At 74.1% G+C, this 56780-nt stretch carries 51 protein-coding genes; 20 read left to right on the plus strand and 31 right to left on the minus strand.

The genetic code is table 11. The annotated features are described in order from the left end of the window. On the plus strand, window positions 1-1158 hold a 1158-nt coding region (locus H505_RS45270), incomplete at its 5' end, for a CHAT domain-containing protein (protein WP_034520586.1). Between the two features lie 16 nt (window positions 1159-1174). Here H505_RS45270 and H505_RS0130170 read toward each other — a convergent pair. From H505_RS0130170 to H505_RS0130185, 4 genes are all read right to left on the minus strand, one after another. Next, the gene (locus H505_RS0130170; RefSeq protein WP_034520589.1) at window positions 1175-2005 is read right to left on the minus strand and encodes a sulfurtransferase; all 831 of its coding nucleotides are present in this window, start codon (window positions 2003-2005) and stop codon (window positions 1175-1177) included. Between the two features lie 85 nt (window positions 2006-2090). Next, window positions 2091-3218, minus strand: coding sequence for an alkaline phosphatase family protein (locus H505_RS0130175; protein ID WP_026404943.1), 1128 nt, complete (start codon window positions 3216-3218; stop codon window positions 2091-2093). Then, on the minus strand, window positions 3215-3796 hold the full coding sequence (locus H505_RS0130180; protein WP_026404944.1) for a DUF5998 family protein: 582 nt from the start codon (window positions 3794-3796) through the stop codon (window positions 3215-3217). The genes H505_RS0130175 and H505_RS0130180 overlap by 4 nt, the downstream gene beginning before the upstream one ends. 929 nt (window positions 3797-4725) lie before the next feature. Beyond that, window positions 4726-7197 (minus strand): bifunctional acetate--CoA ligase family protein/GNAT family N-acetyltransferase, encoded by a 2472-nt coding sequence (locus tag H505_RS0130185; protein ID WP_026404945.1) that lies wholly within the window; start codon window positions 7195-7197, stop codon window positions 4726-4728. A gap of 166 nt (window positions 7198-7363) precedes the next feature. Between H505_RS0130185 and H505_RS0130190 the strand changes: the two genes are divergently transcribed. Next, window positions 7364-8287 carry a carbohydrate kinase family protein gene (locus H505_RS0130190; protein WP_026404946.1) on the plus strand — a complete coding sequence of 308 codons (924 nt, stop codon included), beginning with the start codon at window positions 7364-7366 and terminating at the stop codon, window positions 8285-8287. Window positions 8288-8303: 16 nt separating this feature from the next. Here the strand turns inward: H505_RS0130190 and H505_RS0130195 are convergent, their stop codons facing one another. After that, window positions 8304-9323 carry a LysR family transcriptional regulator gene (locus H505_RS0130195; protein ID WP_199748204.1) on the minus strand — a complete coding sequence of 340 codons (1020 nt, stop codon included), beginning with the start codon at window positions 9321-9323 and terminating at the stop codon, window positions 8304-8306. Between the two features lie 602 nt (window positions 9324-9925). Here H505_RS0130195 and H505_RS51235 point away from each other — a divergent pair. Further along, window positions 9926-12025, plus strand: a complete 2100-nt coding sequence (locus H505_RS51235) for a serine/threonine-protein kinase (protein ID WP_051301330.1) — start codon at window positions 9926-9928, stop codon at window positions 12023-12025. Between the two features lie 82 nt (window positions 12026-12107). On the opposite strand, the gene H505_RS0130205 is transcribed toward H505_RS51235, so the two are convergent. After that, window positions 12108-14231, minus strand: coding sequence for a RecQ family ATP-dependent DNA helicase (locus H505_RS0130205; protein WP_026404948.1), 2124 nt, complete (start codon window positions 14229-14231; stop codon window positions 12108-12110). A gap of 137 nt (window positions 14232-14368) precedes the next feature. Here H505_RS0130205 and H505_RS0130210 point away from each other — a divergent pair, with 137 nt between their 5' ends. From H505_RS0130210 to H505_RS0130220, 3 genes are all read left to right on the plus strand, one after another. Beyond that, window positions 14369-15793, plus strand: a complete 1425-nt coding sequence (locus H505_RS0130210) for a threonine/serine exporter family protein (RefSeq protein ID WP_233617714.1) — start codon at window positions 14369-14371, stop codon at window positions 15791-15793. Between the two features lie 62 nt (window positions 15794-15855). Then, window positions 15856-16182: a hypothetical protein gene (locus H505_RS0130215; protein WP_026404950.1), complete on the plus strand. Its 327-nt coding sequence runs from the start codon at window positions 15856-15858 to the stop codon at window positions 16180-16182. 10 nt (window positions 16183-16192) lie between these two features. Next, window positions 16193-17344 (plus strand): DUF6745 domain-containing protein, encoded by a 1152-nt coding sequence (locus H505_RS0130220; protein WP_026404951.1) that lies wholly within the window; start codon window positions 16193-16195, stop codon window positions 17342-17344. 89 nt (window positions 17345-17433) lie between these two features. Here H505_RS0130220 and H505_RS0130225 read toward each other — a convergent pair whose 3' ends face one another. The 13 genes from H505_RS0130225 to H505_RS0130285 all read right to left on the minus strand — a co-directional run bounded on the left by H505_RS0130225 (window position 17434) and on the right by H505_RS0130285 (window position 29903). Continuing rightward, a complete protein-coding gene (locus H505_RS0130225) occupies window positions 17434-18300 on the minus strand; it encodes an STM4011 family radical SAM protein (protein ID WP_026404952.1) in 867 nt (288 codons plus the stop codon). Then, window positions 18300-19631 (minus strand): STM4012 family radical SAM protein, encoded by a 1332-nt coding sequence (locus H505_RS0130230; protein WP_425248273.1) that lies wholly within the window; start codon window positions 19629-19631, stop codon window positions 18300-18302. Before H505_RS0130230 ends, H505_RS0130225 begins: the two co-directional genes overlap by 1 nt. A 2-nt stretch (window positions 19632-19633) precedes the next feature. Further along, window positions 19634-20425: an STM4013/SEN3800 family hydrolase gene (locus tag H505_RS0130235; protein ID WP_034520591.1), complete on the minus strand. Its 792-nt coding sequence runs from the start codon at window positions 20423-20425 to the stop codon at window positions 19634-19636. A gap of 1 nt (window position 20426) precedes the next feature. Beyond that, complete coding sequence (locus H505_RS0130240; protein WP_026404955.1) at window positions 20427-21548, minus strand: STM4014 family protein; 1122 nt, start codon at window positions 21546-21548, stop codon at window positions 20427-20429. After that, window positions 21545-22468, minus strand: coding sequence for an STM4015 family protein (locus tag H505_RS0130245; RefSeq protein WP_026404956.1), 924 nt, complete (start codon window positions 22466-22468; stop codon window positions 21545-21547). Before H505_RS0130245 ends, H505_RS0130240 begins: the two co-directional genes overlap by 4 nt. A gap of 27 nt (window positions 22469-22495) precedes the next feature. Further along, on the minus strand, window positions 22496-23416 hold the full coding sequence (locus tag H505_RS0130250; RefSeq protein ID WP_026404957.1) for an STM4015 family protein: 921 nt from the start codon (window positions 23414-23416) through the stop codon (window positions 22496-22498). Next, entirely contained in the window at window positions 23413-24333 is a 921-nt protein-coding gene (locus H505_RS0130255) for an STM4015 family protein (RefSeq protein ID WP_026404958.1), read from the minus strand. Before H505_RS0130255 ends, H505_RS0130250 begins: the two co-directional genes overlap by 4 nt. Window positions 24334-24434: 101 nt before the next feature. Next, the gene (locus H505_RS0130260) at window positions 24435-25343 is read right to left on the minus strand and encodes an STM4015 family protein (RefSeq protein WP_026404959.1); all 909 of its coding nucleotides are present in this window, start codon (window positions 25341-25343) and stop codon (window positions 24435-24437) included. Window positions 25344-25409: 66 nt separating this feature from the next. Beyond that, window positions 25410-26342: an STM4015 family protein gene (locus H505_RS0130265; RefSeq protein WP_026404960.1), complete on the minus strand. Its 933-nt coding sequence runs from the start codon at window positions 26340-26342 to the stop codon at window positions 25410-25412. Then, window positions 26342-27286: an STM4015 family protein gene (locus H505_RS0130270; protein WP_026404961.1), complete on the minus strand. Its 945-nt coding sequence runs from the start codon at window positions 27284-27286 to the stop codon at window positions 26342-26344. Before H505_RS0130270 ends, H505_RS0130265 begins: the two co-directional genes overlap by 1 nt. A 92-nt stretch (window positions 27287-27378) precedes the next feature. Next, window positions 27379-28215, minus strand: a complete 837-nt coding sequence (locus H505_RS51240) for a MetQ/NlpA family ABC transporter substrate-binding protein (RefSeq protein ID WP_026404962.1) — start codon at window positions 28213-28215, stop codon at window positions 27379-27381. A gap of 15 nt (window positions 28216-28230) precedes the next feature. Beyond that, the gene (locus tag H505_RS51245) at window positions 28231-28887 is read right to left on the minus strand and encodes a methionine ABC transporter permease (protein ID WP_026404963.1); all 657 of its coding nucleotides are present in this window, start codon (window positions 28885-28887) and stop codon (window positions 28231-28233) included. Beyond that, window positions 28884-29903 carry a methionine ABC transporter ATP-binding protein gene (locus tag H505_RS0130285; protein ID WP_026404964.1) on the minus strand — a complete coding sequence of 340 codons (1020 nt, stop codon included), beginning with the start codon at window positions 29901-29903 and terminating at the stop codon, window positions 28884-28886. Before H505_RS0130285 ends, H505_RS51245 begins: the two co-directional genes overlap by 4 nt. A gap of 736 nt (window positions 29904-30639) precedes the next feature. On the opposite strand from H505_RS0130285, the gene H505_RS0130290 reads away from it, so the two are divergent. Beyond that, window positions 30640-31209, plus strand: coding sequence for a hypothetical protein (locus tag H505_RS0130290; protein WP_233617713.1), 570 nt, complete (start codon window positions 30640-30642; stop codon window positions 31207-31209). A 47-nt stretch (window positions 31210-31256) separates the two neighbouring features. Beyond that, a complete protein-coding gene (locus tag H505_RS50220) occupies window positions 31257-31946 on the plus strand; it encodes a class I SAM-dependent methyltransferase (protein WP_051301331.1) in 690 nt (229 codons plus the stop codon). A gap of 48 nt (window positions 31947-31994) precedes the next feature. On the opposite strand, the gene H505_RS0130300 is transcribed toward H505_RS50220, so the two are convergent. The 4 genes from H505_RS0130300 to H505_RS0130315 all read right to left on the minus strand — a co-directional run bounded on the left by H505_RS0130300 (window position 31995) and on the right by H505_RS0130315 (window position 35745). Further along, window positions 31995-32600, minus strand: a complete 606-nt coding sequence (locus H505_RS0130300) for a response regulator transcription factor (RefSeq protein ID WP_026404966.1) — start codon at window positions 32598-32600, stop codon at window positions 31995-31997. Continuing rightward, window positions 32597-33742 carry a sensor histidine kinase gene (locus tag H505_RS45290; RefSeq protein ID WP_034520594.1) on the minus strand — a complete coding sequence of 382 codons (1146 nt, stop codon included), beginning with the start codon at window positions 33740-33742 and terminating at the stop codon, window positions 32597-32599. The genes H505_RS0130300 and H505_RS45290 overlap by 4 nt, the downstream gene beginning before the upstream one ends. A 33-nt stretch (window positions 33743-33775) precedes the next feature. Continuing rightward, window positions 33776-34477 carry an ATP-binding cassette domain-containing protein gene (locus H505_RS45295; protein ID WP_064743739.1) on the minus strand — a complete coding sequence of 234 codons (702 nt, stop codon included), beginning with the start codon at window positions 34475-34477 and terminating at the stop codon, window positions 33776-33778. Window positions 34478-34581: 104 nt separating this feature from the next. After that, window positions 34582-35745 carry a lactate 2-monooxygenase gene (locus tag H505_RS0130315; RefSeq protein WP_026404967.1) on the minus strand — a complete coding sequence of 388 codons (1164 nt, stop codon included), beginning with the start codon at window positions 35743-35745 and terminating at the stop codon, window positions 34582-34584. 202 nt (window positions 35746-35947) lie between these two features. Here H505_RS0130315 and H505_RS0130320 point away from each other — a divergent pair, with 202 nt between their 5' ends. The 4 genes from H505_RS0130320 to H505_RS0130335 all read left to right on the plus strand — a co-directional run bounded on the left by H505_RS0130320 (window position 35948) and on the right by H505_RS0130335 (window position 40520). Further along, window positions 35948-38428, plus strand: a complete 2481-nt coding sequence (locus H505_RS0130320; RefSeq protein ID WP_026404968.1) for a DNA gyrase/topoisomerase IV subunit A — start codon at window positions 35948-35950, stop codon at window positions 38426-38428. 56 nt (window positions 38429-38484) lie between these two features. Then, window positions 38485-38817 (plus strand): glyoxalase superfamily protein, encoded by a 333-nt coding sequence (locus tag H505_RS0130325; protein WP_026404969.1) that lies wholly within the window; start codon window positions 38485-38487, stop codon window positions 38815-38817. Window positions 38818-38883: 66 nt separating this feature from the next. Next, window positions 38884-39855, plus strand: coding sequence for a GlxA family transcriptional regulator (locus H505_RS0130330; RefSeq protein ID WP_026404970.1), 972 nt, complete (start codon window positions 38884-38886; stop codon window positions 39853-39855). Between the two features lie 62 nt (window positions 39856-39917). Then, window positions 39918-40520 (plus strand): cysteine hydrolase family protein, encoded by a 603-nt coding sequence (locus H505_RS0130335; protein WP_026404971.1) that lies wholly within the window; start codon window positions 39918-39920, stop codon window positions 40518-40520. A 2-nt stretch (window positions 40521-40522) separates the two neighbouring features. Here the strand turns inward: H505_RS0130335 and H505_RS0130340 are convergent, their stop codons facing one another. Beyond that, window positions 40523-40720, minus strand: coding sequence for a hypothetical protein (locus H505_RS0130340; protein ID WP_125617102.1), 198 nt, complete (start codon window positions 40718-40720; stop codon window positions 40523-40525). A 346-nt stretch (window positions 40721-41066) separates the two neighbouring features. Between H505_RS0130340 and H505_RS51250 the strand changes: the two genes are divergently transcribed. Beyond that, window positions 41067-41225 (plus strand): hypothetical protein, encoded by a 159-nt coding sequence (locus tag H505_RS51250; RefSeq protein ID WP_211238585.1) that lies wholly within the window; start codon window positions 41067-41069, stop codon window positions 41223-41225. A gap of 94 nt (window positions 41226-41319) precedes the next feature. On the opposite strand, the gene H505_RS0130350 is transcribed toward H505_RS51250, so the two are convergent. Next, window positions 41320-41922 carry a PadR family transcriptional regulator gene (locus tag H505_RS0130350; protein ID WP_026404973.1) on the minus strand — a complete coding sequence of 201 codons (603 nt, stop codon included), beginning with the start codon at window positions 41920-41922 and terminating at the stop codon, window positions 41320-41322. Between the two features lie 66 nt (window positions 41923-41988). Between H505_RS0130350 and H505_RS45305 the strand changes: the two genes are divergently transcribed. After that, complete coding sequence (locus H505_RS45305; protein WP_084550996.1) at window positions 41989-42600, plus strand: NAD(P)-dependent oxidoreductase; 612 nt, start codon at window positions 41989-41991, stop codon at window positions 42598-42600. Window positions 42601-42691: 91 nt separating this feature from the next. Further along, on the plus strand, window positions 42692-43177 hold the full coding sequence (locus H505_RS0130360; protein WP_026404975.1) for a nitroreductase family deazaflavin-dependent oxidoreductase: 486 nt from the start codon (window positions 42692-42694) through the stop codon (window positions 43175-43177). 13 nt (window positions 43178-43190) lie between these two features. On the opposite strand, the gene H505_RS0130365 is transcribed toward H505_RS0130360, so the two are convergent. The 3 genes from H505_RS0130365 to H505_RS45310 all read right to left on the minus strand — a co-directional run bounded on the left by H505_RS0130365 (window position 43191) and on the right by H505_RS45310 (window position 45520). Then, a complete protein-coding gene (locus H505_RS0130365; RefSeq protein ID WP_026404976.1) occupies window positions 43191-43553 on the minus strand; it encodes a steroid Delta-isomerase in 363 nt (120 codons plus the stop codon). Between the two features lie 151 nt (window positions 43554-43704). Continuing rightward, window positions 43705-44358: a response regulator gene (locus H505_RS0130370; RefSeq protein ID WP_026404977.1), complete on the minus strand. Its 654-nt coding sequence runs from the start codon at window positions 44356-44358 to the stop codon at window positions 43705-43707. A 7-nt stretch (window positions 44359-44365) separates the two neighbouring features. Then, window positions 44366-45520, minus strand: coding sequence for a sensor histidine kinase (locus H505_RS45310; protein ID WP_034520612.1), 1155 nt, complete (start codon window positions 45518-45520; stop codon window positions 44366-44368). 247 nt (window positions 45521-45767) lie between these two features. Here H505_RS45310 and H505_RS0130380 point away from each other — a divergent pair, with 247 nt between their 5' ends. Continuing rightward, window positions 45768-46604 carry a hypothetical protein gene (locus H505_RS0130380; protein ID WP_157433189.1) on the plus strand — a complete coding sequence of 279 codons (837 nt, stop codon included), beginning with the start codon at window positions 45768-45770 and terminating at the stop codon, window positions 46602-46604. Between the two features lie 71 nt (window positions 46605-46675). On the opposite strand, the gene H505_RS0130385 is transcribed toward H505_RS0130380, so the two are convergent. Next, a complete protein-coding gene (locus tag H505_RS0130385) occupies window positions 46676-48766 on the minus strand; it encodes a DNA gyrase/topoisomerase IV subunit B (RefSeq protein ID WP_026404979.1) in 2091 nt (696 codons plus the stop codon). A 191-nt stretch (window positions 48767-48957) separates the two neighbouring features. Between H505_RS0130385 and H505_RS0130390 the strand changes: the two genes are divergently transcribed. The 4 genes from H505_RS0130390 to H505_RS0130405 all read left to right on the plus strand — a co-directional run bounded on the left by H505_RS0130390 (window position 48958) and on the right by H505_RS0130405 (window position 52342). Next, entirely contained in the window at window positions 48958-49860 is a 903-nt protein-coding gene (locus H505_RS0130390) for an ABC transporter ATP-binding protein (protein WP_026404980.1), read from the plus strand. Further along, entirely contained in the window at window positions 49857-50930 is a 1074-nt protein-coding gene (locus H505_RS0130395) for an ABC transporter permease (protein WP_026404981.1), read from the plus strand. Before H505_RS0130390 ends, H505_RS0130395 begins: the two co-directional genes overlap by 4 nt. Window positions 50931-51049: 119 nt before the next feature. Continuing rightward, a complete protein-coding gene (locus H505_RS52085) occupies window positions 51050-51280 on the plus strand; it encodes a DUF7455 domain-containing protein (RefSeq protein WP_026404982.1) in 231 nt (76 codons plus the stop codon). A gap of 318 nt (window positions 51281-51598) precedes the next feature. Beyond that, window positions 51599-52342 carry a YaaA family protein gene (locus H505_RS0130405; protein ID WP_026404983.1) on the plus strand — a complete coding sequence of 248 codons (744 nt, stop codon included), beginning with the start codon at window positions 51599-51601 and terminating at the stop codon, window positions 52340-52342. Between the two features lie 65 nt (window positions 52343-52407). On the opposite strand, the gene H505_RS0130410 is transcribed toward H505_RS0130405, so the two are convergent. Then, a complete protein-coding gene (locus H505_RS0130410) occupies window positions 52408-54036 on the minus strand; it encodes an RNA polymerase sigma factor (protein WP_084551000.1) in 1629 nt (542 codons plus the stop codon). Between the two features lie 266 nt (window positions 54037-54302). Then, window positions 54303-56471: a SpoIIE family protein phosphatase gene (locus H505_RS0130415; RefSeq protein WP_245592665.1), complete on the minus strand. Its 2169-nt coding sequence runs from the start codon at window positions 56469-56471 to the stop codon at window positions 54303-54305. Window positions 56472-56780 lie beyond the last annotated feature (309 nt).

The following is a 56780-nucleotide window of genomic DNA, read 5'->3' on the forward strand; positions in this document are numbered from 1 at the left end:
CGGGTGCGGCCGCCCGCCGACGCCGGACGGGCCGCGGCGCTCACCGAGCTGCGGGCCCGCAGCGCGGCGCGCACCGCCGCGACGGCGCGGGGCGTCCCGGCGCCGGACACCGCCGAGCTGGCCGCGCTGGAAGCGGCCGTCGACGCCCGGACCCGGCGCCGCTCCCCCGCCGCGCCGGCGTCCGGGCCCCGCGCCGCGCCGCCCGCCCGGACGCCCGGCGCCACCGAGATCGCGGCGGCGCTGGGCGACCGGGCGCTGGTGGAGCTGATCGCCGTCGGCGCGGAGCTGCACGCGGTGACGATCGCGGACGGGCGCCTCCGGCGGCACCCGCTGGGGCCCGCGGACGGCGCCCGAAGCGCCGCCCGGGTGCTGCACCTCGCGGCGCGCCGCCTCGCCGCCGCCGACGACCCGGGCGCGGCCGAGGCGCTCGCGAGCGCCGCCGGACGGCTCGACCGGCTCCTGCTGGCCCCGCTGCGGGCCGCCCTCGGCGACCGCGACCTCGTGCTGGCCCCGGCCGGGCCCCTCCACGGGGTCCCCTGGTCCGCGCTGCCGTCGCTGGCCGGCCGCCCCGTCGCGGTCGTCCCGTCCGCGCGCGCCTGGCTGCGGGCCCGCACCGCCGCCGGGCCGCGCCCCCGCGGGCACGTCCTGCTCGCCGCCGGTCCGGGGCTGGAGCACGCCGACCGGGAGATCGCGGCCCTGCGGCGGCTCCACCCGGGCGCGCGCGTCCTGCACGGGCCGCGGGCGCGCGCCGAGACCGTGCGGGACGCCCTGGACGGCGCGTCCCTCGCGCACCTCGCGGCCCACGGCGAGTTCCGCGAGGGCAACGCGCTGTTCTCCCGGCTGCGGCTGGCGGACGGGCCGCTGTTCGTCCACGACCTCGACGCGTTGGCCGCGCCGCCGCGGGTGGTCGTGGTGTCGGCCTGCGACATCGGCCGCGGCGACGAGGGCGACGCCGTGCTCGGCATGGCGGGCGTCCTGCTCGCCCTCGGCACCGCCACCGTGGTCGCCAGCGTCACGCCCGTCCGGGACGCGGCCGCCCCGGCGTTCATGACCGCCTTCCACCGCGGTCTCGCCGCGGGCCTGCCGCCCGCGCGCGCCCTCGCCGCCGCCCCGCGCACGCCCGGCGTCACCGGGTTCGTCTGCATGGGCGGCGGCTGAGCACCGGCCCCCGGCGTCAGCCGGGGCCGGTCGCGACCGGGTTGGCGGGGTCGGCCACCCAGTTCGACCACGAGCCGACGTAGAGGGCGGCGGGGATGCCCGCGAGGTTCAGCGCGAGGATCTCGTGGGCGGCCGTCACCCCGGACCCGCAGTAGGCGCCGACGTCGGCCGCGTCGGTCGCGCCGAGCTGGCCGAACCGCTCGCGCAGCAGCCCCGGCGGCAGGAACCGCCCGTCCACGCCGACGTTCCCGGACGTCGGCGCGCTGCGGGCGCCCGGGATGTGCCCGGCGACCGGGTCGACGGGCTCCTGCTCGCCGCGGTAGCGCTCGGCGCTGCGCGCGTCGAGCAGCACCCCGCCCCGCGCGAGCTCCGCCGCGCCCTCGGCGTCCAGCACCGGCAGCCCTCCCGGGGCCGCCAGGAAGTCCCCCGGTTTGGCGTCGGGTTCCTCGGTGGTCACCGGGCGGCCCGCCTCCGTCCAGGCCCGGTAGCCGCCGTCCAGGACCCGCACCCGGTCATGGCCGAAATAGCGGAGCGACCACCAGACGCGCGCCGCGGCCGTCGAGTCGGCGTCGTCGTACACCACGACGAGGCGGTCCGACGACACCCCGGCGCGCCGCATCGCCGCCTCGAAGTCCCCGGCGGCGGGCAGCGGGTGCCGCCCGGCCGGGCCCGGCGGCCCGGTCACCTCCCCGTCCAGGTCGACGAAGACCGCGCCGGGCAGATGGCCCTCGCGGTAGGACTCGATCCCCGGGGGGCCGGCCAGCCGCCACCGCGCGTCCAGCAGCACCACGGGCGCCCGCCGCCTGATCAGCCGGTCCAGCGCGGGCACGTCGATGAGGGGGTTCACACCGCCAGTCTGAACGCCGTCGCCCGGGTTGGGGAGAGGTGAATCCTGGTTCGTCACAGTCATCCAGGCTACGCAGTTCCTCCGCTCATGTCGGCCCGGACACGGTGAGCATCGGCACCAGCCGCTCCGCCGCGATCATCGAGCCGTGCATGCCGACCATGCGCTCCAGCCACGGCTCCCGCTCGGACGCGACGATGGCCAGACCCCCGTGCGGGACCGCGACCACGTCCCCGATCCGCTCGGCCATCCCGGGCGCCACCGGGCCGAACCAGCCGTCCGCGACGGCCTCCTCGCGCGGCACCACCCACGCGCGGTCGCCCACGACCGCCCGCCACGCCGCGAGGACGTCGTCGCGCGCCCCCGGCTCGGCGTACACGTAGCGGCAGCGCGCGTCCCCGCCGAGCATCGCGACACCGTCCAGCAGCGCGGGCGTCCGGTCGACGTCCAGCCGCTCCCCCGGGTCGACCATCCCGTGGTCGGACGTCACGCACAGCAGCGCGCCGGGCGGCAGCACGCTCGCGATCCGCTCGACGAGCAGGTCGACGAACCGGAGCTGGAACCGCCACTCCGCCGAACCCACGCCGCGGCGGTGCCCGGTCGCGTCCAGGTCGGAGTGGTACACGGTCACGTACGCGCGGTCGCCCTCCCGCAGCGCCGCCCCCGCGCGGCCGACGAGCTCGCCCAGGGCGTCCGCGGGAAGGTACTCGGCGCCGCGCGACGTGGCGCGGCTCAGCGGGGTGCGCCGCAGGTTCCACAGCCCGATGTACCGGACGGCGACGCCGTCGGCGACGGCCCGCTCGTACACGGTCGGCACCGGCTGGAACTCGCCCGGGTCGACCCCGGCGTCGTCGCTCCAGCGCAGCAGGTTCAGCAGCCCGCCCGCCTCCGGCACCGCGACCTGGAGGCCGAGCAGCCCGTGCCCGCCCGGCGGCAGGCCCGTGCCGAGCGACGCGATGCTGGTCACCGTCGTCGCGGGCAGCCCGGCGTCGATCGCGCGGCCGCCCAGCGAGGTGAGGAACGGGGCCTCGTCCGGGTGGGCGCGCAGCTGCTCCCAGCCGAGCCCGTCGACCAGCAGGACGCAGACGCGCGCGGCGGGCGGCAGCCCCAGCACGTTCGCCGCCCCGGGGACGCCCAGCGCCGCCAGCACCGACGGCGACACGTCGGCGAGGGTGCCCGTCCCGTAGCGCGGGACGGGCGGCGGCGGTGCGGTCACCGGGCGGTCGCGGTGGACAGCGCCTCCGCGAACGCCAGCACCTGCCCGACGGCGTCCGCGCCGTCCGCGGCCTCGCTCACCCGCAGCGACAGGTCGTCGGCCGTGACGCTGCCGGTGTAGCCGTGGTCGGCCTCGCAGTTCTCGTCGCCGCAGGTCGCGGGCTCGAGGTCGATGTGGGCGATGGCGCCCCACCCGATCGTCAGGACGACCTCGGTGGGCGGCACGCCCGGCACGTACGACGCGGGGTCGGGGACGACCCGCGTCACCGCCACGGACTGGACGCGGTCCAGCTTGACGGCCTCGGTGGTCGTGGAGGCGTGCGGCCGGGGCATGCCCTCGCCCGGGGGGTGCTCGTCGGTGTGGCACACCAGCAGCCGGCTCGCGGACAGGACCAGCACGGTCACATGCCGGCGCACCTCCATCGCCGGGTCGAACGTCGCCTCGTGGTGCACCACGTAGGCGGTGACCGGCTCGTCACCGACGGCCGACTCGACCGCGTCCGCGACCAGGGCCGGGTAGTAACCGCTGCGCTCGATGGCCGTGCGCAGCCCGTTGGCGGTCGCTCGCGTTTCCCTCATGGCCCCATCCTGCCTTGTTCGGGCCCGGACGTGCACACGACCGGGCCCGGCGACGCACCCGGCGTCCGCCCGCGCGGTCATCGCCGCCCCTCCGGGGTACGAAACGGACATGAGTGACAAGGATCCGATGCCGGGCCCGCCGCCGGTGCCGCCCCCCACGCCCGACCCGGCGCCGCCGCCCCAACCGCCCGTCCCGCCCGAACCGCCCCCGGGCCCGACCCCGGGGCCTCCGCCGCGCCCACCGGGCCCCGTCCCGCCGGGCCCCGCCCCCGACCCCGTCCCGCCCGGCCCACCGCCGGAGCCGACACCACCGGGCCCCGCCCCGGACCCGAGCCCACCCGTCCCGGACCCCGACCCGATCCCCCCAGGCCCCGAACCCGCCCCACCCGAACCAGGCCCAGCCACCCCCACCTAACCGCCGGGCCCCGCGCCGCCCGGCCACGCCGCCGGGCCGGGCCCGCCTGCCCACCGAGCTGCCCCACCGCCAGACCACCGGGCCGCCGCGCCAACGGGCTGCCGCGCCGGGCCACCAGGCCGCCGCGCTGCCGGGCCACCGCGCCGCGCCGCAGGCTTCCATGCTGCCGCGCCGCCACGCCAGCGGGCCACCAGGCCGCGGGCCGCCAGACCGCCAGGGCACCGCGCCACCGGGCCTCCGCGCCGCACCGGGCCACCGCGCCGGGTCGCCGGGCCGCGCCGCGTCAGGCCGCTAAGCCGCCGCGCCGCTGGGCCTGCAGGCTTGGCCGCTTCGCAGCGTCGGCGTCGACACTCCGCTGCGCGAGGGCGCCTGGGTTGTGGACTCGGTCGTTCCGTAGTGCCGGCGTCGACGCTTCGCGACGTACGAGGGGCCGGGGCCTGTGGGTGTGGTCGTTGTGCCTCGTCGGTGTCGGCGCGTCCACGGCCCCGGACGGTCGTCGGGCGGGGGTGGGCGGTCAGGTGATCGGGGCGGTGTCCGGGCCGCGGAGGCGGCGCGGGCCCAGTTCGGGGCGGGGGCCCAGCGGACGTTCGAGGCGGAGCGCGACATCGCGGACGGCGGCGCCCGAACCGTCCGCGACCACCGGGTTCAGCTCCAGTCGGGCGACCTCGGGCAGGTCGAAGCCGAGCCGCGACACCCGCATCACCAGCTCCTCGAGGGCCGACACGCGGACGGGTTCGGCGCCGCGGTGGCCGAGCAGGAGCGGGGCCGTCCGGATCGCGCGGATCAGCTCGGCGGCGTCCACGTCCGACAGGGGGCCGAGGCGGTAGGCGCGGTCGTCCAGCAGCGCGGCCGTCTCGTCGGCGAGGCCGAAGGAGACGACGGCGCCGAACGACGGGTCCTCCATGGTGACGATGCGCGTCGGGACCCCGGCGCGGGCGTCGTCCCGGTCGACCTCGATGCCGTAGCAGGCGAGCAGCTCGGCGGCCTGCTCGGGCGTCGCGTGCACGGGCGCGCCGCCGTCGAGCCAGCCCTCGACGAGCGTCCGGGCGCGGCGGCGGTCGGCGCCCTCGAACTCGGGCATCGACCCGGCGGGGCGGCGCCGCCACTGGGCGTAGCGGATCACGTAGGCGAGGGCCCGGACGGCGTCCTCGGGCGCGGGGTACGAGGGCACCGAGCCCTCGGCGGGCGACCCGTCCGGCGCCGTGATCCGCAGGTCGGCGGGCATGCCCTCGGAGCCCAGGTACGTCGCCACGACCGGTTTGGGGCTGGCCGCGGCGAGCCGGAGGATCTTCTCGGGGACGCGCAGGTCGTAGCCGCCGATCGTCGGCGGGGTGAACAGCGCGACGACCGCGTCGACCGCGTCGTCCTCGAGCGCGGCCGCGAGGCCCGCCTCGAAGTCGTCGGCGTCCGCGCGCGGGCCGAGGTCGATGCGCGGCCGGACCTGGAGGCCGAGCGCCGTCGCCGCGTCCTGCGCCAGCAGGCCGAGCGAGTCGGAGTTGTCGATGATCGCGATGCGGTCGCCCTCGGGCAGCGGCTGGTAGGCCAGGAGCTGCGCGACGTCGAACAGCTCGGACAGGTCCTCCACCCGGATGACGCCCGCCTGCTCGAACAGCGCGCTGACCGCATGGTCGGGCAGCGTGAGCGCGCGCGCGGCGTGCCCGATGGGGACGCCCTGGGTGCTGCGCCCGCTCTTCACCGCGACGATCGGCTTGCGCCGGCCGAGCCTGCGCGCCAGCCGCGCGAACTTGCGGGGATTGCCCAGCGACTCCAGGTAGAGCAGGACCGCCTTGGTGGCCGGGTCCTCCTCCCAGTACTGCATGAGGTCGTTGCCGGAGACGTCCGCCCGGTTCCCCGCGGAGACGAACGTGGACAGCCCGAGCCCGCGCTCGGCCGTCCGCTGCAGGATCGCGATGCCCAGCGCGCCCGACTGCGAGAAGAACCCGATCGGGCCCCTCCCGGGCATGGTCGGCGCCAGGGTGGCGTTCAGCCGCACGTCCGGGTCGGTGTTGGCGATCCCCAGGCAGTTGGGCCCGACGACCCGCATCCCGTACGCGCGCGCCATCCGCACGAGCTCGTCCTGGCTCGCGCGCCCCTCCGGCCCCGTCTCCCCGAAGCCGGACGACACGACCACCAGCCCCCGGACGCCCTTCGCCGCGCACTGCTCCACGACCTCGTGGACGGCGTCCGCCCGCACGGCCACGACGGCGAGGTCGACGTCGTCCGGGATCTCCAGGACGGACGCGTACGCGCGGACGCCCGCGACCGCCGTGGCCGTCGGGTGCACCGGGTACACGGGGCCGCTGAAGTCGCCCGCCAGCAGGTTCCGCAGGACGGTCTGCCCGACGGTGTGCTCGGCGCGGCTCGCGCCGATCACCGCGACCGACCCCGGGAACAGCAGCCGCTGGATCGACCGGGACTCCGCCCGGTGCTCGCGCGCCGCCATGACCTCCATCGACGTCTCCGTCGGCTCCAGGTCGAGGACGAGCTCGATCACGCCCTCCTCGAACCGCTGCTCCGCCTGGTAGCCCGCCTCCCGGAACACGCGGGTCATCCGCCGGTTGTCGGGCAGGACGCTCGCGACGAACCGCCGCACGCCCCGCTCCCGCGCCGCCGCCGCGATGTGCTCCAGCAGCACCGCCCCGATCCCCCGCCCCTGGTGGGCGTCCTCCACGAGGAACGCGACCTCGGCGGTCTCCGGCGCGTCCGCGAGCCGGTCGTACCGGACGACCGCCACCATCTCCTCGCCGATCGTGGCGATCAGCCCGACCCGCCGGTCGTAGTCGACGCCGGTGAAGTGCTCGATCTCCCGATCGGTCAGGTAGGGGCGCGGGGAGAAGAAGCGGTAGTAGATCGTCTCCGGGGACAGCCGGGCGTAGAACACCCGCAGGCGCTCGGCGTCGTCGCGCCGGATGGGGCGCAGATGGGCGGTCCCGCCGTCGCTGAGGACGACGTCCGCCTCCCACTGCACCGGATAACCCTCGGTCACGTAACCGAGGGTAAGGCACGCCGAACCGGCGCCCGCTCCAGGGAAAAACACGGGTTCCTCGTTTTCGCTGCGCGTTCGAGACCTCAACGGGGCTCCGGAGCTGTTAACGTCGAGCCACGCCCAGGATGCCGCTCGCGCGGGCCGTGTTGATCGAGGTGATGACTCCATGACGCGCGTGGTCGTGGTCGGCGATCTGATGACAGACACCGTGGCCCGTGCCGCGTTTCCCCTGGCCAAGGGGAGCGACACGCCTGCCGCCGTGACGACCCACGGAGGCGGTTCGGGCGCCAACGTGGCCGCCTGGCTCGCCGTGGAGGAGGAGGTCGAGGTGGCCTTTGTCGGCCGCCGAGGCTCCGACATCGCGGGCCGGAACCGGGACATGGAGATGATGGGGTACGGCGTCGACGCCCGCCTCGTCATGGACGCCGAACGTCCCACCGGCACCTGTGTGGTGATGGTCACGCACAAAGGCGACCGCACCATGCTGTCGGACCCCGGCGCCAACGGCGCGCTGCTGCCCGAGGACATCGAGCGCTGCGGCGACCTGTTCGTCCAGGGCACCCATCTGCACCTCTCCGGCTACTCGCTGATCAACGAGGGCTCCCGGAAGGCCGCCATCGTCGCGCTGGACATGGCGCGCAAGGCGCAGATGTCCGTCTCGGTCGACGGCGGCTCGTTCTCCCCGCTCAAGCGGATGGGCGCCGAGCCCTTCCTGGAGTGGACGCAGGGCGCCCGGCTGCTGATCGTGAACGCCAAGGAGGCGGAGATCCTCACCGGCCGGGACACTCCCGACCAGGCCGCCAAGGTGCTCACCGCCTGGTACCCCCAGGTCGTGATCAAAGACGGTGCCGACGGCGCCCTCTGGTACACCAACGGCCGCCCCGAGCCGGTCACCGTCGCCGCCGAGCCCGTCGACAAGGTCGTGGACGGCACCGGCGCGGGCGACGCGTTCGTCGCCGGGTTCCTGCCGCCGTGGCTGGACGGCAAGCAGCCCGCCGACGCCCTCACCGCCGGCTGCCGCCTCGCCGCCCGCGCCATGCGGCACCTCGGCGCGCGCCCCACCCTCGACGTCGTCGACAACCAGATCTGACGACCGCCGCGGCCCGTCAGGCCAGCGGCGTGTAGGTGCGGACGTCCTCGCGGACGGCCTCCCACAGGCGGTTCAGCGGGTGGTCCGCGCCGTACCGCTCGAGGTCGGCGCGGCGCACGAACGCGCCGGTCATCAGCTCAGCGGGGGGCTCCATGTCGTCCTCGAGCCCGATCGCGCGCAGCGGCACGGCGTCCGGGTCGTCCCGCCCGGCCATCCCCCGGCCGATCGACCCGGTGACCACCATGCAGCCGCGGACGAACCCGGACCGCAGCAGCGACAGCCCGTAGTGCACGTCGTCGATGTCGGCGACGACGTTCAGCCGCTCCCGGTAGTTCGACCCGTACCAGGTCGCCAGCAGGTCCGCGACCAGGCCCGCTGGCGGCAGCACCAGCGGGACGCCCGGCAGCCGGCTCGTCCGGACCGGGGCGTCGGGCAGCTCGCGCTCCGGCAGGTTCGTCAGCAGCAGCGCCTGCCCCCGCGCGTACTCGACGACCTCGTACTCCTTGAGCCGCCGGTCCCCCTCCGGGGTGCTGACGATGCTCCCGCACACGAGGTCGACCTGGTTCGTCTCCAGCCGCGACCACACGTCCTTCGTCCGGACGTGCGCGACCTTGAACTCGACCTCCCGCTGCCGGAACTCCTCCGACACCCGGTTCCACGCGCGGGACACGATCGGCAGCGTGAACTCGGTCGTCCCCACGGTGAGCATCCGGCCCAGCCGCCGCCTGCTGCGGTGCACGGCCTCCAGCCAGCTCTCGAACGTCCCGCGCGCCAGCTCCACGGTCGCCTCGCCCGTCGGGGTGAACAGGAAGTCCTTCCCGCGGCCCTGCCGGACGGTCAGCACCTCCCCGCACAGCGCCTGGCTGTTGCGGTTCAGCGTGTCGAGCTGCTTCTGGACGCTCGACTGCTCGCGCCCGAGCGCCCGCGCCGCGCGCAGCGCGGACCCGGTCTCGTGCACGACGAGGAGCGTCCGCAGCTGGTCGAACGTCATGTCCAGCAGTCCGGACGGGCAGTCGAGAAGCTCGTCGAGGGGCACGGGACCGGACATTACTACCTGCCGCCCGGCCGTCGCCGAAATGACCTCCCGCACACTCCAACGGGAATTGATGACACTTCCGCTCCAACTTATCTTGAGATGTTCTCTCAAACAGCTGGACAGAGTTTTCTGACCTCTAGAACACTTTCCTCTCGTCCGAACCCCCGCCGAGGAAGCACCGTGAGCCGTTCGACCCCTCCCCACGCCGCCGCGTCTCCTCCCGGACGCCCCGGCGGCGCTCCCGGGCGCGTCCCGGCGACCGTCCTCGCCGGGACCGCCGCCGGGGAGCGGGTCCACCGGTTCCGGCACCGATGACCCCCGTTCGCCGCGGCTCTTCTCCGCCGCGGCGCCGGGTCGGCCGTCGGCCCGTGCGCGGGGCCGCGCGCACGGGCCGGCTCGGTTGCGCCGCCCGCGCCGACAGGGGCGCGCGGGCGGCCCGCAACCCCTGACCGCCCCCCCCCGCACGCCCGCGGCTGACCGCCGTCCGGAGCACACCGGACGCCGACGGCGACGCGGAGACCGCGCATCCGATCCCGGCCCAACCCGGCCGGGCATTCCGGCATCTCACCAGTGGATCGATCGGGCAACGGGAAGGACGTGCGGTGGGCGGCTGGCGGATCACAGGCTTCGACGAGGTCGCGGAACTCGGCCGGGGCGCGCAGGGACGCGTCGTCCTGGCGCGGCACACGGAATCGGGCGCCCCGGTCGCGATCAAGTACGTGGACACGGCGGCCGGCGCCGACACCGCCCGGCTCCGGCACGAGGCCGCGCTGCTCGGCCGGGTCGCCGACCCGCACGTCGCGCGGCTGTACCGGCTGGTGGAGAGCCCGCACGGCGCCGCGATCGTGATGGAGGCGGTGAACGGCGTCCCGCTCAAGCGGGTCTTGGCCGAGCACGGCTCGCTCACCCCCGAGCAGGCGCTGACGGTGCTGAAGGGGTCGCTGAGCGGGCTCGCCGCCGCGCACGCCGTCGGGGTGGTGCACCGCGACTACAAGCCCGCGAACGTGGTGGTACGCGCCGACGGACTCAGCAAGCTGATCGACTTCGGCATCGCCGTCCCGGCGGGCGGCGGGGACCGCTCGGGAACTCCCGCCTACATGGCCCCGGAGCAGTGGCGCGGCGAACCCGTGTCCCCCTCCACCGACGTCTACGCCGCCACCTGCGTGTTCTTCGAGTGCCTGACCGGACGGCGCCCCTTCGGCGGCGACCGGGCCGCGCTGATGGCCGGGCACCTGACCGCGCCGCCGCCGCTCGACGGCGTCCCCGCGCCCGTCCGCGACCTGGTGGCGCGCGGCCTCGCCAAGACGGCCCGGGAGCGTCCCGCGGGCGCCGAGGCGTTCGTCCGCGAACTGGAGGACGCCGCAGCCGGGGCGTACGGGGGCGACTGGGAGGAGCGCGGCGTCCGCGCCCTCGCCGGAGCGGCGGCCGCCTTCGCCGCGCTGTTCCCCCTCGCCGCCGCCGGCATCCCCGCCGCGGCGGGCGGCGCCCTCGCGGGCGGCGCGGCGGCCGGTGGCGCGGGAGCCGCCGGGGCGTCGGCGGGCGGCACGGCGGCCGGTGCGGGCGCGGCCGGCGGAGCCGGGGCCGCAGGCGGAGCCGGGGCCGCAGGCGGGGCCGGCGCGGGCGCCGCGACCGGGGCCGCAGGCGGAGCCGGGGCCGCCGGCGGAGCCGGGGCGGGCGTCGCAGGCGGAGCCGGGGCCGCAGCGTCCAGCGTGGGCGCCGCCACCGGTGGCGCAGGCGGGGCCGGGGCCGCCGGAGCCGGCGCGGGCGCGGGCGCGGCGGCCAGTGGCGCAGGCGGGGCCGGTGCGGGCGCCGCAGGCGGGGCCGGTGCGGGCGCGGGGACGGCCGCGGGGGCCGGGGGCGGTGCGTCGGCGGCCGGGTTCTTCGCGAGCGTGGGCGGGAAGATCGCCGTCGGCGTCGCGGGGGCCGCGCTCGTCGGCGGCGGCGTGAGCGCCTACGCCGTCGGCCGCGACACGCCCCCCGAGCAGCCGCCGACCCGCCCGGCCGCCGCGGCGGTCGCCGTCCAGAACCAGCGGATGGACGGCCTGCCGATGGTGGTGCGCTCGCAGTACGTGCGCGTCAGCGGCCACCGCGACCCCGCCGTCGAGCAGCGGATCAACCAGGCGCTCCGCTCCCCGGTCGACTGGACGATCCAGCGGGTCCGGGCCATGACGCAGCAGATGGCAACCGGTTGCACCCAGGACGCCGTTGTGGAGCTGACCGCACGGATCGGTATCAGGAACTCGTCCCTGATCTCCGTGCTCTATCCCGACAACAAGTCCGTCCTGTGCTTCCCCGCGGACGGTGAGCTCGCGGGCTGGGCGGTCACCGTGGACGCGGAGACGGGCCGCGCCTACACGGCCGACGACATCTTCAAGCCCGACACCCTCACCCCGACCGGGATCAGCACGCTGCTCGACCGACTGGCCTACGTGACCGATGAAACCGTCACCCACATGTGGGGCCCGAACGGCTGTGCGCGGAACCGGCCGCCGGAACGCTCCGACTTCTTCCCCGAGCAGAGCCCGGAAGGCATCTCCCCGGAACAGATTCCGCCCGCCGCGACGGTCTTCTTCGCTCCCGACCGGTTGGTACTGAACTGGTCGACCGAAGGAAGCGGCTGCATGAAAACCCGCCTCGCCGCCCCCTACGCCAAGGTCCGCGACCTGCTGAAGCCCGACCTCGCCGCCCACCTCCCGGCCTGACCCGGCACACCGCCCCGGGCTCCGCCGCAACCGAACTCGAGCCCCCCGCGAGGACGCACCGCGTCGTCCTCGCGGGGCCGGGTCATGCGGGGGTGGCGAGGGTCAGGGGGAGGACGGCGGGGGCGCCGGCCTGTCTGAGGAGGCGGGCGGCGACGGTCATCGTCCAGCCGGTCTCGATGCGGTCGTCGACGAGCAGGACGGGGCCGGGGGCGGTGGCGAGGGCGCCGGAGAGCGCGTCGGGCAGGGCGAGGCCGTGCCAGACCGAGCGGAGCCGCTGGGCGCTGTTGTGGCGCCGGGGGACGGGCTCGCCCGCGGGGGCGAGTTCGCCGAGGTACGGAAGGCGGCCGATCTCGGCGATGCGGTGGCCGAGGCCGGTGACGAGGCGGGGCCGCGACCGGGAGCCGATGGTGACGACGCCCGCGGGCCGGGCCGACCAGTCCCAGGCGGACAGGACGGTGACGACGGCGTCGAGCATGTCGGGAGGAACGTCGGCGTCGCCGGCGGCGAACAGGTCGCGGAGGCGGTTGCCCCAGCCGATGTCGGTGAGGCGGCCGAGGGCGCGGCCGGTCTCGGCCTGCTCGCCGGGGGCGATGCGGCCGGCGACGCCGAGGTCGTCCTTGACGCCGGTCGGCCACATGCGGCGGGGCGGCACGTCGACGCCGGGGCGGTGGAGGCGGTCGCGGGCCCGGGCGGTGCTCTCGGCGGCGACGTCGGCGGACCGGTGCTCGCCGGTGCAGTTGTCGCAGCGGCCGCAGGGCGCGGCGGCCGGGTCGTCGAGGCGGCGGCGCAGGAACTCCTCCCGGCAGCCGGTGGCGGCGATGTAGTCGAGCATGGCGCGCTGCTCGCGGCGGCGCTCGGCGGTGACGCGCTCGTAGCGTTCGCGGTCGTAGGTCCAGGGGACGCCGGTCGCGGTCCAGCCGCCCTTGACGCGGCGGACGGCGCCGTCGACGTCGAGGACCTTGAGCATCATCTCCAGGCGGGAGCGGCCGAGGTCGACGCGGGGTTCGAGGGCGCCGAGGGAGAGCGGGCGATCCGCCTCGTCGAGGACGCGGAGGGTGTCGCGGACGACGTCCTCCGGCGGGAAGGCCATGCTCGCGAAGTACTCCCAGATCTCGCGGTCCTCCCGGCCGGGGAGGAGGATGACCTCGGCGCGGTCGACGCCGCGGCCCGCGCGGCCGATCTGCTGGTAGTAGGCGACGGGCGACTGCGGCGCGCCGACGTGGACGATGAAGCCCAGGTCGGGTTTGTCGAAGCCCATCCCGAGCGCGCTGGTGGCGATGAGGGCCTTGAGCTTGTTGTCGAGGAGGTCCTGCTCGGCCTGGAGCCGCTCGGCCTGCTCGGTCTGGCCCGAGTAGGCGGCGACCTCGTGGCCGCGGTCGCGGAGGAACGCGGCGATCTCGTGCGCGGCGGCGACCGTGAGGGTGTAGACGATCCCGGAACCGGGGAGGCTTTCGAGGCGTTCGGCGAGCCAGGCGATGCGCTGCTCGGCCGTCGGCGTGGTGACGACGGAGAGGTGCAGCGACTCGCGCTCCAGCGGGCCCCGGAGGACGAGCGCGTCCCCCGCGTCCGGACGTCCCTCCCGGTGGGGGGACACGGCGAGCTGCTCGGCGACGTCGCGGGTGACGCGGGCGTTGGCGGTCGCGGTGGTCGCGAGGACGGGGACGTCCGGCGGGAGGTCGGCGAGGAGGGTGCGGATGCGGCGGTAGTCGGGCCGGAAGTCGTGGCCCCAGTCGGAGATGCAGTGGGCCTCGTCGACGACGACCAGGCCGGCGCCCGCGGCGAGGCGGGGCAGGACGAGGTCGCGGAAGTCGGGGTTGTTGAGCCGTTCGGGGCTGACGAGCAGGACGTCGACCTCGCCCCGTTCGACCTCGGCGAAGACGCCCTCCCAGTCGTCGGTGTTCGCGGAGTTGATCGTGCGGGCGCGGATGCCGGCGCGTTCGGCGGCGTCGATCTGGTTGCGCATCAGCGCCAGCAGCGGGGACACGATCACGGTGGGGCCGGCGCCGCGGGCGCGCAGCAGGCGGGTGGCGACGAAGTAGACCGCGGACTTGCCCCACCCGGTGCGCTGGACGACCAGGGCCCGCCGGCGCCCGACGACGAGGGCGTCGATCGCCGTCCACTGGTCGTCGCGGAGCCGCGCGTGGTCGCCGGCGAGGGCGCGCAGGGTCCGTTCGGCCTCGTCTCGGAGGTCACTGGGAGAGCTCATGCCACCTTGGTACCAACGATGCGTTGACCGTCACACCAGAACTTGCTTTTGGGGATAACCCCGGTGGACGTGTCAGCTCCCGGCCGTGGGTAGCCTGCGGGCGAGATCGGATCTTGCTGGAAGGACACAAGCGCGGGATGAGCGCGACGCAGCGCCCGGAGACCCCGGGCGCGGTGGAACGGCTGCGGAATTCGGCCGCCGCCGACCGGCTGCGGCGGACGTGGCAGGTCCTGATGGACGGCTCTCCGCCGGAGCCCCCCGAGGAGGAGCCCGGTGAGGTCGTCGATCCGCGGGCCGTCGACCTCGTGCTGCGCGTCGGGGAACTCCTGCTGGCCAGCGGCGAGACGACCGAGCGGGTCAACGAGGCGATGCTCGGCCTCGCGGTGGCGTTCGAGCTGCCGCGCTGCGAGGTGCAGGTCACGCTGACGAGCCTGCTGGTGTCGGCGCATCCCGGCAAGGGCGCGCCGCCGGTGACGGCCGCCCGCGCCATCCGGCGCCGCACGCCCGCGCACTGGCGGCTGACCGCGCTGCACGACCTCGTCCAGCAGGCGTCCATCGGGATGCTGGAGCTGGAGGCGGCGCACCGGCGGCTCGCGGAGATCAAGCGCGGGCGGGGCCCGTACCCGCCGTGGATGATCGTGCTGGGGCTGGGCCTGATCTCCGCATCGGCGAGTGTGCTGTCCGGCGGCGGGCTGCTGGTCGCGCTGACCGCGTTCGCTGGAACGGTCCTCGGCGACCGCGCCGCCGCCTACCTGGCGCGCCGGGGCGTCGCGGAGTTCTTCCAGCTCACGGTCGCCGCCGCGATCGGCGCGACGGGCGCGATCATCGTGGTCGCGACGGGCAGCCCGGGACCGGCCGCCTCGGTGGTGACCGGGGTGATCCTGGCGCTGCTGCCCGGGCGCCCGCTGGTCGCCAGCATTCAGGACGGCATCACCGGCGACCTCGTGAGCGCCGGGGCGCGCGTGCTCGAGGTGTTCTTCATCATCGCGGCGCTGGTCGCGGGGCTGGGCGTCGTCGTCTACATCGCGGTCAACTTCGACGTCGCGATCGACGTGCGGCACCTGCCGAGGGCCAGCGAGACGCTCGATTCCGTCCAGATCCTCGCCGCGGCGGCGGTTTCGGCGACGTTCGCGCTGTCGCTGGCGGCGCCGCGCGCCGTGCTGGCGCCGGTCGCGCTGGGCGGCGCGCTGATCTGGGTGCTGTTCGTGCTGATGCGCGGCTGGGACATGCCGCCGGTGCTGGCCTCCGCGGTGGCCGCCACGGTGGTGGGGACGCTGGCGAACGTGGTCGCGCGCAGGCAGGGCGCGCCCGTGATGCCCTACGTCGTCCCGGCGATCGGGCCGCTGCTGCCGGGGACGCCGCTGTACCGGGGCATGGTCGAGCTGAACACGGGCGCGCCGCAGGACGGCATCCTCAGCCTGATCTCGGCGCTGTCGATCGCGCTGGCGCTCGGCGCCGGGGTGAACCTGGGCGGTGAACTCGTGCGGGCGTTCCAGCGGGTCGGCCTCACCGCGTCCGGCCGCTGGGCCCGTCCGGCCGCCCGCCGGACGCGCGGTTTCTGACCCCCGCGGGCGCCCGTCCGGCCGGTGCCGGGTTTGTCGGTGCCGGGCGCTACGTTCGCCGCATGTACCGACAGGGAGACATCCTGATCCTGCCCGTGGCCGAAGCGGACGTGCCGCCGTCCGTCCGGGCCCTGCCGCCGGCGCCGCGCGACGGACGGGGCCGCATGGTGCTGGCGCTCGGCGAGGCGACCGGGCACGCGCACGCGCTGGCCGCGCCGGGCACGCTCCTGCGGACGCCCGACCCGCGCACCCCCGACCACCTGCACCTCCCGTCGGGCGGTCGGCTGGTCCACGAGGAGCACGCGGCGATCTCGCTGCCGAAGGGCTGGTACCGGGTGATCCGCCAGCGCGAGTACGTGCCGGGCTCCGTCCGGGTCGTGGCGGACTGAGGCGGCGGGCATGACGACCGAGACGCACACCGAGACCCCGCGCCCCGCGCACTTCGTCGTCGGCGACTGGCAGTCCGCGGCGTTCGCCGCGACGCCCGCCGACCGGCCCCGCGCCGAGGCGGGGATCGCCGCGGCCTACGCCGCCGCCGGGCTCCCCGCGCCCGAGCGCGTCCTGTGGGTGCCGTCGCCGCTGCGCGGCGCCGTCGCGGCGGCCGTCCTCGCCGGGCACGAGGAGGCGCTGCGCGCCGCCGGAGCGGCCGAGCAGGTCGACGCGGCCCTCGCCGACCTGGGCGCGGACGCCGACGCGGGCGCGAGCGTCCGCGACGCCGTGCGGACCCGGCCCTGGGAGGCCGAGCGGGCCGCCGCCGCGGCCGAACTCGGCGCGGAGGGCTGGCCGCGGGCGTGGGCCGACAGCGGCGGGCTGCTCTGGAGCCAGGTGCAGTCGCTGGTCACCCGGGTGCGGGCCGCCGCCGGCGCCGCCGCGGCCCCCGACCCGGAGGAGGCGACGGACGAGCAGCAGCGCGCCGAGTCGCTGCTCCGGGCCGCCACCCTCGACGCGGTGCTGGGCCAGCACGACGCGCCGTGGCTGGCGCTGTTCGAGTCGCTGGGGCGGCTCGACGGCCGGCTGTCCGGCCTGGCCGAGGTCGCCCGCTCCGCCGGCTGGTGGTGGCCGTACGAGCGGCTGGCGATCTGCTGCGAGCGTCCGTCGGAGCTGCACCGGGACGAGCCGGGGCGGCTGCACCGCGGGGACGGCCCGGCGCTCGCGTACCCGGACGGGTTCGCGCTGCACGCCTGGCGCGGGATGCCGATCCCGCCCGACTTCGTCGAGTCGCTCACCGATCTCCACGCGAACCGGATCCTGCGCGAGGAGAACGCCGAGCTGCGCCGGGTCATGCTGGAGATCTACGGCTACGACCGCTACCTCGCCGACGTCGGGGCGAAGCCGGTCCACCAGGACGAGACGGGCGTGCTGTGGTCGATCGACCTGCCGGGCGACGAGCCGGTGGTGATGGTCGAGGTCGTGAACTCCACCCCCGAGCCCGACGGGACGTACCGGACGTACTACCTGCGCGTCCCGCCGACCACGCGGACGGCGCGGGAGGGCGTCGCCTGGACGTTCGGCGTCGACGAGGCCGACTACCGCCCCGAGAAGCAGACCTGAGCGGTCCCCCCGAGCGACCGGTGGTTCCGGTCCCCCCGGCGGGCGTCCGTTGGCAGCACTTCCCCAGTCGCCAACGGGCGCCCGCCGCGTCACGCCGGTCGGGCGCGGTCCCCCAGCAGGGCGGGGATGCGTTCGAGGACGCCCCCGGCGAAGGTGTCGTAGAGGCCGAGCGGTTCGAGGTGGACGTAGCCGATGTGGCAGTCGCACGTGGCGAGGGGGCAGGGGCGGGGGCCGAGGGCGGCGCGGAAGGTGCCGTCGTAGAGGTTGCCGAGGACGGTCGGGACGAAGTGGCAGCGGCGCACGGTGCCGTCGCCGTCCACGGACACGACGGTGTCGCCGGTGCGGCAGGCGCGGCCCCGGCTCGGGTGCGGGTGCCGGCTGACCGGGAACAGCGGGTCGACGGCGGTCCACGCGTCGGCCTCGGCGTCGTCGTAGACGCGCCCCTCGGCGGCGTTGACCCACAGGTAGGCGTCGGCGGGCAGGTCGGCGCGGAGGCGGCGGGCGGCGTCGAGGTGCTCGGGCTGCCCGACGATGCCGACGCTGAACCGGACGCCGCGCGCGTGCAGGTCGCGGCACTTGCCGAGGAAGCGCTCGTACGGCACCTGGCCGGGGTGGTAGGTGGCCCACAGCGCCAGGCGGGACGGGTCGGCCTCGGACGTCCAGGACGTGCGGTGGCTGAGGTTCGTCTGGATCGCGACGCGCCGGACGTGCGGGAGGTGGCTCAGCTCGACGAGGGCGCGCCGGTACCAGGAGCGGACGAGCCCTTCGCCCCACGGCGTGAACAGCACCGAGACCGGGTGCTCCCGGGCGGCGACCCAGGCGGTGAAGCGTTCGAGGGCGGCCCGGTCGGCGCGGAGCTGCTCGGTCGTGTCGCGGCGCTTCGCGAAGGGGCAGTACGGGCAGTCATAGTCGCAGCTCGCGAGGGGCCCGCGGTACAGGATCGTCAGGTGGTCCATCAGCGCGCCTCGTAGGACGCCATGAGGGACCGCACGTGTTCGGAGAACAGGGCGGGGCCGATGGCGTCGGAGTGGGCGAGCCCTTCGGGGGTGAGGCGGAGCGTGTCGGCGGACGGTTCCAGCCAGCCGCGTTCGCCGAACGTGCGGAGTTCGTCCGGGAAGTGCGCGGACGGGTCGTCGCCGAAGCGCGCGCGGTAGGCGGCGAGGTCGAGGCCGTCCGCTTGCAGGAGGGACTGGAGGAGGTGTCGGCGGCGGCGGTCGTCCGCGTTCATGGTGAAGCCCACGCGGGCGGTGCCGAAGTCGGTCTCCCGCACGTAGTCGTCGATGATCGAGCGGACCTGGGACGCCCCGACGGCGTACTCGAACGAGTAGTGCAGGCGGGTCGTGTAGGAGCGGGCGCCGCAGCCGAGCCCGACCATGCCGTCGGTCTGGCAGCAGTACTCGGTCCCGTTCGCGGACGCGCCGGGCAGGCGGAACATGCGCATGGACACCTGCTCGTAGCCCTCGGCGAGGAGGTGGTCGCGGCCGAGCCGGTAGAGGGTGAGGCGCTGGTCGTCCCAGTCGCGGGCGCGCCGTCCGAGCCCGGTGAGCGGGCGCACGTACAGGGGGTAGAGGTAGAGCTCCTCCGGGCGCCACGCGAGGGCGGCGTCGAGGGAGTGCTTCCACGTCTCGGGGGTCTGCCCGTCGATGCCGTAGATGAGGTCGATGTTCAGGGTCGGGAACCCCGCGGCGCGGATGCGGTCGAGCGCGGCCTCGACCTCGGTGCGCTTCTGCGGGCGGACGGCCGCGCGGGCCTCGTCGTCGAGGAAGCTCTGCACGCCGATGGAGATCCGGGTGGTGCCGCGCTCGGCCAGGACGGCCAGCCGGTCGGCGGTGGCGGTCGCCGGGGACGTCTCGACGCCGAGCGGTCCCGTCCCGAACCCGGGGAAGCGGCCCGCGATGTCGCAGAGCCGTTCGAGTTCGGGGGCGGTGAGGTAGGTCGGGGTGCCGCCGCCGAAGGCGGCGGTGGCGAACGACGCGCCGTCCAGGCCGTCCAGCGCGTCCAGGACGGCCGCGGCCTGCCGGTCGAGCGCGTCCAGGTAGGCGCCGGTGAGCTCCTCGGGCGCGCCCGTGCGGGTGAACAGGTTGCAGAACCCGCACCGCATCTCGCAGAACGGGATGTGCAGGTAGAGGAAGAGCGCGCCGAGCGGTTCGCCCGCCCAGACGTCCCGCAGGGCGGGCGCGGGGTCGAGCGGCCGGTAGGCGGTCTTGTGGGGGTACGCGTAGACGTACCCCTGGTAGGGCGATCCGCCGGTCCGGGGGCCGGTCGGGGGGCTGGTCACGTTGATCACTGTCAAGGCAGAACGAACTCTCCGTACGGAACGGTCCACACGACCTCGTGGCCGATGCGGTGCCCGGTGTGGCCGTCCTCCCCGTACGCCGTGCCGTGGTCGGAGCACACGATGACGAAGCAGGGGCGGCGCATGAGGGCGAACAGGCGCCCGATGTGGGCGTCGACGTGGCGCAGGGCGGCGGCGTGGCTCGCGCGGGTGTCGCCGTCCGCGCGGGACGCGCCGTCCAGGTAGAACCAGTTCGGCTGGTGCAGGGACGCGACGTTGACCAGCAGGAACAGCCGGCGGTCGGGCGGCAGTCCGGCCACCACGGCGGCGGCCCGGTCGATCTGGTTGGGCAGCGCGTCCGGGTCGGTCACCCCGAACTCCGGTTCCCAGTGGCTCTCGGCGAACAGCGCCGGCAGCGCGGAGCCGAGCGGGGTGCGCTTGTTGAAGAAGCCGACGCCGCCGATGCAGGCGGTGCGGTACCCGGCGGCGGCGAGACCGGACGGCAGGTCGGCGGCGTCGAACGTCCAGGTGCCGGGCGCGGTCGTCTCGCTGCCGGGGAAGGCGCCGGCGAACAGGCGGGGGTGCGGGCCCGGCTCCGCGGGGGTCGGCAGGAACCCGGCGAGCATCGCCGCGTGCGCCGCGTAGGTGAAGCTGCCGGGCGTGTGCCGGCGCTCCCAGCGCCCGTCCGGCAGGTACCGGACGAGCGTGGGCGTCTCGCCCGCCGCGGCGAGTTCGGCGGCTACGTCGTACCGGAGGGTGTCGAGCGTGACCAGCAGCACGTCGTGGGTGCCGATGATCCGGTTCATGTCACGCACGGGCGCCGCTCTCCGCGAGGAGGGCCCGGACCTGGGCGGTGTAGGTGTCGACGCCCTCGGCGGGCCCGCCCGGGAAGCCGGTGAGGCGCGGCAGGAGGTCGCCGAACGCGTTGACCTCGCACACCGCGAAGCCCCGCATGCGGTTCAGGACGAGCAGGTCCACGCCGACCATCGGGCTGCCCGGGAAGCACGCGGCGGCCCGCGCGCACACGTCCATCGCTTCGTCCCAGCCGTCCGCGCCGAGCGCGCGCCGGACGGCCTCCAGGTCGCCTCTGGCACCGCCCAGGTGGAGGTTGGTCATGGGGTGGCGGCTCGTCCGGACGACCGCGTGGGCGGGTTCGCCGCCGATGACGACGACGCGCAGGTCGAACGTCCGTCCGCCGGTCGTCGCCTTCGGCACCCAACGCTCCACGTGCAGCCCGTCGGGGGCGAGCGCGTCGATGAGGGAGGCGACCTCCGGCTCGGTGAGGTAGGTGCGCACCCGCAGCGAGTTGCGCAGCCCGTCCGGGGTCATCGCCGCCGAGGTGACGGCGCGGACCCGGCCGCCCGGCGCGGTCTGCAGCGCCACGACCCCGGACGCGGACGAGCCGTGCGCGGGCTTGGCGAACACCCGCCGCTCCCCCGCCGCGTCCATCGCGTCCCGCAGCGAGGCGTAGTCCCAGCCGGGCACGTCCCCGGGCACGCCGCCGGGCGCTCCGGCGGGCGCGAGGGCGGGCGGCACGGGCCCCCCGGCGGCCAGCATCCGGGCGTGCGCCAGCCGCTTGTCGAACATGGCGGCGATGTCGCCGACGTCGCCGGCGATGCGGGCGCCCGCCGCCGACGCCGCCGCGTCGATCCGGCGGAGCGCGGCGGTGAACGCGCGGTACCAGCGGGCGCCGCCGCCGACCCGGGTCGGGTCGCCGGGGCCCCGCAGCAGCGCGTCGGCCTCGGCGTCCTCGCCCGGCGAGTCGATCCGCACGAGGTCGCCGGGCCCGAAGGGGAGGTCGCCGCCGCGCAGCACGTCCGTCCAGGGGACGACGCGGGGTTCGGGCAGCCCGCACGCCCGGCACGCGTCCGCGAACAGCACGTGCCGCCGGTCGCCGGGCGTCGCGACGACGGTGAACGCGGCCGTCATTCCGACACCGCGACGTAGTACTGGCGGTCCCCGTCGTCGTCGCCCCACGGGAACTCGGACGCGGTCTCGAGGTCGAGGGCGACGCCGGGCAGTGCGGCCTTCAGCCGTCCGGCCGCCTTCTCGCTCAGGTAGCTGCCGCTGAGGTCGAGCCTCCGCAGGTGGGTGAGCGGCTGGCCGGTCAGCAGCGCCTCGGCGCCGCGGTCGGTCAGCGTGCCCAGCGCGAGGGCGAGCGACTCCAGCCGCGCCACGGCCGGCGCGGACGCGACCGCCCCCGCGAGTTCGTCCAGCATCGGGGTGTTGAACAGCCCGAAGTGCCGCAGCGAGGGGAACCGGGCCCCGTCGAGGAGGGGCGCGAGGTCCTCGGCCGTCGCGTCGCCGCCCCGGTGCTCGACGCCCAGCCACAGGTCGAGGTGCTCCAGGTTCGGCAGGCCGCTCGCCCCCACCGCACGCACCACGTCCGCCGGGAGCCCGGCGGACTCGAACCGCAGCACCCGCAGTGCGTCGCTCCGGAACGGGCTCAGGGACAGATCCTCCGCGCCGCGGACCTCGAACCGCTCCAGGCCCGGGAACGCGTGCAGCACCGGCGTGATGTCGGTGTGCTGGATCCAGGAGAGGTGCGCCTCCTCCTCGATGTCGATGTCGCCGACGAACAGCGCCCGCAGGTTGGGGAAGGCGGCGGCCGCGTCGGTCAGCACCTTCACCGGCAGCGGCTCCATGTCCCAGAAGCCGATGACCAGCGCGGTGACCGCCGCGGTGTCGACCTCCTCGACGAACGCCGCGAACCGCTCGTCGAAGTCGGGACCGTCGTAGGAGGTGGCGACGCGCCACGCCGCCTCCCCGGCCGCCGGCCGCTCGCCTCCCGCGCCGTGCGTGACCACGGGCAGGCCCGCGTACTCGGTCAGCGGCTCATAGATGTCCATGGTTCCCTTTCACGCTCTTCGCGCAGATCATTCCGACACCGCGATATAGAACCCATCCGGAGGCCACGCCTCGTCGAGCGTTTCGTCCTCGGGAAGGCGGAGGTCGACGTCGACGTCCGGGAGTTCGGCCGTGAGCCGTTCCATCATCGCCGCGGACAGGAAGTGGTGGTGCAGGTCGAGCTTCCGCAGGTGCGTGAGGGGCTGCCCCGCCAGCAGCGCCTCCGCGCCCCGGTCGGACAGCGTCCCCATCGCCAGGCTCAGCGACTCCAGCCGCGCCACCACCGGCGCGGACGCCACCGCCTCGGCGACCTCGTCCTGCATCTCCGAGTCCTCCAACCCGAGGTGCCGCAACGCCGGCAGCCGCTCCCCCGACAGGATCGGCGCCAAGTCGTCCACGGACGCGTCACCGCCGTAGTCCGGCGTCCCGAGCCACAGGTCGAGGTGCTCCAGGTTCGGCAGGTCGCACTCCCCCACCGACCGGACGACGCCCGCCGGAAGCCCGCCGGACTCGAACCGCAGCACCCGCAGCGACGTGCTGCGGACCGGTTCGTTCAGGTGGCCGACTCCCCGGACCTCCAGCCGCTCCAGTTCCGGGAACGCCCGGAAGAACGGCGCGATGTCGCCGTGGTCGATCCACGAGATCTCCTGCTCGGGGATGTCGCCGAGGTAGAGCGCGCGCAGGCGGGGGAACGCGTCCGCCTTCTCGGCGAGCTGCCGTGCGGCGCTCGGCCGATGCCACCAGCCGCTGACCAGATGGGTGACCCGCGCCGTGTCGACGTTGTCGAGCAGCCAGTCGAGGCTCGCGCCGGCGTCGTAGGACCGCCAGCCGCGCTGCGCCGGGTACAGGCCCCACGCGGCGTCGCCGGGTTCGGGCGGCGCGTCGGAGGGCGGCTCCATCTCGATCTGGACGACGGGGAGTCCGTCGAACTCCTCCAAGTACTCGTTCATTCGGAGACCCTGATGTAGAAGCGCTCGAAGTCGTCCGCCACCTGCCGGTCACCGAGATCGACGTCGACGCCGGGCAGCGCCGCGCGCACGCGCTCCATCATCGCCTCGGACAGGAAGTGGTGGTGCAGATCGAGCTTCCGCAGGTGCGTGAGGGGCTGCCCCGCCAGCAGCGCCTCCGCGCCCCGGTCGGACAGCGTCCCCATCGCCAGGCTCAGCGACTCCAACCGCGCCACCACCGGCGCGGACGCCACCGCCTCCGCGACCTCGTCCTGGATCTCCGAGTCCTCCAGCCCGAGGTGCCGCAACGCCGGCAGCCGCTCCCCCGAAAGGATCGGCGCCAAGTCGTCCACGGACGCGTCACCGCCGTAGTCCGGCGTCCCAAGCCACAAATCCAGGTGCTCCAGGTTCGGCAGATCGCTCGCCCCCACCGACCGGACGACACCCGCCGGAAGCCCGCCGGACTCGAACCGCAGCATCTTCAGCGAAGCACTCTCGAACGGGTCCAGGTCGAGGAGGGTCGCGCCGCGCAGCTCGAACCGCTCCAGGCTCGGAAACGCCCGGAAGACCGACGCGAAGTCCTCCTCGTTCTCGTGCTCGACCCATGAGATCGGCACTCCGGACATGAGGTCGCCGACGAACAGGGTCCTGAGCCGGGGGTAGGACGCGGCCCCGGCCAGACTCGACGCCGCGAGCGGCGTGTCGTCGGAATAGCCGCCGAGGATCACCGCGACGACCTGGGCGGGGTCCACCAGCGCCGCGAAGGCCGCGAAGGCGTTGTCGTACTTCCCCCCGTCGTCGCCCTCGACGCGCCAGGCGACCTCGCCCGCCGGCGCCGCGCCGGCCGGATCCGCGGCCTCGGGATCGAACGACACCACCGGCAGGCCGGCGTAATGCTCCAGGCGGTCCAGATAGCTCATTCCGACACCTCGACATAGAAATGGTCATCGACCTCGGGTTCCTGCCGGTCGCCGGTGGCGCAGGTCGAGCCCGCGCAGGCCGCCGCGTCCGCCGCCGGAGCTCACTCGGAGACTTCGATGTACGGGTCATCCCGCGGTGCGGGCTCCAGCGCGATGTCGACGCCGGGCAGGGCCGTGCGGATCCGCTCCTGGAGCGGCGCGGAGATGAAGTGGTAGTGCAGGTCGAGCTTCCGCAGGTGCGTGAGGGGCTGGCCCGCCAGCAGGGCTTCGGCGCCGCGGTCGGTCAGCGTCCCCATCGCCAGGCTCAGCGACTCCAGCCGCGCCACCACCGGCGCGGACGCCACCGCCTCCGCGATCTCGTCCTGCATCTCCGAGTCCTCGAGACCGAGGTGCCGCAGCGACGGCAGCCGCTCGCCCGACAGGATCGGCGCGAGGTGGGCGACGGTCGCGTCGCCGCCGTAGTGCGGCGTCCCGAGCCACAGGTCGAGGTGCTCCAGGTTCGGCAGGTCGCTCGCCGCCACCGCCTCGACGATGTCCGACCCGAGCCCGCCGGACTCGAACCGCAGCACCTTCAGCGCCTCGCTGGCGACGGGTTCGAGTATGAGATCCGAGGCGCCCCGGACGTCCAGCCGCTCCAGCTTCGGGAACGCGCGGAGCAGCGGCGTGATGTCCCCGTGCTCGATCCAGGAGATCTCGGACTCCATGTACGTCAGGTCGCCGAAGAAGATCGAGCGCAGGTTCGGGAACGACGCCGCGGACTCGACCAGGTGCGGCACCGGGTAATCGGCGTGCTCGTCGTAGCTCGCGCCCCAGTAGCCGATGACCAGCGCCGTCACCCCGGCGGTGTCGACGGTCGCGCAGAACCGCTTCCAGATATCGCCGAACCGCTCCGCGTCGTACTCGGACGCCACCTTCCAGGCCACCGGCCCGGCGGGCGGCTCCTCGCCCGTGTCCGCCTCGAAGCCGACCACCGTGAGGCCGACGTACTGGTCCAGGTTCTCGCCGATCATGCCGTCCCTTTCATGTTTTGTCCGCCATGTCTTATCAGGAGGGGCGGACAGCTCCGGCGCTTCCGCTCACTCCGACACCGCGACGTAGAACTCCGGTTCCTCGTCCCCCTCGTCCGGCTCCCGCCGGTCGCGCAGATCGACCTCGGCACCGGGCAGCGCCTCCGCGACCCGCCGCATCATGTCCTCGGACAGGAAGTGGTGGTGCAGGTCGAGCTTCCGCAGGTGGGTGAGCGGCTGCCCCGCCAGCAGCGCCTCCGCGCCCCGGTCGGTGAGGACGCCCATCGCCAGGCTCAGCGACTCCAGCCGCGCCACCACCGGCGCGGACGCCACCGCCTCCGCGATCTCGTCCTGGATCTCCGAGTCCTCCAGCCCGAGGTGCCGCAACGCCGGCAGCCGCTCCCCCGCGAGGATCGGCGCGAGGTCGGCGGGCGTCGCGTCGCCGCCGTAGTAGTCCTCCCCGAGCCACAGGTCCAGGCGCTCCAGGTTCGGCAGCTCGCTCGCCCCCACCGCCCGGACGACCGAGGCGGGCAGCCCGCCGGACTCGAACCGCAGCGTCCGCAGCCCGGCGTGCTCGACCGGCTCCAGGACCAGCCCGTTCGAGCCGCGGACGTCCAGCCGTTCCAGCTTCGGGAACGCCCGGAGCAGCGGCGTGACGTCGGCGTGCTTGATCCAGGACATCTCGGCTTCGTCGACGGTGATGTCGCCGAGGAAGAGCGACCGCAGGTTCGGGAAGTCGGCGGCGGCCTCGGCGATCCACGGCACCGGGTACAGGCGGCGGATGCGCTCGCGTCCCCAGGAGGCGATGACGAGTGCCCTGACCTGCGTGGTGTCGACCGCGCGGCGGAACCGCGCCCACGCGTCGCCGAACTCCTCCTCGCCGTCCACCGCCACCCGCCAGGCCGCCCGTCCGGCGGAGGACGCGGGCGGGCCGGCGGCGTCCCGGCCGCCGAACCGCTCCACGGGCAGTCCGGCGTACTCGTCCAGGTGGTGGACGATCATTACTCGGACACCTCGATGAAGAACCACTCGCCGTCCGGCTTCTGCCGGTCGTCCAGGCCGACCGTGACATCGGGCAGCGCAGCGCGCACGCGCTCCATCATCGGCTCGGACAGGAAGTGGTGGCGCAGTTCGAGCTTCTGCAGGTGGGTAAGGGGCTGCCCGGCGAGGAGCGCCTCCGCGCCCCGGTCGGTGAGGATGCCCATCGCGAGGCTCAGCGACTCCAGCCGCGCGACGACGGGCGCGCCCGCGACCGCCTCGGCGACGTCGTCCTGGATCTCCGCGTCCTCCAGCCCGAGGTGCCGCAGCGCCGGCAGCCGCTCGCCCGACAGGATCGGCGCGAGGTCGGCGGGCGTCGCGTCGCCCCCGTAGCCGGCGGTCCCGAGCCACAGGTCGAGGTGCTCCAGGTTCGGCAGGTCGCTCGCCCCGACCGCCCGGACGACCGCGGCGGGCAGTCCGCCGGACTCGAACCGCAGCGTCCGCAGCCCGGCGTGCGCGACCGGCTGCATCGTCAGGTGCTCCGCGCCCCGGACGTCGAGCCGCTCCAGGTTCGGGAAGGCTTCGAAGATCGGCGTGATGTCGCCGTGGTCGATCCAGGAGATCTCGGACTCCTCGGCCGTGATCTCGCCGATGAACAGGTGCCGCAGCGCGGGGAAGGACGCCGCGGCCTCCACCAGCACCGGCACCGGGTAGGTGTAGTCCGAGTCGTACTCGGCGCCCCAGTAGCCCAGCATCAGCGTCGTGATCCCGGTGGTGTCGACGGTCTCGCGGAACAGCTTCCAGACCTCGTCCCACGCTTCCTCGTCGAACTCGGTCGCCACGCACCACGCGGCGTCCCCCGGGGCGGGAAGCTCGGGGAGCCCCTCCGCGTCCTCGTCGAGCCGGCTCTGATCGAACCGGAACACGGGCGAACCGGCGTACTCGTCGCGCAAATCGTAGATACCCAAGGCTCCCCCTGAACGGATTTGTCCGCCTGTCCTATCAGGACAGGCGGACAAATCAGCGCGTTTCAGCGGAACGCGGGTTCAGGCGCCGCCGATCAGGAGGCGGCCTCGGCTTCCCCGGTCGCGATCAGGACCGAGCCGTTGTACTTGCCCTCGACGAACTTCGCGACCTCCGGGCCCTGCAGCAGCTCGACGAGCTTCTTCACCCGCGGGTCGTCCTTGTCCCCCGGCAGCGTCACGATGCCGTTGGCGTACGGGTTGCCCTCGGCCTTCTCGGCGGCGAGCGCGTCGTCCTTCGGCGTCAGCCCGGCCTCGATGGCGTAGTTGCCGTTGATGACCGCGAGGTCGACGTCCGGCAGCGAGCGGGGCAGCTGCGCGGCCTCCAGCGGCTTGATCTCGAGCTTCTTCGGGTTGTCGGTGATGTCCTGCTCGGTCGCGCTCGTCGGGGCGTCCGCCTTCAGGGTGAGCAGCCCGTTGTCGGCGAGCAGCTTCAGCGCGCGGCCCTGGTTGGCCGGGTCGTTCGGGACGGCGACGGTCGCGCCCTGCGGCACGGAGTTCAGATCCTCGACCTTCTCGGAGTAGACCCCGAGCGGCTCCAGGTGGACGGGCGCGATCCACTCCAGGTCGTCGCCCGCCTTCTTCTCGAACTCCTCCAGGAACGGCACGGTCTGGAAGTAGTTGGCGGTGACCTGCTTCTCCACCAGCGCGGTGTTGGGCTGGTTGTAGTCGTTGAAGGTCACGATCTCCAGCTCGAGGCCGGCGTCGGCGGCCAGCTCGTCCTTGACGTACTGGAGGATCTCCCCGTGCGGGACGGGGTTGACCGCGACCTTCAGCGGCGCGTTCGGGTCGTCGGACGCGCCGGACGAGCCGCAGGCGGTGAGTCCCGCGAGCAGCCCGAGGGACGCCAGCGCGACGGAAATCTTGCGAAGCACGACAAGTGCCTTTCTCTAGCGGTGGGTGAGGCGGCGGGCGACGAAGTCCCCGACCGCCTGGATGACGAGGACCAGGACGATGAGCAGCACCACGGTGGCGACCATGACGTTGGTCTCGAAGCGCTGGTAGCCGTAGACGACGGCGAGGTTGCCCAGGCCGCCGCCGCCGACCGTCCCGGCCATGGCGGTGTATCCGATGAGCGCGATCACGGTGACGGTCAGCCCGGACACCAGGCCGGGCCGCGCCTCGCGCAGCATCACCTTGCGGACGATCTCGCGGCGCGTCGCGCCCATCGCGTCCGCTGCGGCGATGACGCCGGGGTCGACCTCGCGGAGCGCGATCTCCACGAGGCGCGCGTAGAACGGGATCGCGCCGATGGTGAGCGGGACGATCGCCGCCTCGTTGCCGATGCTGGTGCCGACCACGATCCGGGTGAACGGGATGATCGCCACCATCAGGATCAGGAACGGCAGCGACCGCCCGATGTTGACGACGACGCCGAGCACCTTGTTGACCGGCCGCGCGGGCAGCAGCCCGCCGCGCTCGGTGACGACCAGCAGGACGCCGAGCAGCAGCCCGAACACGGCGGTGAACAGGGTGGCGACGCCCGTCATGTAGAGCGTCTCCCAGGTGGCGGGCCACAGCAGCGGCATGACCTCGTCCCACGTCATCGGGCGTCCTCCTCGGCGGTCTGGGGGGCGGCGGGCTCGCGGACCTCGACGGACAGGCCGGCCTCGCGCAGGAACGCGAGCTGCGCCGCGTTGTCCGACGGGTCGCCGGGCAGTTCGAGCTGGAGGCGTCCGACGCGCTCGCCGGCGACCGTCTCGACGGCCCCGCCGAGGATGTTGACGTCCAGCGAGTACTTGCGGGCCAGCGCGGACACGAACGGCTCGTCGGTGGCGCCGCCGACGAAGGTGACCTCGACGACCGTCGAGCCGGGGCGGGGCTCGGCGGGCGGCAGCGGGAACAGGCCGCGGGCCAGCTCCGATCCCGGGCGGGCGAGCAGTTCGGTGACCGGGCCCGACTCGGTGAACCGGCCCGCGCGCATGACGGCGGCCGAGTCGCAGATCCGCTTGACCACGTCCATCTCGTGGGTGATCAGCAGGACGGTGAGGCCGAGCCGCCGGTTGAGGTCGCGCAGCAGTTCGAGGATCGAGGCGGTGGTCTCCGGGTCGAGCGCCGAGGTCGCCTCGTCCGACAGCAGCACCTTCGGGCGTCCGGCCAGGGCGCGGGCGATGCCGACCCGCTGCTTCTGCCCGCCGGAGATCTGCGCCGGGTACGCCTTCGCGTGGTCGGTGAGCCCGACGAGGTCGAGCAGCTCGGCGACGCGCGCCGTCCGCCGGGCCCGCGGGACGCCCATGACCTCCAGCGGGAACGCGACGTTCCCGGCGACCGTGCGGCTGCCGAGCAGGCCGAAGTGCTGGTGGATCATGCCGATGCCCTGGCGGGCGCGGCGCAGTTCCGCCCCCCGCAGGGCGAGCAGGTCCGAGCCGTCGACCACGACGCGTCCGGAGTCGGGGCGCTCCAGCAGGTTGACGCAGCGCAGCAGGGTGCTCTTCCCCGCGCCGCTGCGGCCGAGCACGCCGAACACCTCGCCCTCGCGGACGGTGAGGTCGACGCCGTCGACGGCGGTCACCTCGCGTCCTCGGGCGCGGTAGACCTTGCGGAGTTTTTCGATCTGGATCACAGAGAATCAACCCGTGCGGACAGGCGCCGCCGGTGGGCGGCGGTGCGTGCGGATGAGGCGTGCGGAGGGTGCCGGTCCGGGACGAACGGCGCCGCGCGGCACGCGGGTGTGCGGGCGCGGGCGTCCCGGCTCCTGCGGACGGACGCTCGACCGGCCCGGTCAGGCGAGACCGGGCGGGTACGGGGCGTGGCTCAGCAGGTGGCGTTCGATGATCATGCGTGACTCGGGTGTCGGGGTTCGCTCACTTCGGGGCGCGAGACTCAGGCAGGGGCCCTCAGCGGTCACACATTCGACGGCAGCGCGTACACCGCGGGGCCCGCGTCATCTGCGGACGGCGCTCCTGGCACGGGCGTACGGCGGTCATGTCAGCAGTTAAGCCGCGAAAGACAGATGACGCAAATCGATCAGGAGGGTGGCGAACCGCATTTCCGCCGGACATCCCGCCATAGGGGGACGACTCCACGTGACCACCCTCACAACGGGAGAGGACGGGAGAGAATCGTCACAAACCCCCACATCGCCCACCGAACAACGATTCGGTGACGGACCGCTTGCGAAGCGCTGACGTGTGTGGGCCAGACGGATGAAACCAGACGAGCCGGACCTCTAGAGTGATGCTGACGCCGGGGTCCCCGCGCACGCGGACCCGGTGCCCGGGCGGCCCCCGCATGCTCGACCGCCTGCATCAATCCCGTCTGCGTCAATGCCCCGCCCGCACGATCAGAGGTCCCCCACCATGTACGACCACACTGTGCACGAGGAGTGCCTGCGGCTCCTGCGGGACGGCCTGCCCGACCCCGCCCCCCACGCCGCCGGCGACGGACTGGACTTCCTTCCCCTGGGAGTCGACCGCGACGGCGACATCGCCGTCGTCACGTTCCTCCAGTGGGGCGACGGCGGGACCGTTCCACTCATCGAGGGCTGGACGTTCCACCAGCGCGACGGCGAATGGATGGAGATCGGCGGCGCCGCCGGCTCCGCGCCCGACGAGCCCCTCGCCCGCCGGTCGTCCGGCGAGATGGGCCGGCACCTGCAGAAGTACGGTTCGGGCCGGACGGTCCGCAACGCCAACCGGCTGCTGCCGTGGGGCGCCAAGTGGGTGAGCGAGGCCCGGCTGCGCGCGTCCGCCGAGGTCGCGCGCGTCCGCGTGGGCAAGCGGCTGCTCGTCGTCCCGCCGCACGGCCACGTCGCCGTCGTGTGGGGCGCCCGCCGCGCGCCGGTGGTGGAGGCGCTCGACGCCGACGGCTCGGTGCTGGACACCCTCGACCTCGCGCCCGCGCCCGCCCCCGCCCGCTCGCAGTCCTGACCGCGCGGCGACGCTTCCGCGCGTCCCGGTCCGGGCAGACTGCGGACATGGCCGTGACGCCCGACTACGACGCCGACCCCGAGCGCTTCCGCCTCGCCGCGCGGGTGACCCGCCGGTACCTGATCGGCGCGCGCAGCCTGCACGACCACGTCGCCGCGAAGCTGCGGGCGGCGGGCGCGTCGCGCGTCCTGGACGTCGGCTGCGGGGAGGGCGCGCTGAACGGCGCGCTGCCCGACCCGCCGCCGTTCCCGCTCGTGGGCCTGGACGCGTCCGCGGCGCTGCTGCGCGCCCACCCGGGTCCGGCGGTGCGCGGCGACGCGGCGCGGCTCCCGTTCCGCGACGGCGCGTTCGACGCGGTCACGGCCGTGAACATGCTGTGCCACCTGGACGATCCGGTACCGGCCCTGCGGGAGGCGCGGCGCGTGCTGGCGCCCGGCGGGCTGCTGCTGGCGTCCGCGATCAGCCGCGCCGACAGCCCGGAACTCGCGCCCGTCTGGTCGCCGCCGCGCACCCCGTTCGACGCCGAGGACGCGCCCGCGCTGGTGTGCGCGGTGTTCGGCGAGGTCGAGGTGGAGCGCTGGGACGCCCCGCTGCTCACGCTCCCGCACCGCGCGGCCGTCCGCGACTACCTGATCGCGCGGCAGGTCGCCCGCGCGGCCGCGGAGGAGGCCGCCGCGCTGGTGCCGACGCCGCGCCCGGTCACCAAGCGCGGCGCCCTCGTCGTCGCCCGGCGGTGACGGCGGCCCCGTACGCGGCGAGGCCGCCGAAGTCCGGTTCGGCGGGGGTCAGAGCCAGCCGAGGTCGCGGGCGGAGCGGACGGCGGCGTGCCGGTTGTCGGCGCCCAGCTTGGTGACGGCCGCCGACAGGTAGTTGCGGACCGTCCCCTCCGACAGGCCGAGGCTCCGCGCGATCTTCGACACCGGGGCGCCGTCCGCCGCGGCGCGCAGGGCGTCCAGCTCGCGCGGGGTCAGCGGGCACTCCTCGGCGGCGAGCGCGTCCGCGGCGAGCTGCGGGTCGATGTACCGGGCGCCGTCCGCGACCTGCCGGATCACCTCCGCGAGCCGCGCCCCCGGCGCGTCCTTGCCGAGGAACCCGCGCACCCCGGCGGCCATCGCGCGCCGCAGGTTGCCCGGGCGGCCGTGCGCGGTGACGATCACCAGCCGGCAGCCGGGCAGGTCGCGGGCCAGCCGCTCGGCCGCGGCGAGCCCGTCCAGCCCCGGCATGTCGATGTCGAGGACGGCGACGTCCGGTTTCAGGGCGAGGGCCCGGTCGACGGCCTCGTCGCCGCGCCCGACGTCGGCGGCGACCTCGATGCCGTCCTCGGTCTCCAGCAGCAGGACGAGCGCCTCCCGGATCAGGAGGTGGTCGTCGGCCAGCAGCACCCGGATCATGCGTCTCCCTTCCCCGCGCCCGGCGCGGGCGCGGCGGGCAGCGCGGCCGTGACGCGGAACGTCCCGTCGCCGCCCGGCCCGGCGCGGAACTCGCCGCCCGCCGCGGCGATCCGCTCGGCGAGGCCCGGCAGGCCGCTGCCGCCGTCCCCGGCGGAGCGCCGCCCGGCGCCGTCGTTGACGATCTCGACGCGGACGCCGCCGCCGTCCGCCCGCACGCTGATCTCGCACCACGTCGCGGCGGAGTGCCGCAGGACGTTCGTCGCGGCCTCCCGCGCCACCCAGCCGAGCGGTTCGTGCACGTGGGCGGGCAGCGCGGGCGACACCTCGGGCGGCTCGCACCGGATCCCCGCCGCGCGCAGCACCGCCGACATGCCGTCCAGCTCGGCGGCCAGCGACGTCGCCCGGTAGCCGCGGACGACCTCGCGCACGTCGCGCACCGAGTCGCGGGCCATCCGCTGGATCTCGGCGAGCTCCTTGCGGACGCGCCCGCCGTCGCGGTCGAGGAACCGCTCGGCGACCTCGGCGCGCAGCGCGACCGCCTGGAGGCTGTGCCCGAGCACGTCGTGCAGGTCGCGGGCGAACCGCTGCCGCTCCTCCCCGACCGCCGACCGGGCCAGCTCGGCGCGCGCCTCCCGGAGCTCCTGCACGACATGGAACAGCCAGACCGTGACGTATCCGGAGAAGGCGCCCAGCGGGACGCCCGTCACCTCGTACAGGACGGTCAGCGCGGGCAGCCCCAGCAGCGTCCCGTAGACCGGTGTCAGGACGGTCGCGGCGGCGGCGACCGGGACCGCCTCGCGTACCGGCAGCACCACCGCGATCAGCCCGGACGGCACCAGCAGCGCGTTGCCCCAGCCCTGCTCGACGCCCAGCAGCGGCGCCGTCCAGCACGCCAGGGCGATCGCGGCGAGGCCGAACCGGTGCGCGGGGCGGGTGCGGCGCATCAGGTTCAGCCACAGCAGCCGGGCGTACCCGGCGAAGACCGCCGCGACACCGGCGAGCCCGGCGGCGAACGCGGCGGCGTCGCGCGTCCCGACGGCCTCGTTCCACAGCGCGGGCACCATGAACCCGCTCAGCGTGAGGACCGTCATCCCCACGATCGTCGCGGCGATCACCGTGGGCCGCGGAATCCAGGGCTGCACGCGCCCAGCGTACGTGCCGGCCACGCGCCGGGGTCAGGCCGCGCGCGGACCGGTCGAGCGGCCGGACGAGCGGCCGGACGAGGCGCCGGAGAGGCGGGCGGAGTCGCGGCCGGTCAGCAGCCGCCCCTCGTCGAGGACGCCGACCCGGTCGGCGCGGCACGCCTCGCCGGGGTCCCGGGTGGCGAGCACGACGGTCGTGCCGCGCGCGGCCAGGTCGCGCAGCACCGCCCGCACCTCGCGGGCCGGGCCGTCGTCGAGGCCGGCGGTGGGCTCGTCCAGCAGCAGCAGGTCGGACCGGCCGACGAGGGCGAGCGCCAGGTCCAGCCGCCGCCGCTGCCCCTGCGCGAGCCGCTCGAACCGCACCCCGGCGGCGTCCCCGAGGCCGACGCGGTCGAGGACGTCCCCGCGGGCGAGCGGGTCGAGCGTCCAGCGGCGCCACGTGTCGACGACCTCGGCGACCGTCAGCCCGGGGAACAGGCCGCCGTCGCGCCAGACGGTCCCGCTGCGCGCGGCGTCCCGGTCGGCGTACGGGTCGGCGCCGCGCACGCGGACGGTCCCCGCGGCGGGCCGCCGCAGCCCGGCGAGCACCTCCAGCAGCGTCGTCTTGCCCGCGCCGTACCGGCCGAGCACCGCGTAGACCTCGCCGGACGCCACGGTGAACGCGACGTCCCGCACGCCGCCGCGCGCGCCGCCGCCGAGTTCCAGGTCGCGTACCTCGATCACGGGTGCCTTCATACCGTCCATGCTTCCCGCGCCGCGCGCGGACGTGCAGTCACGGGCATCAGGAATCGGCGGTGAGGAACGCACCGGTCGCCCGTGACAAATGTCAGACGGCGCCGTCACGCGCCGGCGAGGACCTCCCGGACGAGTTCGTCCGGCCGGGCGATCCCGGCCAGGGCCATCGTCAGCTCCATCTCCGCCTGGAAGCAGCGCAGGACGTGCTGGACGCCGGCCTGCCCGCCCAGCGCGAGCCCGTAGGCGTACGGGCGCGCGAGCAGGACGGCCCGCGCGCCGAGCGCGAGCGCCTTCACCGCGTCGGCGCCCGTGCGGATCCCGCTGTCGAACAGCACGGTCGTCCGGTCCCCGACGGCCTCGACGACGCCGGGGAGGGCGTCCAGCGACGCGATCGCCCCGTCCACCTGCCGTCCGCCGTGGTTGGAGACGATGACGCCGTCCATGCCCGCGTCCGCGGCCCGCCGGGCGTCGTCGGGGTGCTGGATGCCCTTGAGGGCGATCGGGCCGTCCCAGTGCTCGCGGAGGAACGCCAGGTCGTCCCAGGTCAGCGACGGGTTCCCGAAGTTCGCGACCCAGTGCAGCAGCGCGGTGTCGCGGTTGGCGTCGGTGACGGGCCCGCCGACCGCCCGCTGGAAGACGGGGTCGCTGAAGTAGTTCGCGACGCCGATGCCGCACAGGAAGGGCAGGTACGCCTGGTCGAGGTCGCGGGGCCGCCACGCCATCGTGAACGTGTCGAGGGTGACGACCAGGGCGGTGTACCCGGCGGCCGCGGCCCGCTCGAGGAAGCTGGCGGCGAGGTCGCGGTCCTTGGGCCAGTACAGCTGGTACCAGCGCGGCCCCTCGCCCCCGGCCTCGGCGACCTCCTCGATGGAGTGGGACGCCGCCGTGCTCAGCACCATCGGGACGCCCTCGGCGGCCGCCGCGCGCGCCACCGCCAGTTCCCCGTCGGGATGCAGGATGGACAGGACGCCGATGGGGCCGAGCAGCACGGGCGACGGCATCGCGGTGCCGAGCACCGTCACCGACAGGTCGCGCTCCGCGACGTCCCGGAGCATTCTGGGGACGATCCGGTGGCGGTCGAACGCGGCCCGGTTGGCGCGCGCGGTCGCCTCGCTCCCGGCCGAACCCGCGACGTACCCGAACGCTTGGGCCGACAGCGCGCGCTCTGCGCGGGCCTCCAGTTTCGTGAGGTCCGTGGGGAGGGCGGGAGTGACGTCACCGAGCCCCTGCAAGTAGATCGAGTTCTGGAAGTCGGCCAGTCCGCTCACGAAGCGTCCTCCTCGCGGTCCGTGTCAGCCGCCCCAACCTACCGCCGCCCGCCCGCATACCCGGAGAACCGGCGGATTCCGTACCGACCTGCACGGGCACGGCTCGTCCCGGGGCGGACGCCGGCCGGGATGTCCGCCTTCCGCGGACGGCGCCCGGGTGGCATGTGCACAACTGTCTCTGGGACCGGCCACAATAAGGCGCATGGCACGACGCGGATCCCAAGCCCCTCCCCCGCCGCCGGACTTCGAAGAGAACATCGTCGACGTCGATGTCTCCGAGGAGATGCGCGGCAGCTTCCTCGAGTACGCCTACTCGGTCATCTACCAGCGGGCGCTCCCGGACGCGCGCGACGGGCTCAAGCCCGTGCAGCGCCGCATCCTCTACTCGATGAACGAGATGGGGCTGCGTCCCGACCGCGGGCACGTCAAGTGCGCCCGCGTCGTCGGCGAGGTCATGGGCAAGCTGCACCCGCACGGCGACAGCGCGATCTACGACGCGATGGTGCGGATGGCGCAGCGCTGGGCCATGCGGATGCCGCTCGTCGACGGGCACGGCAACTTCGGGTCGCTCGGCGGCGACGACATGCCCGCCGCCATGCGGTACACCGAGGCGCGCATGACCCGCGAGGCCATGCTGATGGTCGGGTCCATCGACGAGGACACCGTCGAGTTCCGGCCCAACTACGACGGCCAGGAGCAGGAGCCCGAGGTCCTGCCCGCGGCGTTCCCGAACCTGCTGGTCAACGGCGCGTCCGGCATCGCGGTCGGGATGGCCACCAACATGGCGCCGCACAACCTCGGCGAGGTCGTCGCCGCCGCCCGGCACCTCATCGACCACCCCGACGCGACCCTCGACGAGCTCATGAAGTTCGTCCCCGGCCCCGACCTGCCCACCGGCGGCAAGATCGTCGGGCTGGACGGCGTCCGCGACGCCTACGAGAAGGGCCGCGGCACCTTCCGCACCCGCGCCACCACGACCATCGAGAACGTCACGCCGCGCCGCAAGGGCATCATCGTCAGCGAGCTTCCGTACGCCGTCGGGCCGGAGCGCGTCAAGGCGAAGATCAAGGAACTGGTCAACGCCAAGAAGCTGCAGGGCATCGCCGACCTGAAGGACCTCACCGACCGCACCGTCGGCCTCCGCCTGGTCATCGAGATCAAGAACGGCTTCAACCCCGAGGCCGTCCTCGCCGACCTGTACAAGCTGACGCCGATGGAGGAGACCTTCGGCATCAACAACGTCGCCCTGGTCGACGGGCAGCCCCGCACCCTCGGCCTCCGCGACCTCCTGCAGGTCTACATCGACCACCGCATCGACGTCGTCCGGCGCCGCTCGCAGTTCCGCCGCAAGAAGCGCGAGGACCGCCTCCACCTCGTCGACGGCCTACTGGTCGCCCTGCTCAACATCGACGAGGTCATCCGGATCATCCGGGAGAGCGACGACGCCGCGCAGGCCAAGCGGCACCTGATGGACGTCTTCGAGCTGTCGGAGATCCAGGCGCAGTACATCCTCGACACGCCGCTCCGCCGGCTGACCCGCTTCGACCGGCTCGAACTCGAGAAGGAGAAGGAGCAGCTCGCGAAGGAGATCGCGAAGCTGACGGCGATCCTGGAGTCCGAGCGCAAGCTCCGCAACCTCGTCTCCCGGGAGCTCGGCGAGGTCGCGAAGGAGTACTCGACGCCGCGCCGCACGGTGCTGCTCGAGGCGTCCGGCCAGACGTCCGCCGCGGCCGTCCCGCTGCAGGTCGCGGACGACCCGTGCCTCGTGCTGCTGTCGTCCACGGGGCTGCTCGCCCGCACCCACGACGCGTCCCCGCTGCCCGACAGCGGCCCCCGCGCGCAGCACGACGTCCTGCTCTCCGCCGTCCCCTCGACCGTCCGGGGGCAGATCGGGGCGGTGACGAACCTCGGGCGGATGATCCGCATCGAGGTGGTGGACCTCCCGGTCCTGCCGCCCACCGCGGCGCCCCCGTCCCTGGCGGGCGGCGCGCCCGCGACCGAGTACGTCGACCTCGAACCGGACGAGACGATCGTCGGCGTCGCGGCCGTGAACGAGGCCGGCGGGGGCCTCGCCCTCGGCACGGTGCAGGGCGTCGTCAAACGGGTCGTCCCCGACTTCCCGCACAACCGCGAGGAGTTCGAGGTCATCACGCTCAAGGACGACGACCGCGTCGTGGGCGCCGTCCAGCTGCAATCCGAAGACGACCACCTCGTCTTCATCACGAACGACGCGCAGCTCCTGCACTACGCGGCGTCGCTCGTCCGCCCGCAGGGCCGGATGGCCGGCGGCATGGCGGGCATCAAGCTGGGGGCCGGCGCGCGGGTCCTGTGGTTCGGCGCGATCGACCCCGCCCGCGAGGCCCGGGTGATCACGGTGTCCGGGTCGTCCGAGGCGCTGCCGGGCACCGAGAGCGGCGCGATCAAGATCGCCGACTTCGCCGACTTCCCGTCGAAGGGCCGCGCCACCGGCGGCGTCCGGTCGCACCGCTTCCTGAAGGGCGAGGACGTCCTGCTGCAGGCGTGGGCGGCCCCGACGCCGCTGCGCGCCGCGGGCCCCAACGGCAAACCGGCCACCCTCAACGCGCCGCTGGGCCGCCGCGACGGCTCCGGCGACCCGCTCGACACGACGATCACCACGATCAGCGGGCCGCTGGGCCCGCCGCCCGCGGACGCCGCGGAGTGACGGCCCGGGGCCGGGCGGCCCGCCCGGCCCCCCGCGCCGTCTGCGACGATGACCCCATGGACGAGGAAGTCATCCCCATCCTCCGCGTCGCGGACGCCGCCGCCGCCGTCGGATGGTACGAGCGGCTCGGCTTCACCCTGCGCTGGGAGCACCGCTTCGAGCCGCGCCTCCCCGCGTTCGTCGAGGTCGCGCGGGGAGACGTCCGGCTGTTCCTGTCGGAGCACGAGGGCGACGCCCGTCCCGACACCCTGGTCTATTTGCGCGTCCGCGACGTCGACGCCGTCGCCGCCGAGTTCGGCGCGGAGGTCGCGGACGCCCCGTGGGCGCGCGAGGTCGAGCTGCGCGACCCGGACGGCAACCGGCTCCGCATCGGCACGCCGACCGGGTGAGCGGCGTCCGGATGTGACAGGAGCCCGTCATGGCGGCCGCCCGCACCGGGCGGCGACAATGAAGGCATGTCCGCTCCGCACCGTGTCGTGATCGCCGTGTTCCCCGGCGTCGACCTCCTCGACGTCACCGGGCCCGCCGAGGTGTTCGCCGTCGCCGGGCGGGAACTGCCCGGGACGCCGTACCAGGTGCTGCTCGCCGGGGCCGACGGCGGGACGGTGCGCACCGCCGCCGGGGTGCGGGTCGCGACCGACCTGACGTTCGCCGAGGTCGGCGACCGGGTCGACACCCTCCTCGTGCCCGGCGCGCTGGACGCCGCGGGCGCGCCGGTGATCGACCCCGACCTGGTCGCCTGGATCGCCGGGACCGCCGAGCACGCCCGCCGCGTCGCCTCGGTGTGCGTCGGCGCGCACCTGCTCGCCGCCGCCGGGCTGCTGGCGGGCCGCACCGCCACCACGCACTGGGCCACCGCCGACCGGCTGGCCGCCGACCACCCCGACGTCACCGTCGACCCCGACCCGGTCTACGTCCGGTCGGGCGACGTGTGGACGGGCGCGGGCATCAGCGCATGCATGGACCTCGCGCTCGCCCTCGTCGCCGAGGACCACGGGGAGCGGGTCGCGCTCGCCGTCGCGCGGCAGCTCGTCATGTACCTGAAGCGGCAGGGCGGGCAGAGCCAGTTCAGCGTCCCGCTGTGGGAGGCCCCCGCCGGGCGCCGCGACCTCGACGAGCTGCGCGCGTGGATCACCGCGAACCTCACCGCCGACCTGTCCGCGGCCGCCCTCGCCGACCGGATGTGCCTGAGCGAACGGCACTTCGCGCGGGTGTTCCGCAGGGAGACCGGGCGCACCCCCGCCGCCTACGTCGAGGCCGCGCGGGTGGAGGAGGCCCGGCGCCTGCTGGAGGGCACCGACGAGCCGCTCGACCGGGTCGCCGCCGCGTGCGGGCTGGGCTCGGCGGAGACGCTGCACCGGGCGTTCCGGCGGCGGCTCGGCACCACCCCCGCCGCCTACCGGCGCCGCTTCCGCGTCGCCGCCTGATCTTTCCCCGCACGCCCCGGCCGTCCGGCCGGTGGTCGCCCCTGCCCTCCGAAGGAGCACACATGTCCGTTTCGACGACCCTGCGCGACGTGATCGGCCTCGACGGCGCCCTGCCGGCGCTGTCGTCCGGGACCCTGGTCCTGATCGACTTCCAGAACACCTACCGCACCGGCGTGATGGCGCTGCCGGACGCCGACCGCGCGCTGGCCGCCGCATCCCGCCTCCTGGAGCGCGCCCGCGCCGCCGGGATCCCGGTCGTCCACGTGGTCCACGACGGCGGCGAGGGCAGCCCGTACGACGTCCGCGCCGAGAGCGGCCGGGTCGCGCCGCCGGTCGCGCCCCGGGACGGCGAGCCGGTCGTGGTGAAGCGCTTCCCGGACTCCTTCCACCAGACCGGACTCCAGGACGTGCTGCGGCGCCTCGGCGCCGGACCGGACCTGATCCTGGCGGGGTTCATGACGCACATGTGCGTCCAGTCCACGGCCCAGGGCGCGTTCTACCTCGGCTACCGGCCCACCGTCGTGGCCGAGGCGTGCGCGTCCCGTCCGCTCGCGGGCCCGGACGGCGCGCCGCTGCCGGCGGACGTCCTGCACACCGCCGCGCTGACCGCGATCGGCGACATGTTCGGCCTGGTCGCCGCCCGCGCGGACGTCCTGCCCGACTGACGTCAGAAGCCGACGACCGCGAACACGATGCCCCCGATGACGTGCGCCAGCACGGTCACGACGAGGACCGCGATGAGGACGTACTTGGCCGTGGGGTGATCGAACTGCGAGCCGGGCGGGTTGCGGTGCGCCGAACGGTCCTGGGCCCGCCGCTCCAGCTCGTCCAGCGAGGGCAGGAAGGACGGTCGTCTGATGGGCATGCGATCCTCCTCGGTGTCCGTCCCGCCGCCGGCCTCTCCGGCGGGTCCGCCGAACACGGGGCCTCCCGACGATCGGTGCGCGAATCGTCGCCCTGCTTTCGTTATAACCGCAGACCGAGCGGGCCGGAGGTCCCGTGCCAGGTGATCCGAGCAACACCCCGCCCGGGCCGTCACCACCGCGGGCGGCGGCGCCTGCCAGCCTCGTGATCATGGTCTGCTTCATCCGGCTTCGCACCGTCTGAGACGGAGCGCCCCGCCGTTCACGGGCGGGGAACCACGCCTCGGCGCCGCGGCCCGCCGCCGCAGCTTCGCCGTCGTCCGCCGCCTCGCGGAGCACGGGCCGGTCGTGCTCGTCGGCGCCAGCCTCGGCGGGACCACCATCACGGGGGTCGGCAACCAGGCCCCCGACAACCCGTACGACGTCCGCACCCTCGACACGTCCCACGCCGGCTTCATCTTCCGAGCCGACGAGGTGGCAACCCTCCTCACCACCCTCCCCCTCTAACCGAACGGCGAACCCGCCGCGCCTTTCCGGGCGGGGCGGGGGCTTGATCGGAGGGGCGGCCGTCGGGGTGTCGGTGCACCTCGGCGGCCGCTTCTCACTGCTCGCCGAGCATCTGCCGCAGCAGGTCCGCGTCCGTGGGGCTCGCCCAGTCGAGTTCGCCGGACGCCAGGCGCGCGACGAGCGCCCGCAGCCAGCCGAGCTCGGCCCCGACCACCGTCCGCTCGTAGTCGAGCTCGATCGTCAGGAGGTCGGGGAGGCCGCACTCGCGGACGGCGGCCAGGTGGCCGTCCGTCTCGGCCAGCGACTCCTCGAGCGCCGCCGCCCTGGTGCGCAGCGACGTCAGCGCGTCGGCCAGCGGGAGGACGCCGATGAGCGAGACGGCCGCGGTGAAGGTGCGGCGGTCGGGCCCCGGCGTCTCGAGCAGCTCCCGGAGCCGCGTCGCCAGCTCGCGGCGGCCCCGGTCGGTGATCTCGTAGACGGTGCGTTCCGGCCGCCGCCCCTCCCGGACCGTCTCGACCGGCGCGATCAGCTCCTCGCCGGCGAGCCGGTCGACCGCGTGGTACAGGCTCCTGGGCAGGCCCGTCACGTAGTCCTTGTGGGTATCGACGATCAGCCTGTGCAGCTCGTACGGGTGGCTCGCCCGGACCGTGAGCAGGGCGAGCACCGTCAGGCCGACCAGATCGGCGCGCCGGGCCATGCGCCTCCTTTCGTAGTGCGGCTTGCACTATAGCGAAGTGCGTCTCACCATAGAGCACGTTGCACTATGGAGAGAGGCATCATCATGCGGATCCTGGTCATCGGCTCGACGGGGCGGACGGGCGTCCACGTGCTGACGCAGGGGGTCGGCCGGGGGCACCGGATCACCGCGTTCGCCCGGCGTCCCGAACACCTCCCCGGAGGCGTGGCGCTCGCGGGCGTCCATCGCGGCGACGCGCACGACCCGGCCGCCGTGCGCGACGCCGTGCGGGGGCAGGACGCGGTGATCGCGGCGGTCGGCGGCAGCGGCATCGCGAGCACGCTCATCACCGCGATGCACGAGGAGGGGGTGCGGCGCCTGGTGATGACGAGCAGCCGCTCGGTGCCCGCGACCCGCCCGCGCCTCGCGGTCGGGCTGGCGTGGATCCTGCTGCGCCGGGCGTACGCGGACCTCGCGCGGGCGGAGGGCATGCTCCAGGTCAGCGGGCTCGACTGGAGCATCGCGCGGGGCACGCGGCTCACCGACAAGCCGCCGGCCGGACGCGTCCACATCGACTTCGAGGACAACGCGACGGGCGGCGCGCCGCAGCTCTCGCGCACCGACTACGCGATGGCGCTGCTCGACATCGCCGAGGACCCGGCCATGATCGGCAAGGCGCCGGGCATCTGCGGCCCGTGAGCCCGCGCGGGATCACTGGCGGAAGCGGCGCGTCCGCCCTAGATTGGTCAAGCGCTTAAAGTTAAGCAAACGACCAACACGGAGGTCTCGCGTGGAGATCGTCAAGACGCCCGCACCGCCGTCGGGCGTGCGCCGCCTGCTGTGGCGCCTGCCGATCCACTTCTACCGGTGGCGGCTCGGCGTGCTCATGCCGCCGCGGATCATGCTGCTCACCCACATCGGCCGCACGTCGGGCATGCCGCGCCGGGCGGTGATCGAGGTCATCGAGAGCGGCCCGGACGGGTACGTGGCGGCGTCCGGGTTCGGCGTCCGGGCCGACTGGTACCGCAACGTCCTGCAGACACCGGACGTCACGGTGCAGGTGGGGCGGCGCGTCGTCCCGGTCACCGCGGTGCCGATGCCGCGGGAGGAGGGCGCGGAGCTGATGGCCCGGTACGGGCCGCGGTACCCGCGGACCGCCCGGCGCCTCTGCGCGATCATGGGCTACGCCGTCGACGGCAGCGCGGACGACTTCCGCGCCGTCGGCGAACGAACCCCGTTCGTCCGGTTCGTCCCTCGGGCGGGACGGTCCGGCTGACCCGGCCCGGCGGTCAGGACTCGACGTCGGTCGGGCCCCAGTGCGCCCGCATCGTCTTGATCTTGCCGTCGTCGTCGAACGTCATCACGTCGATGACGCGGATGCGCAGGTCCGGCATCTCCACGGTGAAGGCCATCGCCGCGGCGTTGCCGTGCGAGCCGCGGATCGGTCCGTCCAGGGAGAGCTTGGCGCCGGCCGCGACGGAGTTCGCGTAGAACTCGGCGATCGCGTCCCGCCCGGTGAGGGGCGCGTTGCCGACCGGGTCCTCGACCGTGGCGTCGTCGGCGAAGAGGGCCACGACGGCGGCCGGGTCGCCGGCGTTGAAGCCGTCCACGTAGCGCTGGAGCGCGGCCTTCATCTGCTCTTGAGAGGGCATGGCGGGAGGTTAGCAAGCGATGGGTCGCCCGCCGCCGGCCGTTCCCGGTGGGCGGACACCGCCGTTCCGCGCGGCCCGGATCACACCATTCGAGTTACACAACCCGAGTTACACGGCCTGAGTTACACCGGCCCGAGTTACGGCGGTGTGGTCAGTCGGCGAGGCCGTGCTTGAAGGCGTAGGAGACCGCCTGGGCGCGGTCGCGCAGGTTCGCCTTCGCGAACAGGTTGTTGATGTGGGTCTTCACGGTGGCCTCGCTGATGAACAGGTCGCCGGCGATCTCGGCGTTGGACCGGCCCCGGGCGATGAGGGCGAGCACCTCGCCCTCGCGGCGGGTGAGGCCGTCGGGGAGGCCGGTGCCGGACGCCCGCGGGCGGTCGCCGGCCGCGACCGCCTCGATGAGCCGCCGCTGGACGGACGGGTCGAGCTGGGCGGCGCCGTCCCGGACGGCCGCGACGGCCTGCGCGATCTCGTCGGCGCCGGCGTCCTTGGTGAGGTAGCCGCGGGCGCCGGCGCGCAGCGCGGCGAAGATCGACTCGTCGTCGGCGTAGGTGGTGAGGACGACGACCTCGGTGTCCGGGTGCTCCGCCCGGATGCGGCGCGTCGCCTCGACGCCGTCCATGCGCGGCATGCGCAGGTCCATGAGGACGACGTGGGGGCGCTTCTCGGCGACCATCGCGAGGGCCTGCTCGCCGTCCGCGGCGGAGCCGGCGACCTCGATGCCGGGAAGGAGTTCCAGGAGGAGGACCAGCCCCTCGCGGACCACGGTCTGGTCGTCCACGACCAGGATTCTGGTGCTGCTCACCGCTCCCTCATCCCACCGGAAGGCGGAGGGCGACCCGGAAGCCCGGTCCGTCCGGGCCCGTCTCGAGGGTTCCGTCGATGAGTTCCGCGCGTTCGCGCATCCCCACAAGGCCGTATCCGCCGCCGCCCAAGTGTAGGCCGGGCTCCGTTCCGCCGGTGTCCGTTACTTCCAGTTCCACGATGTCCTTCAGGTAGCGCAGCGAGACGTGTGCGCGCGCGCCCGGAGCATGCTTGCGGACGTTCGTGAGCGCCTCCTGCGCCGTCCGGACGACGGTGAGCCCGGCCTGCGGGGACAGTTCGCGGACCGCGCCCGTGACCTGGACGTCGCAGGGACGGCCGGTGGACACGTAGAAGTCCTCGGCGAGTTCGGCGATCACCTCGCGGGGTTCGGGGACGTCGCCGCGGAGGGTGGCGAGGGCGCGGCGGGTCTCCTCGAGGCCGGTGCGCGCCAGGTCGCGGGCGCGCTCGACGCGGTCGAGGGCCTGCACGCGGTCGCCGTCCCGGGAGAGCAGCAGCCGCGCCCCCTCCAGGTGGACGACCTGGGCGGACAGCGAGTGCGCGAGGATGTCGTGGATCTCACGGGCGATCCGGGACCGTTCGGCGAGCACGGCGTTCGCGGCCTCGGCGCGGCGGACGGCCTGCTGGGCGGCCATGCCCTGCCGGGTGGCGACGCCGCCGAGGACGATCCCGGCGAACGCGATCAGCAGGCCGAGGTCGGCGCCGTCCCCGACGAGGTGCCCGAGGGCCGCGACGGCGGCGGCGAGGAGCGCTCCGCTCGCCAGCCCCCAGTACAGGGGCATCCGCATGCTCAGCGCCCAGAGCGCGGGCATGCACAGGTAGAAGGCGCCGTCGTAGTCCGGGTTGACGACGAACAGCGCGGCCGCGACCGGGAAGGCCGCCACCAGGCAGGGGATCAGCGGCCGGCGCGCGCCCGCGGCCGCGTCCCGCCGGCCGCGCAGGCCGCAGATCAGCAGGGCGAACAGGGCGATGTTGAGCAGCAGGACGGCGATCCCCGCGCCGTGGAGGCCGGGCGCCGGGTCGGTGGTGAAGAGGCGGTAGACGTAGGAGCCCACCCCCCAGCCGATGAGGCCGCCGACGACGAGCAGCCGGGCGGCCCGGTCGAAGCGCCGGGCCGCACCGCCGCAGTTCACGGACTCGTCCATGAGCACGACGCTAGGCGTTCCGGACGGCGGTGACCATCGGCGCACGGCTGGACCGCGGCGTCCACCGCCGGGTGGAGGCCGACATGACCGGATACCGACATGACCGGATACCGACATGACCGGATACCGACATGACCGGATGCGGCCACGTCGGCGATCTTGTTCGAGAAACTTTCAGGTTTTTGAATCAATGGTCCAGTAGCGACTGGATCGCTCCAATCCCCCCACGGAAGGCCGACGAACAGCCTTGAAGAAACGACTCCTCTCCGCCCTGATGGCGGCTCCGCTCGGCATCGCCCTGGCCGCGCCGCCCGCGCAGGCCGCTCCGGCGGCTCCCGCGGCCCCGGCGGCGACGGCCCCTTCGATCGACTTCACCTCCGAGTGCCCGCCCCTGCCGGCCGGGCAGGACCCCGCCCTCGCCACCTGCATGGTCATCGTCGTGGCGGGCGGGTCGATGAAGCTCGGCGGCATCACCCAGGAGATCAGCGAGGAGATGCGGATCGTCGCCCAGGCGACCCAGACCTCCGTGAGCGCTCCCCTGGAGTTCACGAGCGTGCGGCTCACCGGTAAGCCGATGAAGATCCCGGGCGGTGTGTTCGGGCTGCTCGGCTACCCGATCCCCGCGATCGAGGACTGGCCGCTCGTCAAGATCGAGGTGAAGCCGGAGTACGTCGGCGGCTTCAGCTTCCAGCTGCCGAAGGTCACCCTCGACATGAAGATCGGCATCCTCAACACGCTCGCGCCGCAGGGCTGCGCGATCGGATCCGACCAGGACCCGCTGAAGCTCGACCTCGGGGTGGACGTCACCGGGCTGGAGGTCGTGGACCCGGGCGACCCCGGCAACCCGTACGAGCGGCCGACCATCCTGCGCGCGCCGGCCGGCGACTCGGCGTTCGCGGTGCCGAAGACGTCCGGGTGCTGGCTGCTCGGGCCGATCACCGACGCCCTGGCCGGGCTGCCGTCGGCGCCCGGGAACAACACCGCGGCGTTCGACACCTACCTGGCCCTGGCCACCTACGACTCGGCCCCCGCGCAGCCCGCGGACCCGGTGCAGCGGCTGAAGAACCTCCGCATCGGCGGCTGACGCCGCGAGCCCGGGGCCGCGACCGGCCCCGGGCTCCCCGCCGTTCCTCGATCCGCCGGCCGGCGCGCGGATCAGACGTCGATGCGCTCGGCGTCCAGCTGGGACGCGCCCGCGGTGATGAACGCCCGCCGCGGCGCGACGTCGCTGCCCATCAGCAGGTCGAACGTCTGCGCGGCCTCCTCGGCGTTCTCGACGCGGATGCGGCGCAGGATGCGGTGCCGCGGGTCCATCGTGGTCTCCGCGAGCTGGTCGGCGTCCATCTCGCCGAGGCCCTTGTACCGCTGGACGGGCTCCTTCCAGCGGCGGCCCTTGCGCTCGAACTCGACGAGCTTCTGCCGCAGCTCCGCGTCGCTGTAGCAGTAGACGTACTTCTCCTGGCCCTTGCGCGGCTTGACCAGCTCGATGCGGTGCAGCGGCGGGACGGCCGCGTAGACGCGGCCCTCCTCCAGCATCGGCCGCATGTACCGGTAGAGCAGCGTCAGCAGCAGCGTCCGGATGTGGGAGCCGTCGACGTCGGCGTCCGCCATCAGGATGATCCGCCCGTACCGGGACGCCTCGATGTCGAACGTGCGGCCGGAGCCGGCGCCGATCACCTGGATGATCGCCGCGCACTCGGCGTTCTTCAGCATGTCGGCGACGGACGCCTTCTGCACGTTCAGGATCTTGCCGCGGATCGGCAGCAGCGCCTGGAACTCGGAGTCGCGGGCGAGCTTGGCGGTGCCGAGCGCGGAGTCGCCCTCGACGATGAACAGCTCGCTGCGGTCGTCCGTCGTCCGGCAGTCGACGAGCTTGGCCGGGAGCGCCGAGTTCTCCAGGGCGTTCTTGCGGCGCTGGTTGTCGCGCTGCGTGCGGGCCGCGATGCGGGTCTTCGCCGCGCCGACGATCTTCTCGAGGACGGCCCGGAGCGCCTGCTTCTGCGCGCGCGGCGGGTTCTCGAAGATCGCCCGCAGCTCGCGGTCGACGACCTTGGAGACGATGCGGGTCGCGGCGGAGGTGCCGAGAATCTCCTTGGTCTGCCCCTCGAACTGCGGCTCGGGCAGCCGGACCGTGACGACGGCCGTCAGCCCCTCCTGGACGTCGTCGCGGATGACGTCCTCGTCGCCGTTCTTCAGCAGCCGGGCGGCCCGCAGCTGGTCGTTGATGACCTTGACCACGGCCTTCTCGAACCCCCGCACGTGGGTGCCGCCCTTGGGGGTGGCGATCACGTTGACGAACGAGCGGGTGGCGCCGTCGTAGCCGCTCCCCCAGCGCAGCGCGATGTCGACCTCCAGGTCGCGCTCCACGTCGGTCGGGGTGAGGTGGCCCTGCTCGTCCAGGACGGGGACGGTCTCGGTGAAGTGGCCGCGGCCCTGCAGGCGCAGGACGTCGATGAGCGGGGCGTCCTTGGCCAGGTAGGTGCAGAACTCGCCGATGCCCCCGTCGAACCGGAACGTCTCCTCGACGACCTCGTCGCCGCGCTCGTCGCGGACGTCGATCGCCAGGCCGGGGATGAGGAACGCCGTCTGCCGCATCCGGTCCATGACCAGGTCGCGCTCGACGGTGGCGTCCTTGAGGAAGATCTGCAGATCTGGCCAGAACCGGACACGGGTACCGGTGACGTTCTCGGCGACCTTCGCGGTCTGCCGCATCCCGGACTTCTTCTTGAAGCGCGCGTTCGGCCGCCCGTCGTCGGCGAACTCGCCGGGCAGCCCGCGCCGGAAGCTGATCGCGTGCGTGTGGCCGTAGCGGTCGACCTCGACGTCGAGCCGGGCCGACAGGGCGTTCACGACGGACGCGCCCACGCCGTGCAGGCCGCCGGACGCGGTGTAGGACACGCCGCCGAACTTGCCGCCGGCGTGCAGGCGGGTCATGACCAGCTCGACGCCCGGCAGGCCGGTCTTGGGTTCCAGGTCGACGGGGATGCCGCGGCCGTCGTCGGCCACCTCGAAGGAGCCGTCGGCGCGCATCGTCACGCTGATGTGGGTGCAGTACCCGGCCAGCGCCTCGTCCACGCAGTTGTCGACGATCTCCCACAGGCAGTGGGCGAGGCCGCGGCTGTCGGTCGACCCGATGTACATGCCGGGTCGCTTGCGCACGGCCTCCAGCCCCTCCAGCACCGAGAGGTGCCGGGCGGAGTAGCCGTGCGGGTCTTCGGTCGTCACTTCGGCGGTCGCGGCGGTCAACGTGCGTGTGCTCCTCGGGGGTAGGACATTCGGCACGAGGGTACCCCCGGAGGCCGACAATACGGCGAATGGCTCGCCGTCGGGGCGGGCGGGACGGGCGGGGCGACGAGTTCTGGAACCGTGGGTGGACATCGGAAATGTCCACCTTTGGTCGGGTGTGCGGGGCGGGGCGGCTGCTTAGTGTCCTCGGCATGGCGCACACGATCGAGGTCTCGGGCCTCCACAAACGCTACGGGGACGTCCATGCCGTGGACGGGGTCACGTTCGATGTCGGCGAGGGCGAGTTCTTCGGCATCCTCGGTCCGAACGGGGCCGGGAAGACCACGACGCTCGAGATCATCGAGGGGCTGCGGGAGGCCGACGAGGGCGACGTCTCGGTCCTCGGGGCGGCGCCCTGGCCCCGAAACCCCCGGCTGCTGCCGCGCATCGGCGTCCAGCTGCAGGCGTCGTCGTTCTTCGAGCGGCTGACCGCGCGGGAGCAGCTGCGCACGTTCGGCTCGCTCTACGGCGTCCCGGCGCGCCGGGCGGACGAGATGCTCGAGACGGTCGGCCTGGACGACAAGGCGGACGTGCGCGTCGAGAAGCTGTCGGGCGGGCAGGCGCAGCGGCTGTCGATCGCGTGCGCGCTCGTCCACGACCCGGAGCTCGTGTTCCTGGACGAGCCGACGGCCGCGCTCGACCCGCAGTCGCGCCGCAACCTGTGGGACCTGCTGCGCGGCATCAACACCGGCGGCCGCACGATCGTGCTGACCACGCACTACATGGACGAGGCCGAGATCCTCTGCGACCGGGTCGCGATCATGGACGGGGGGCGGATGCTGCGGCTGGGCCCGCCGGCGGTCCTGGTCCGCGGCCTGGACGCCCCGGCGCGGATCAGCGTGCCGAGCGGGGTGCTGCCCGTCGAGGACGCCCGGCGGCTGCCCGCCGCGGACGAGGCGGGCGACGACGGCGTGTCGCTGACGATCTCGACGCGGGAGCCGTCCGCGGTGGTCGCCGCGATGGCCGCGAAGGACGCGCTGGACGGCGTCCAGATCCGCGGCGCCACCCTTGAGGACGTCTTCCTCGACGTGACGGGACGGGAGTACCGGGCATGAGCGGCTACGCGAGTTTCAAGAGCCTGTCACGAGCGATGCTCCTGGGGTTCCTGCGGGACCGGGGCGCGCTGGCCTTCACGGTGCTGTTCCCGCTGATGTTCCTGGTGGTCTTCGCGGGGGTCTTCGGGAACGAGTCCACCGCGAAGGTGGAGGTGCTGCGGGTCGGCTCGGTGCCCATCGTGGAGCGCGCCCTGGCGGAGGCGCCGGACGAGCTGGGCCAGGTGCTCGAGGTGACCGCGGCGCCCGACCGGGCGAAGGCCCTGCGGGACGTCGGGAAGGGCGACGCCGCCGCGGTGGTGGAGCAGCGCGGCAACGAGCTGGTCGTCCACTACTCCGCCGCCGACCAGGTGCGGGCGGGGACGGTGCGCAGCGTGATGAACCAGATCGTGCAGTCGTCGAACGTCGCGGCCACCGGGCGGCCGCCCGCGTACTCGATGTCGACGCAGCAGGTCGAGGACGAGTCCCTGAACGCGATCCAGTTCTTCACGCCGAGCCTGCTCGGGTGGGCGCTGGCGTCCGCGGGGGTGTTCGGGGCGTCGCAGACGCTCGTGACGTGGCGCACGAAGGGCATCCTGCGGCGGCTGCAGCTCTCGCCCGCCCCGATCCCGACGGTGTTCGCGGCGCGCGTCGCCGTCAGCCTCGGGGTCGCGCTCGTCCAGTTCGCGCTGTTCGTCCTGGTGGCGCAGCTCCCGATGTTCGGGTTGCGGTTGAGCGGGGCGTGGTGGATGGCCGTCCCGCTGGTCCTGTCGGGCGTCCTGGCGTTCCTGTCGATCGGGATGATGGTCGGCGCGTGGGCGAGGACGCAGGAGACCGCGCAGGCCGTCACCCAGCTCATCGTCCTGCCGATGGCGTTCCTCGGAGGGTCGTTCTTCCCGCTCGAGGCGTCCCCGCAGTGGATGCGGATGCTCTCGTACGTCTTCCCGCTGCGATATCTGAACGAGGGGATGCTGAACGTGATGGGACGCGGTCTCGGACCGATGTCCGCACTGCCGCAAATCGGCGTTCTGCTGGGCGTCGCGGCCGTCGGTGCGCTGATCGCCGTCCGGCTGTTCCGATGGGACGACGCCTAATGTGATGTCGGTCACTAATAGGCCCATTCTGCTGTGGGCGTACGAACAAGCAGGTTGGGAACGTCCACGTCGGGTTAGATGTTGTCCTAAGTACCGACCCCGAGCATGAGGAAGGTGCCGTGACTGGAGCCCTTGCCCCGACCAAGCCGCTGACCGTCGCCGACCGATGCGACCGCTGCGGCGCTCAGGCCTACGTCCGTGCGGTCCTTGTAGGCGGCGGCGACCTTCTGTTCTGCGCCCACCACGGACGCAAGTACGGTGAGGCTCTCCGCTCCAATGGGGCCGACATTCAGGACGAGACCGACAGGCTGAACGAGTCCCCGGCTACGGCTCGCGAAGACGAGCGGTAAGCCTGTCCATAGAAACGACCCGAGGACGGCGGTCACCGGAGACGGTGGCCGCCGTTCACCTTTCCCGGTCGAACGCATAGTGTAATTGACTGATCACGATATGCGATTACGGCCTGTCCGGTGCAGTGATGAAGCGCCGGAATTTCCCGAGGAAGCGGCGTTCCGCACCCGATAGCGATAACCGCCCTTTCCGCGAACCCGCGCCCCGCCGCGTCCCCGCGGCGGAGGCGCCGGCCGTCACTAGGCTGGACGGTCGGGGCGGGCCGGGCCGCCGCGACCGGCTCGCCCACCGGGCACACCGCACCACGCAGGAGGAACGTGCTTATTCTGCTGCCGCCGTCGGAGAAGAAGGCCGCCGCGGGGGACGGGCCGCCGCTCGACCTCGGGACGCTGAGCTTCCCCGAGCTCACCCCCGTGCGGGAACGCGTCCTGGCGGCGCTCGTCGAGACCTCCGGCCGCGACGACGCCGCCGACGTCCTCGGCCTGCCCGCCGGGCAGCGGGACGAGGCCCTCGCCCGCAACCGGGCGCTCCGCGAGGCCCCCGCGCTGCCCGTCGCCCGCCTCTACACCGGCGTCCTGTACGACAACCTGGACCTCCCGAGCCTGGACGAGCACGCCGCGGCCGACCGGATCATCGTGTTCTCCGGCCTGTGGGGCGCGCTGCGCCTCACCGACCGCATCCCGCCCTACCGGCTCGCGATGGGGGTGTCGCTCCCGCCGCTGGGCCGCCTCGCCGCCCTGTGGCGTCCCGCCCTGCGGCACGCCCTGTCGACCGGCGGCGACCTCGTCGTCGACATGCGCTCCGGGCCGTACGCGTCGGCGTGGAAGGCGCCGCGGCCCGCCGTGGCGGTACGGGTGTACCGGGAGCGGATCGTCGGCGGGGCGCCCGCGCGGTCGGTGGTCAGCCACATGGCCAAGGCGACCCGCGGGGAGATCGCCCACGGCCTCCTCGCCGCCGGCGCCGACCCGCGGACGCCGGAGGAGCTGCTGAAGGCCGTCGCCGACCTCGGCCACACGGCCGAACTCAACGACGGCCACCTGGACGTCGTCCTGCACGACTGACCCGGACCGCGTCCGGGCATGCGAAACGGCCCCGCCGGGTGGGCGGGGCCTTCGCGGGCCTGCCGTCAGTCCAGGTAGTCGCGCAGGACCTGGGAACGGGACGGGTGACGCAGCTTCGACATCGTCTTGGACTCGATCTGGCGGATGCGCTCGCGGGTGACGCCGTACACCTTGCCGATCTCGTCGAGGGTCTTCGGCTGGCCGTCGGTGAGGCCGAACCGCATCGAGACGACGCCCGCCTCGCGCTCGCTGAGGGTGTCCAGCACCGAGTGGAGCTGCTCCTGCAGGAGGGTGAAGCTGACCGCGTCGGCCGGGACGATCGCCTCGGAGTCCTCGATGAGGTCGCCGAACTCGCTGTCGCCGTCCTCGCCCAGCGGGGTGTGCAGGGAGATCGGCTCGCGGCCGTACTTCTGCACCTCGACGACCTTCTCCGGGGTCATGTCGAGTTCCTTGGCGAGCTCTTCGGGGGTGGGCTCGCGGCCCAGGTCCTGGAGCATCTGCCGCTGGACGCGGGCGAGCTTGTTGATGACCTCGACCATGTGCACCGGGATGCGGATGGTGCGGGCCTGGTCGGCCATCGCGCGGGTGATCGCCTGCCGGATCCACCAGGTGGCGTACGTGGAGAACTTGTAGCCCTTGGTGTAGTCGAACTTCTCGACGGCGCGGATGAGACCGAGGTTGCCCTCCTGGATCAGGTCCAGGAAGAGCATGCCGCGGCCGGTGTAGCGCTTGGCCAGCGACACCACGAGCCGGAGGTTGGCCTCCAGCAGGTGGTTCTTGGCGCGGCGCCCGTCCTCGGCGATCCACTCGTAGTCTTCGAGGTCCTCCTCGGAGAGGGCGGGGCCGTCGGCGGCGAGCCGCTCCTCGGCGAAGAGCCCGGCCTCGATGCGCTTGGCGAGCTCCACCTCCTGCTCGGCGTTCAGCAGGGGGACCTTGCCGATCTGCTTGAGGTAGTCCTTGACGGGGTCGGCGGTCGCGCCGGCGGCGGCGATCTGCTGCGCGGGCGCGTCCTCCTCGTCGTCGCTGAGGGTGAAGCCCTCCTCGTCGTTCGAGGACGCGGTGCCGGGCTTGGCGGCGGGGGCCTTCGCGGGCTCCTCCTCCTCGGCCTCCGGCGTCTCCTCGGCCTCGGCGGCGTCGTCGACGAGCTCGACCTCGAGGTCGTCGCCCATGTCCTCGAGCTCGACGTCGACGTCGTCCTCGAGTTCGGCGTCCTCGCCGGCCTTCTTCGTCGCGGCCTTGCCGGCGGCCTTCTTCGGGGCCGCGGCCTTCTTGGGCTTGGCGGCGGCCTTCTTCGGCTTCGCCTGCTTGGCGGCGGGCTTGGCGGGCGCCGGACGGGCCGGACGCTCGGCCTCGGGCGCCCCGCCCTCGGCGTCGCCGACGACGGCGGTCACCGTGTCGGGCTGCTCCTTGGCCGCGGCGGCCGTCCGGGGCCGGCGCGTCGCGGGCGCCGCGCGCTTGCGCGAACGCTTGGGCGCCGCGGAGTCGGCAGCGCTCACCATGACGATCACACCCTCCTTGCTGACGCTCCGCAGGATGTCACGGCCCGCCGACACCGGAATGTTGGCTTCCTCGAACGTGCGGCGGATGTCGTCGGCGTCGAGGCGATTTCCCTGGGACCGTCCACGCTCGATCAGTTGCGCGATGACGTGATCGTGCAGATCTGACGCTTTCGAGGTCGAGCTAGCAGGCGACACAAATACCTCTCGAACGAACGTGTGGCTTGGATATACCCAAGTGCCCTGACGGGCCCGGCCTCACACGGGGTGGGACCTCACACTGGACGGGACCTCCGGTGCGGACCCGCAGCGTACCCGCTCTCACTGGGTCAAGCATTCTGGCACGGCTGCGCTTTCCGCCTCTGACGTCCTACCCGGTAACTCCCCACCTTAGATGGCTCGGGACGGTCCTTCGTACGTACGGCTCCGTCTTCGTGACGTCTTCGCGTCGTGTCCGGACGATCTCACGCGGGCTTGGGCGGGACGTGCAGGGCGAGCACGGTCACATCGTCTACCTGCTCGTATCCGGCAAGCATCCGATCGACCAGGAAGTCGACGAGTCTCTCGGGATCTCCTACCACTTCGGGTGGGGCGTCCTCGGCCACGGCGACCAGCTCCTCCAGACCTGCGTGCACCCCACGTCTACGGTTCTCCACAAGTCCATCGGAATAGAAGACGACAGTGTTGCCGGTTTCGATGGAAAAACTTGTCTGCTCTCGCGGGCTGGGCCAGCCGAGCGGGGTCCCGGCCTCGTCCTCGCTGACCTTCGCGGGCGCGTCCGGCGAGATCAGGAGGGGCGGCGGGTGCCCGGCGTTGCTGAACGCGCCGCGCCCGGTCTCGGGGTCGATGACGACGTACGCGACCGTGGTGAACTGCTCCTCGTCCTCGGTGGCGCTGAACAGCCGGTCGAGCCCGGCGAGGACGGCGGCCGGGCGCGGGTCGTTGAGCGCGAGGGCGCGCAGCGCGTTGCGGACGCGGCCCATGCCGGCCGCGGCGAGGACGCCCTTGCCCATGACGTCGCCGACCGCGACGGCGAGCCGGTCGTCGGGCAGCCGGAACACGTCGTACCAGTCGCCGCCGACCTGCACGTGGCGCGTCGCGGGGTTGTAGCGGGCGGCGAGCACCATGCCGGGGAGCTGCGGCAGGTCGCTCGGCAGCAGGCTGCGCTGGACCTCCTCCGCGGTCTTGTGCTCGCGCTCGAACAGCAGCGCCCGCTCCACGGCGAGCGCGCACTGGCCGGCGAGGGCCTCCAGGAAGACCCGCTCCTCCTCGGTGATCTCGCGGGGGCGGGTGAAGGAGAACCGCAGCGCGCCGATCGGGGCGCCCGCGGCGAGCAGCGGCAGGCCCACCCAGGCGCGCTCCTCGGTGTGCCGGGCGAACAGCCCCTTCTCGTCGCGGCCGAGCTGGAGGCGGAGGCTGTCGGGGTGCTCGGCCAGGAACGGCCGCCCCTCCCGCACCGCGATCGACATGACCGTCTGGTCGCTGACCTTGATCTCGGCGGCGTCGTGCCCGGCGTCGTCCTCGCCGCCCGGCTGGGACGGCGTGACGATGCTGAGCCGCAGCTTGTCGTCGTCCAGCAGCGCGACGGCGGAGTAGTCGGCGCCGATCGCCGACCGCCCCACCTCGGTGATCACCTGGACGACCTGGGAGACGGTGAGCGCCTCGGCGAGCATCGAGGTGGCCTGCTGGAGCCGGGCGGTGCGCAGCGCGGCGGCCGACAGCTGCTCGGTCAGCCGGCCGCGCATCTCCTCGGCCTCGCGCTGCCCGGTGACGTCGGTGTTGGCGCCGACCCACTCGATGACGGCGCCGCCCTCCCAGATCGGCACGGCGCGGACGTCGAAGTGCCGGTAGGCGCCGCTCTTGGTGCGGATGCGGTAGTTGGTCTCGAAGACGCGGTTCTCCTCGACGGCCCCGCCCCAGATCGTCTCGATGCGGGGGCGGTCCTCGGGGTGGACGACCGACAGCCAGCCGCCCTCGGCGTACTCGTCGGGCGCCTGGCCGGTGATCGCGCGCCACTCGGGCGCGTCGTCGAGCACCCGGCCGTCCGCGGCGGCCACCCAGACGACCTGCTCCCCGGCCTCGACGAGCGAGCGGTAGCGCTGCTCCTTGCGGCGGACGATCTCCTCGGCGCGGCGGCGCTCGGTGACGTCCAGGACGGCGAGGACGACGCCGGGCGGCTCGCCGCCGGGGCGTTCGCCGCCGGGGCCGCGCGCGGGCAGCCAGGCGCAGGCGAGGACCCGCTCGCCGACGGCCGCGGCGGGCGGCGCGTCGACCGCCCCGGCGGCCGCCTCCGCGGCGGGCCCGGCGTGCTCGGCGTGCTCGGCGTGCCCGGTGTGCCCGGTGTGCTCGGTGTGCCCGGTGTGCTCGGTGTCGGGCGCCGGGACGACGAGTTCGTCGTCCAGCGGGCGGCCTTCGGCGAGGACGGTGCGCAGCGCCGTCTCGAACGCGGCGGCCAGCGGCTCGGGCAGGCACTCGGCGGGGCGGCGCTGCTGCAGGTCGCGGACGGGCCGGCCGAGCAGCGCGGCGAGCCCGTCGCTGGCCCGGCGGCAGCGCAGCTCGGCGTCGAAGAAGGCGAGGCCGCCGGGGGCCTCCTTCAGCAGGGTCGCGTAGAGCGCGGCGTCGGACGCATCCATGGGCTGCTCCTCCACCCCTGAAACGCGGGGATGCGGGACGGACGTCTCAGTGCTCACGGACACCACCTCCGCCCCGAAGATCCCGTACCGCGCGGCAAGTTTTCATCACTATGAGTGAATGGGAGCAGGTTAGCGCTCCCGCCTCCATCACAACACCGGTCGGAGTCAGGTACTCATCATCCCGATGGTTCGCCGCCTGCGGAACCCCCGGACGCATCGTCGTCCTCCGGCCATGGGCGACCTCCTCGGGCTGCGCGCCGGTCCGCGGCGCGCCGGCGGCGCCCCATCGGATCGGCGAGTAGGAGATGT

Source organism: Actinomadura rifamycini DSM 43936 (assembly GCF_000425065.1).
In the GTDB taxonomy this organism is placed as follows: Bacteria; Actinomycetota; Actinomycetes; order Streptosporangiales; family Streptosporangiaceae; genus Spirillospora; species Spirillospora rifamycini.

Excerpts from the sequence above, each read along its gene's own strand:
- H505_RS0130300 (WP_026404966.1), bottom strand. The coding sequence starts at position 32,600 with ATGATCCGGGTGCTGCTGGCCGACGACCACCTCCTGATCCGGGAGGCG.
- H505_RS0130415 (WP_245592665.1), bottom strand. The coding sequence starts at position 56,471 with ATGGATGCGTCCGACGCCGCGCTCTACGCGACCCTGCTGAAGGAGGCC.
- H505_RS45295 (WP_064743739.1), bottom strand. The coding sequence starts at position 34,477 with ATGAAGGCACCCGTGATCGAGGTACGCGACCTGGAACTCGGCGGCGGC.
- H505_RS0130325 (WP_026404969.1), top strand. The coding sequence starts at position 38,485 with ATGGACGAGGAAGTCATCCCCATCCTCCGCGTCGCGGACGCCGCCGCC.
- H505_RS0130265 (WP_026404960.1), bottom strand. The coding sequence starts at position 26,342 with ATGATCGTCCACCACCTGGACGAGTACGCCGGACTGCCCGTGGAGCGG.
- H505_RS0130245 (WP_026404956.1), bottom strand. The coding sequence starts at position 22,468 with ATGGACATCTATGAGCCGCTGACCGAGTACGCGGGCCTGCCCGTGGTC.
- H505_RS0130225 (WP_026404952.1), bottom strand. The coding sequence starts at position 18,300 with ATGGACCACCTGACGATCCTGTACCGCGGGCCCCTCGCGAGCTGCGAC.
- H505_RS50220 (WP_051301331.1), top strand. The coding sequence starts at position 31,257 with ATGGCCGTGACGCCCGACTACGACGCCGACCCCGAGCGCTTCCGCCTC.
- H505_RS51245 (WP_026404963.1), bottom strand. The coding sequence starts at position 28,887 with ATGACGTGGGACGAGGTCATGCCGCTGCTGTGGCCCGCCACCTGGGAG.
- H505_RS0130290 (WP_233617713.1), top strand. The coding sequence starts at position 30,640 with ATGTACGACCACACTGTGCACGAGGAGTGCCTGCGGCTCCTGCGGGAC.
- H505_RS0130365 (WP_026404976.1), bottom strand. The coding sequence starts at position 43,553 with ATGCCCTCTCAAGAGCAGATGAAGGCCGCGCTCCAGCGCTACGTGGAC.
- H505_RS0130330 (WP_026404970.1), top strand. The coding sequence starts at position 38,884 with ATGTCCGCTCCGCACCGTGTCGTGATCGCCGTGTTCCCCGGCGTCGAC.
- H505_RS0130210 (WP_233617714.1), top strand. The coding sequence starts at position 14,369 with ATGAGCGCGACGCAGCGCCCGGAGACCCCGGGCGCGGTGGAACGGCTG.
- H505_RS0130395 (WP_026404981.1), top strand. The coding sequence starts at position 49,857 with ATGAGCGGCTACGCGAGTTTCAAGAGCCTGTCACGAGCGATGCTCCTG.
- H505_RS45305 (WP_084550996.1), top strand. The coding sequence starts at position 41,989 with ATGGAGAGAGGCATCATCATGCGGATCCTGGTCATCGGCTCGACGGGG.
- H505_RS0130220 (WP_026404951.1), top strand. The coding sequence starts at position 16,193 with ATGACGACCGAGACGCACACCGAGACCCCGCGCCCCGCGCACTTCGTC.
- H505_RS0130350 (WP_026404973.1), bottom strand. The coding sequence starts at position 41,922 with ATGGCCCGGCGCGCCGATCTGGTCGGCCTGACGGTGCTCGCCCTGCTC.
- H505_RS0130205 (WP_026404948.1), bottom strand. The coding sequence starts at position 14,231 with ATGAGCTCTCCCAGTGACCTCCGAGACGAGGCCGAACGGACCCTGCGC.
- H505_RS0130215 (WP_026404950.1), top strand. The coding sequence starts at position 15,856 with ATGTACCGACAGGGAGACATCCTGATCCTGCCCGTGGCCGAAGCGGAC.
- H505_RS0130250 (WP_026404957.1), bottom strand. The coding sequence starts at position 23,416 with ATGAACGAGTACTTGGAGGAGTTCGACGGACTCCCCGTCGTCCAGATC.
- H505_RS0130320 (WP_026404968.1), top strand. The coding sequence starts at position 35,948 with ATGGCACGACGCGGATCCCAAGCCCCTCCCCCGCCGCCGGACTTCGAA.
- H505_RS0130190 (WP_026404946.1), top strand. The coding sequence starts at position 7,364 with ATGACGCGCGTGGTCGTGGTCGGCGATCTGATGACAGACACCGTGGCC.
- H505_RS0130340 (WP_125617102.1), bottom strand. The coding sequence starts at position 40,720 with ATGCCCATCAGACGACCGTCCTTCCTGCCCTCGCTGGACGAGCTGGAG.
- H505_RS0130255 (WP_026404958.1), bottom strand. The coding sequence starts at position 24,333 with ATGAGCTATCTGGACCGCCTGGAGCATTACGCCGGCCTGCCGGTGGTG.
- H505_RS0130260 (WP_026404959.1), bottom strand. The coding sequence starts at position 25,343 with ATGATCGGCGAGAACCTGGACCAGTACGTCGGCCTCACGGTGGTCGGC.
- H505_RS0130180 (WP_026404944.1), bottom strand. The coding sequence starts at position 3,796 with ATGAGGGAAACGCGAGCGACCGCCAACGGGCTGCGCACGGCCATCGAG.
- H505_RS0130235 (WP_034520591.1), bottom strand. The coding sequence starts at position 20,425 with ATGAACCGGATCATCGGCACCCACGACGTGCTGCTGGTCACGCTCGAC.
- H505_RS0130335 (WP_026404971.1), top strand. The coding sequence starts at position 39,918 with ATGTCCGTTTCGACGACCCTGCGCGACGTGATCGGCCTCGACGGCGCC.
- H505_RS0130390 (WP_026404980.1), top strand. The coding sequence starts at position 48,958 with ATGGCGCACACGATCGAGGTCTCGGGCCTCCACAAACGCTACGGGGAC.
- H505_RS45310 (WP_034520612.1), bottom strand. The coding sequence starts at position 45,520 with ATGGACGAGTCCGTGAACTGCGGCGGTGCGGCCCGGCGCTTCGACCGG.
- H505_RS0130240 (WP_026404955.1), bottom strand. The coding sequence starts at position 21,548 with ATGACGGCCGCGTTCACCGTCGTCGCGACGCCCGGCGACCGGCGGCAC.